This window comes from Streptomyces sp. NPDC001868 (genome assembly GCF_040297125.1).
In the GTDB taxonomy this organism is placed as follows: Bacteria; Actinomycetota; Actinomycetes; order Streptomycetales; family Streptomycetaceae; genus Streptomyces.
On record NZ_JBEOYO010000055.1, the window covers coordinates 1 to 42,870 of the forward strand.

Below are 42,870 nucleotides of genomic sequence, written 5' to 3' on the forward strand. Positions count from 1 at the left end.
CACCTTCTTTATTATCACCCCTTCCCCGTGGCGTTTTTCTTTTTTTTTTTTTCTTTTTTTTTTTAAATCGCCGCCCCCCCCCCCCCCCGCGGGGGGGGGGGGCCCCCCCCCGCGGGGGGCCCCCGCCCCTCGCCGTCCAGCCCGGCGACCGCCGCGTGTCGTGTCAGCGCAGCTCCGCCCGGAACGCCACCGGCGTGGTCCCGGTGTGCAGATGGAAGAACTTGGAGAAGTTGGCCGGGTCCGGGAAGCCGACGGCCACGCCGACCCGGCCGATCGGCAGGTCCGTGTGGGCCAGCAGCCGTTTCGCCTCCAGCACGACCCGCTTGTCGATGAAACCCTTGGGCGTCTCGCCGGTCGCGGCGCGGACCGCGCGGACCAGGGTGCGGCGGGAGTAGCCGAGCGCGTCGGCGTACGCGCTGACGCTGTGGTTGGCGGCGAAGCCCCGCTCGACGGCGTCCCGGAACCGGCTGAAGGTGGTGTCGTCGGGCCGGCGCTCCGCCTCGGCCGCGCCGGCGGCGAGATGGGCGAGGCGCAACAGGAAGGCCGTCAGGGAGTGCCTCAGCACGGCGGTGTGGAGGCTGAGCGGCAGCGTGGCGGTGTCGACGTACTCGCGTGCGAGCTGGGCCAACGCGTCGCGCAGGCCCGCCAGTTGGGCCGGATCCGGGCGGAGCAGCGGCGGCAGGTCGTAGCGGTAGAGGCCGGTCGCCTCGACGGTCGCGCGGGGCAGGAAGCCCGGTTGCATGGTGAGGACGGTACCGAGGTACTCGGTCGCGCGTGAGAAGCGATGCACCTGCCCCGGGCGGATCCACAGCAGTTCGCCCGCGCCCACCTCGTACTCGGTGAAGTCGATCATGTGGCGCACCGGGCCGCCGTCGAACAGCATCACGACGTGGAAGTCGATGCGGTGGACCCCGTCCAGGGGTATGTCCGCCTGCCAGGGCCCGCGATCGTCCATCGGGCCGACCTGCATACCGACACCGGAGAGGCTGCGGTCCACGGGGAACGGGAAGGTCTTGATCCGGTCGCCGTCCGGGAAGTCTCTGTCCGTCATGTCCTCGCCGCCGCGTCGTGTCCGTGTCCCAGTTTCACCGAAGGCTGGCACACCACGACCTGGCCCGACAAAAGTCAGACTTTTACTTTTGAAGACGCCAGACTGAATCCGCCGTCTCCATCGAGGACTTCTTGAAGATGAACTGGACAGAACTCGACCGGCGCGCCGTCGACACCGCCCGACTGCTGGCCGCCGACGCCGTGCAGAAAGTCGGCAACGGCCATCCGGGAACGGCGATGAGCCTCGCGCCCGCCGCGTACACGCTCTTTCAGAAGGTGATGCGTCACGATCCCGCCGACCCCGAGTGGACCGGCCGCGACCGCTTCGTCCTCTCCCCCGGCCACACCTCGCTGACCCTCTACACGCAGCTCTATCTCGCCGGGTACGAGCTGGAGCTGGACGATCTGAAGGCGTTCCGGACGCACGGTTCGAAGACACCGGGCCACCCCGAGTACGGGCACACGGCCGGTGTGGAGACCACCACCGGTCCGCTGGGCCAGGGTGTCGCCAACGCCGTCGGCATGGCGATGGCCGCCCGCTACGAGCGCGGTCTGTTCGACCCGGAGGCCGCGGAGGGCCGGTCCCCGTTCGACCACACCGTCTGGGCGATCGTCTCCGACGGCGATCTGGAGGAGGGCATCTCCGCCGAGGCCTCGTCGCTGGCGGGCCATCAGAAGCTCGGCAACCTGGTCTTCCTGTACGACGACAACCACATCTCCATCGAGGGCGACACGGCCACCGCGTTCTCCGAGGACGTGCTGAAGCGGTACGAGGCGTACGGCTGGCATGTGCAGCGGATCGAACCCGCGTTCAACGGCAACGTCGATGTGCACGCCCTGTACGACGCGCTGCTGGCCGCGCGGGAGGAGACCTCACGCCCCTCGATCATCGCGATGCGCACGATCATCGCCTGGCCGGCCCCGAACGCGCAGAACACCGAGGCCGCGCACGGCTCGGCGCTGGGCGAGGACGAGGTCGCGGCCACCAAGCGGGTCCTGGGCTTCGACCCGGACAGGACCTTCGACGTCGCCGACGACGTGCTCGCGCACACCCGCCGGGCGCTCGACCGGGGCGCCGAGGCGCACGCCGCCTGGGACAGGCGGATCGACGAGTGGCGCGCCGCCTCCCCCGAACGGGCCGGGCTCTTCGACCGGGTGGTCGCGGGCCGGCTGCCCGAGGGCTGGGAGGAGGCGCTGCCCGTGTTCGAGGAGGGCGCGTCGGTGGCGACCCGGGCGGCGTCCGGCAAGGTGCTCCAGGCGCTGGGCGCGGTGATACCCGAGCTGTGGGGCGGCTCCGCCGACCTCGCCGGTTCGAACAACACCACCATCGACAGGACGTCGTCCTTCCTCCCGGCGGGCAATCCGCTCCCGGAGGCCGACCCGTACGGCCGCACCGTCCACTTCGGCATCCGCGAGCACTCCATGGCCGCCGAGATGAACGGCATCGCGCTGCACGGCAACACCCGTATCTACGGCGGCACGTTCCTGGTGTTCTCCGACTACATGCGCAACGCCGTCCGGCTGTCCGCGCTGATGCAGCTCCCGGTGACGTATGTCTGGACGCACGACTCCATCGGTCTCGGCGAGGACGGCCCCACCCATCAGCCGGTGGAACACCTGGCCTCCCTGCGGGCCATACCCGGGCTGAACCTCGTCCGCCCGGCCGACGCCAACGAGACGGCGGTCGCCTGGGCGGAGATCCTGAAGCGGCACGCCACGAACCCGGCCCCGCACGGGCTGGCCCTCACCCGCCAGGGCGTGCCGACGTACGCGCCCAACTCCGGGGCCGCGAAGGGTGGTTACGTCCTGCGGGAGTCCTCGACCGCGACTCCGGACGTGATCCTGATCGCCACCGGCTCCGAGGTGCAGCTCGCCGTCGCCGCGCGGGAGCGCCTGGAGGCCGGGGGGACCGGGACGCGGGTGGTTTCGATGCCGTCGGTGGAGTGGTTCGAGGAACAGCCGCGCGCATACCGCGAGAGCGTGCTGCCGCCGTCCGTGCGGGCCCGCGTGGCGGTCGAGGCGGGGATCGGTCTGACCTGGTACCGCTACGTCGGTGACCACGGCCGCATCGTCTCCCTCGAACACTTCGGCGCCTCCGCCGATGCCAGGACCCTGTTCGCCGCGTACGGCTTCACCCCCGAGAACGTCGTCGCCGCCGCCGAGGAATCACTCCTCTCCGTACGCGGCTGACACGAGCGCCTGAAGGAAGATGATCACCGTGACCACCGAAGCGACCACGGCAGGACCCGCTGGATGTGCCGGACGTGCCGGACGTGAGGGCGAAGCCTCGAACAGCGAAGGAGTTGATGGGGAATGACCGCCGAGTGGCTCAACCCGCTCCGGGACGCGGGCGACCGCCGGCTCCCGAAGATCGCGGGCCCGTCCGGGCTCGTCATCTTCGGGGTGACCGGTGACCTGTCCCGCAAGAAGCTGATGCCGGCCGTGTACGACCTGGCCAACCGGGGTCTGCTGCCGCCGGGTTTCTCGCTGGTGGGGTTCGCGCGCCGGGACTGGGAGGACGAGGACTTCGCGCAGATCGTGCACGACGCGGTCCGCGAGCACGCCCGCACCGAGTTCCGTGAGGAGGTCTGGCAGCAGCTCGCCGAGGGGATGCGGTTCATCCCGGGCGACTTCGGCGACGACGCGGCGTTCGAGCGGCTCCGCGAGGCCGTCGAGGAACTGGACGGCTCCCGGGGCACGGGCGGCAACTTCGCGTTCTATCTCTCCGTGCCGCCCTCGATGTTCCCGAAGGTCGTCAAGCAGCTCAAGAAGCACGGGCTCGCCCATCCGCCCGAGGGGTCCTGGCGGCGCGCGGTCATCGAGAAGCCGTTCGGCCACGACCTGGCCAGCGCCCGCGAGCTGAACGCGGTCCTGCACGACGTGTTCGACCCCGAGCAGGTCTTCCGCATCGACCACTACCTCGGCAAGGAGACCGTCCAGAACATCCTGGCGCTCCGCTTCGCCAACCAGATGTACGAGCCCATCTGGAACCGGTCCTTCGTCGACCACGTCCAGATCACGATGGCCGAGGACATCGGCATCGGCGGCCGGGCCGGGTACTACGACGGGATCGGCTCGGCCCGTGACGTCATCCAGAACCACCTGCTCCAACTGCTGGCCCTGACCGCCATGGAGGAACCGGCGGCGTTCGACGCGGAGTCGCTGCTGACGGAGAAGCTGAAGGCGCTCAAGGCCGTGCGGCTGCCGGACGATCTGGGCCTGCACACCGTGCGCGGCCAGTACGCGGGCGGCTGGCAGGGCGGCGAGCAGGTGCTCGGCTATCTGGAGGAGGAGGGCATCGACCGTTCCTCGACGACGGACACGTACGCGGCGGTCAAGGTGGGCATCGACAACCGCCGCTGGGCGGGCGTCCCCTTCTATCTGCGGACGGGCAAGCGCCTGGGCCGCCGGGTCACCGAGATCGCGGTCGTCTTCCAGCGCGCCCCGCACTCCCCGTTCGACTCCACCGCCACCGAGGAACTGGGCCAGAACGCGATCGTCATCCGGGTGCAACCGGACGAGGGGATGACCGTCCGCTTCGGTTCGAAGGTGCCGGGTACCTCGATGGAGATCCGGGACGTCACCATGGACTTCGCGTACGGCGAGTCGTTCACGGAGTCCAGCCCGGAGGCGTACGAACGGCTGATCCTGGATGTGCTGCTCGGCGACGCCAACCTCTTCCCCCGCCATCAGGAGGTGGAGGAGTCCTGGAAGATCCTCGACCCGATCGAGGAGTACTGGGCCAAGCACGGCAGGCCCGCGCAGTACGCCTCGGGCGGTTGGGGACCCGAGGAAGCGGACGAGATGCTCGCACGAGACGGACGGAGCTGGCGCAGGCCATGAAGATCGACCTGAGCGACACCACGGCAAGCAAGATCAACAAGGCCCTGGTGCAGGGCCGCCGGGCCATCGGCACACCCGCCGTGGGCATGGTCCTCACGATGGTGATCGTGACGGACGAGGAGAACGCCTACGACTCGATCAAGGCGGCCGAGGAAGCCTCGCACGAGCACCCCTCACGCACCCTGGTCGTCATCAAGCGGCACGCCCGCACCCCGAAGGACCGCACCAAGTCGCACCTGGACGCCGAGGTACGCGTCGGCGCCGACGCGGGCACCGGCGAGACGGTCGTCCTGCGGACGTACGGCGAGGTGTCCGACCACGCAGACTCCGTGGTCCTGCCGCTGCTGCTGCCGGACGCGCCGGTGGTCGTCTGGTGGCCGGTGGACGCGCCGGAGAACCCGGCGAAGGACCCGCTGGGCGCGCTCGCGCAGCGCCGGATCACCGACATGTACGCCGTGGAGTCCCCGCTCGCCGCGCTCGAACAGCGGAGCGCCTCCTACACCCCCGGGGACACCGACCTCGCGTGGACCCGGCTGACGCCGTGGCGTTCGATGCTGGCGGCCGCCCTCGACCAGGCCAAGGAGACCATCACCTCGGCCGCCGTGGAGAGCGAGGCCGACAACCCGAGCGCCGAGCTGCTGGCCCGCTGGCTGGAGGCCCGTCTCGGTGTCTCCGTCGAGCGCGTCCTGACCGCCGGGCCGGTCGTGACGGGGGTGCGCCTCGGCACCGCGAAGGGCGATGTCGTCATCGACCGCCCAGAGGGCCCGCTCGCCACGCTCACCCTGCCGGGCCAGCCGTCCCGCACCCTCGCCCTGAAGGTGCGCGCCACCTCGGAGCTGATCGCCGAGGAACTGCGGCGCCTGGACGCCGACGAGATGTACGCGGTCGCCCTGCGCGGCGGCGACCGGCCTGCCCCTGCCTCTGACGCACAGAAGGAAGCGCACTGACATGACAGCGATGCAGCTGGGCCTGATCGGTCTCGGCAAGATGGGCGGCAACATGCGCGAGCGGATCCGCCGCGCCGGCCACACCGTCGTCGGCTACGACCGTAACCCCGATGTCTCCGACGTGGGCAGCCTGGCCGAACTGGTCGAGGGCCTCGACGCGCCGCGTACGGTCTGGGTGATGGTCCCCGCGGGCGGTGCCACCCAGTCCGTGGTCGACGAACTCGGGGGGCTGCTCTCGCCCGGCGACACCGTCGTCGACGGCGGCAACTCCCGCTGGACGGACGACGAGAAGCACGCGGCCGAGCTGGGCGCGAAGGGCATCGGCTTCGTCGACGCCGGTGTCTCCGGTGGCGTGTGGGGCCTGGAGAACGGCTACGCCCTGATGGTCGGCGGCGACAAGGAGCATGTCGAGCGGCTCCAGCCGATCTTCGAGGCGCTCAAGCCGGAGGGGCCGTACGGCTATGTCCACGCCGGCAAGGTCGGTGCGGGGCACTTCTCCAAGATGGTTCACAACGGCATCGAGTACGCCATGATGCAGGCGTACGCCGAGGGCTGGGAGCTGCTGGAGAAGGTCGAGTCGGTCGACAGCGTCCGCGAGGTGTTCCGGTCCTGGCAGGACGGCACCGTCATCCGCTCCTGGCTGCTCGACCTGGCGGTGAACGCGCTCGACCAGGACGAGCACCTGGACAAGCTGCGCGGCTACGCCGAGGACTCGGGTGAGGGCCGCTGGACGGTGGAGGCCGCGATCGACCACGCGGTGCCGCTCCCGGCGATCACCGCGTCCCTGTTCACCCGGTTCGCCTCCCGGCAGGACGACTCGCCGCAGATGAAGATGATCGCGGCGCTGCGGAACCAGTTCGGCGGACACGCGGTGGAATCGACGAAGTAGGCGGCGCGGGTGTCTGGGGGCTGCCGCCCCCAGACACCCGCCGGGGGTGAGGGGTGCCTTCTGTTCATGGCTCCCCGCGGCCGCTTCGTGGCTTGTCGCGCGGTTCCCCGCGCCCCTTCGGGGGCGCCCGCGACATGACGCAATGTGATATTCACCCGCATTATCGTCAGATGTGTACATGGCGTGAACTGTCGCTGTGGCCGGAACCCTTCCGCCGGTAGCGTGCGGCCCCTGTCCCGTATGCAGCGCGTGCGCATGAGTGCGTGTGCGTACGCAGCGCGTCCGTCAGGGGGAAACGGCGATGGCCGAGACAGGGCAGCACGGTCAGCGGTACGAACGGTACGACGGGGGCAGCCCCGAGGCCGAGCGGCTCGTGTTCGAGCGGTTGGCGCGGGAGCTGATGGAGGTCCAGGTCAGGAACCGGCGGGCCGGGGGCGGTGACATCGCGCGGGCGTTCCACGCGAAGGCTCCGCTGGGCGTGGAGAACGCGCGGCTGCGGTTCCACGACGATCTGCCGGTGGCGCTGCGGGTGGGCTTCGCGCGGCCGGGGGCCGACTATCCGGCGGTGGTCCGGCTGTCCAACGCGAGCGGTATCCGGCAGGGCGACGGCTCGCCGGACCTGCGGGGCGCGGCGGTGCGGGTGCGGGTGGCGGAGGGCGTGAGCCATGACCTGCTGGCCACCAGCTATCCGGTGTCGCACGCGCGTGACGCGCGGGAGTTCGTGGCGTTCGCCAAAGCCATGGCGGGGGCGCGGAGTCCGCTGCGGAAGGCGTTCGGGCTGTTCGTGAAGCTGCCGTTGGCGGTGGGGCTCGGGACGGCGACGCGGATGCGGCGCAATGTGCGGGCGGCCACCCGACGGACCGTCAACTCCCTAGCCAATGAGACGTATTGGAGCCGTGGCGCCATCCTGTGGGGCGAGGCAGGGCCCGTCCGCTATCTGCTGCGGCCCGCGCCCGGCACACCGACGGCGGCCGAACCCGACCGCCGGGACCCCGACTTTCTCCACCGTGAGCTGGCGCGACGGCTCGGGCAGGCGGACATCGCGTTCGACCTGTGTGTGCAGCGCTACGTGGACGAGCGGCGCACACCGATCGAGGACGCGTCGGTGGAGTGGAAGGACGCGGTGGCACCGGCGGTGCCGATCGCCCGGCTCACCGTTCCGGCGCAGGACCTGGACGGCGCCGAGGCACGGGCGGCGGCACGGCGCGTCGAGGAGCTGACCTTCAACCCCTGGTACACGACGGATGATTTCCGGCCATTGGGCAATATCAACCGGGCGCGGAAGGCGGGGTACCGGTCAAGCGGCGCACACCGTCTCGGGCTGCGCTTCGTCACCCCGGAGCCCTTGCGCAACAGACTGCTCGCCCGCCCCGTGGGTGCCGTCCTCGGGCTGCTGAACCGTGTCGTGCCGTGGCACCGGCTGCCGTTGTCGCTGAGCCTGCTGAACCTGATGTTCCTGCGGAAGGTGCTGCGCCGGCTGAACCTGATCGACACCGAGGTGCGCGAGGCCCCGCCCAAGGCCCAGCCCGCGCCGGAGCCGGTCCCGGAGCGGCTGCGCACGGAACGGTCGTACGACGGGACGTACAACGATCTGTCGGATCCGGCGATGGGCGCGGTGGGCGCCGCCTTCGGCCGGAACCTGAAGCCGGACTACCGGCCGGACACCTTCGACACCCCGAACCCGGTCACGGTCAGCAGGCAGCTGCTGTACCGGGAGAGCTTCGTGCCGGCGACTTCGCTCAATGTGCTGGCGGCGGCGTGGATCCAGTTCCAGGTGCACGACTGGGTCAACCACCGGCGGTACAGGACCGGTGACCGCAGTGTGGAGGTGCCACTGCCGCCCGGCTTCGACGGCGGCTGGCAGAACGTGCCGGGCGGGCCGACGGAGCGGGTGATGCGGTTCGCGGAGAACGAGGGCGTCGAAGTGCCCGGCCGCCCGCCGATCCTGTTCGCCAACTCCGCCTCGCACTGGTGGGACGGCTCCGAGGTGTACGGCGAGAACGAGAAGACCGCGCGCTTTCTGCGCGAGCCGGGCGGCGGCGCGAAACTCCGCCTGGAGGACGGCCACTTGCCGGGCAGCCCGAACGGCATCCCGCTCACCGGGTTCAACGAGAGCTGGTGGATGGGGCTCAGCTCGCTGCACACACTGTTCGCGCGGGAGCACAACGCCGTGTGCGACGCGCTGCGCGCCGAGTACCCGTCGATGAGCGAGGAGAGGATCTACCACACGGCCCGGCTCGTGGTGTCCGCGCTGATCGCGAAGATCCACACCGTGGAGTGGACCCCGGCGATCCTCGCCACCGAGGCGATCGATCTCGCGCTGCGCACCAACTGGTCGGGCCCGCCCAGGAAATGGCTCAACCAGCTGGGCCTGTGGCTGTTCGAGGCGCACTCGCTGACCGGCATCCCGAAGACGCTCCCGGACCACCACGCGGCGCCGTACTCGCTGACCGAGGACTTCACGACCGTCTACCGCATGCATCCGCTGATCCCGGACGACTACGAGCTGCGGGAGCACCAGTTCGGGCGGCGGCTGGAGACCGTGGGGTTCATGGACATCCAGGGCGGGGCCGCCGAGGCGCAGATCCGCAAGACGGGGCTCGCGAACGCGCTGTACTCGTTCGGTATCGCCCACCCCGGCGCGATCACGCTGCACAACTTCCCGCGCTCGCTGCAACGCTTCGAGCGCGACGGGGAGATCGTCGACCTGTCGGTCGTCGACCTCGTCCGGACCCGCAGGCGGGGCGTGCCGCGCTACAACGACTTCCGGGCCGGGCTGCACCGGGGGCGGATCCGTTCCTTCGAGGAGCTGACCGAGAACCCCGAGACACTGGCGCGGCTGAAGGACGTCTACCGGGACGTCGACGAGATCGACACGGTGGTCGGACTGTTCGCGGAGAACCCGCCGGAGGGCTTCGGGTTCAGCGACACCGCGTTCCGCGTCTTCATCCTGATGGCCAGCCGGCGCCTGCAGAGCGACCGGTTCCTGACCGTCGACTACCGGCCGGAGGTCTACACCCCGCTCGGCATCGACTGGGTCGAGAAGGGCGGCATGAACTCCGTCGTCCTGCGCCACTGCCCGGAGCTGGCACCGCTCCTGCCGCGCGACGCGAGCGCGTTCGCGCCGTGGCGGACGGTACGCGAGACCGGCAACGGCGGCACCGGTACCGGCAACGGGGGCGGCGGGGGCACCGGTGCCGGCAGCGGGGGCGCGGGCGACGGCGGTACGGACACCAGCCGTCCGAACGACAGCGGCACGAGCAACAGCCGTACGAGCGACGGCGGTTCACCATGACGCCGTGACACACGACCCGGGGTGTGGCATGCCCCGGGTCCGAACGACAACGGGGGAAAGCGCATGACGTTCACCGACAACCAGTCCGAGCTGCCCGGAGGCGGGGACCTGTCCGCGGCGGTCGGAGCCGGCGAGCACCTGGCGGTGCAGGAGCCGCCGGGCATCGCCGGTGCCACCACCCACCCGGGGCTCGCCGATCTCTTCGGGCGCCCACTGCTGCGGACCGTGTGGCGGCGCCGTACGCACCGGGTGAGCCGGGGCGCCAAGGTGTCCGCCGGGACCATGACCTACACGTCCCGCAACCCGGTGCAGCCGCTCTCCGAGCTGGAGGAGGCGGTGCTGATCGCGATCACCGGCACCACGGGGCTCACCATGCCCGACCGGCCCTTCGAGGACCCGGACAACGGCACACCCATCATGTCCAAGCCCAACCTGACGATGGCGGGCCGCACCGCCGGAAGCCCGGACAACGCCCAGGGCACCCACTTCTTCCTGGTCAACGACTCGGGCACGTACTTCCTGCGCAGGCTGCCGCCCGCGCCGGACGAGCCGTTCGACGCCGAGACCCTGGTGGCCCGGGCGCGCCGGGCGAAGGTGAAGGTCCTGGACCACCGCCTCGACGTCGCGCCGGGCAAGCGGGACTTCCCGGCGTACCTGGACTCGAACCGCTTCCTGTCCAACCTCCCCGGAACGACCTTGCTGTTCCCGGTAGTTGACCTCTCCCACCAGTACGTGAACGCGCTGATGTATCTGCTCACGCAGCCGGACGGCGCCCGCCCCACCCTCGTGGACGACCGCAACTTCTACCGTCCCGCCGGGGTCAAGAAGTGGGTGAAGAGCGGCTTCCTGAACGGGGATCTGAAGCTGCCCCTCGGCGCGCTCGGCCCGATGCGCGCCCAGATCGAGGCGGACCTGCTGCTGCAGAACCTGATGCTCACGGCCGAGGCCATGGGGCTCGGCGCCTGGATCCACGCCACCATCAACCCGCAGATCGCCCTCGGCGACCCGAAGTTCTCCCGGGCGTACGGCAGGATGCTCGGCTTCGACTTCGTCACCCCGCGCTGGCGCCCCGCCGACATCTGGCGCTGGCACATCCCGCTGCCGAAGTACGCCCAGGTGCGCTCGCACCCGGTCCGGCTCCCCTCCCCCGACGGCGGCGCCCCGCTGATCGCCGCCGCCTGCCCGCCGATGTTCGGGAGCATGTCGGAGGCCGTGGAGACGATCGTCCAGGAGAAGTTCGGCCGCAACGGCGTCTACACCGACCGGGACGTCTTCGCCCGGATCTACCGGGAGGACTACGGGCAGCGCTATCTCACCGAGGCCAGCGAGTACGAGGAGCGGGTGATCGACTGCGCCCGTGACATCTGCGAGTACATCCTCCGCACCCACGGCCGCTTCCCGGCCCACACGGACGCCATCCATGTCCCGGGCGTGTGGCTCCAGGTCCATCACGTGGAGAACGAGTACTACGAGCGGTTCTTCACGAACGGTCTCACGGACGCGCACCGGGCCCACGACGAGGCCTGGGCCCACTAGCCGGCCGGGCGGGTCGACCAGACGTGGACCGGGATCCGGCCGCCGGGGCGCGGCCGGATCCCGGTTGTTGACAGCTACAAGCGTTTCGGGTGAGAGTCCCGAGTGATGATGATCAACGATCTGACGGCGGCCGAACGACGGGTGTGGGAGGCCTTTCCGCTGGGCGCGGCGGTGGACTTCACGACCGCCGAGGACGACGCCACCACCGACGGCGCCGGGTGGGGCCCCGAGCGGACCGTACGGGCGCGGGTGCTGCGGGCGTTGCTGCTCACCGCGCCCCAGGCGGAGGGCGAGATCGCCGCACTCAAGATCTCGGGCGCGTGGATCACCGGCGGACTGGATCTGAAGTACGCGACGGTGGACAGCGTCGTCCGGCTGAGCGCGTGCCACTTCGACGAGGTCCCCGACTTCTCGGGCGCGCAGTTCACCTACGTCAATCTGACCAAGTCGGTGCTGCCCGGACTGCGTTCGGCCCGGATGCGGGTCGACGGGGGGCTGCGGTTGACGGAGTGCCGGTTCCGGGGGCCGGTGAAGCTCACCGGGGCGCAGATCTCCGGGACCCTCTTCATGGAGCGGGCCGAGTTCACCGCGCCGGACAACGAGCCCGCGCTACGGCTCAATCAGGCCGAGATCGGTGAGGAGTTGTGCGCTCCCGGCCTGCGCGCGGACGGCGAGGTCCAGCTCGGCGGCGCGCATGTCGCCGGCGCGGTCGACCTGAAACGCGCACGCCTGCACCGGCCGGGCGGCATCGCCCTCGGCGCGTCGGCACTCGCCACCGAGTCCGATGTCGTGCTGCGGCACGCCGACGTACGCGGCCGGGTCGAGCTGCGCGGTGCCCGGGTGGGCGGCTGGCTGGACCTGTCGTACGCCCGGCTGTCGAACCCCGGGGGTACGGCGCTGCGCGTGAGCAGCTCCGTCATCAGTGAACTGTGGCTGCGCAAAGGCCCGGCGGTGGAGGGCGTCCTCAATCTGCGCCGCGCCCAGATAGAGGTGCTGTTCGTGGAGCCGGACATGCTGCCGGAGCAGGTCCTTCTGAACAGCCTCACCTACACCTCCCTCATCCCGCACGAGCCCGCCCAGCGACGGCTCCCCATGCTGGAGAGCGACGGCGAGACGTATCTGCCGTACTCCTACGAGCAGTTGACCACCGCCTACCGCAGGATCGGCGACGAGGACGCGGCGCGGCGGGTCCAGCTCGCCAAGCAGCGCCGCCATCGCGCCACGCTCAGCTGGTACGGGCGGCTCTGGGGCTATGCCCAGGACGCCACCGTCGGCTACGGCTTCCGCCCCCTGCGCGCGGCCGTCTGGCTGCTGTCGTTGATGGCGGTGGGCTCGGTGGCGTACAAGGTGCACCCGCCGAGCCCCCTCAAGGCGGACGAGGCCCCGGACTTCAACCCGGTCTTCTACACCCTCGACCTGCTCCTCCCGATCATCGACTTCGGGCAGGAGCGGGCCTACGCGCCCGACGACTGGTCGCAGTGGCTGTCGTACGTGCTCGTCATCACCGGCTGGATCCTGGCGACGACGGTCGTCACGGGTGTGACGCGTACGGTCAGCCGCCAGTGACCTCCCTCACCTGCCCGGCCGTTGGACATGCTGGGCGGCCAGCCGCACCGGCGCGTTCTGTGCGCCGTAGCCCTTGTACCCGCCGTCCCGCTGGACGAGTTCGAAGAAGACGCGGCCGACCGTCTCGGTGTAGCAGTGGCGGAACTCGCCGTCCTCGTCACGGTCGTAGAGGACACCGAGTTCGCGGTACGTCTCCAGCTCGCCCTCGGCGAACTCGAACCGTGCGGCCAGGTCGTCGTAGTAGTTCGCGGGGACGGCGAGCAGCCGGCCCCCGGCCGTACGGTAGGCACGGGCCGCGGCGACGACGTCGTCCGTGGTGAGGGCGAGGTGCTGGGCGCGCGCGGTGTCGTCGGTCGGGGCGGGGCCGACGCTGAGGGCGATCCGGACGCTGCCGTCCGCGTTGGTCACCGGCCGGCTGCGGAACAGCCCGTAGGGGTCGGCGACGTCGACGCTCTCGCAGGCGTGCAGGCCGAGGACGGTGCGGTGGAAGAGGGCCGCCTCGTCGAACTGGTGCCAGGGCTGGGTCAGCGCGAGGTGGTCGACGCGGTGGACGTGGCCCGCGGCCTCCGGGTGCGCGACGGGCCGGAAGTCCGCGGTCCAGCTGGGGAGTTCGGGTCGGTCCGTCGCGCAGAAGAAGAGTTCCGTGCCGTCGGGCGCGGCCACCGCGTCCAGCGGTGCGTCCTCGGCGGCCCGGCGGCGCGGCAGCACCGGGGCGAGCAGGGCCTCGGCGCGGCGGGCGGCGCCGGCGGGGTCCGGTGACTCCAGCCCGATCGCGGCGAGCTGGGTGCCGTCGCGCCGCGCGGCCGGGCCGGTGTTGACCAGTACCCGCGCCTCGCCCTGCTGCCAGAGGTCCACCGGCTTGCTGCGGTGCCGGGCGGTCCGGGCGAAGCCGAGCGCGCCGAGCAGCGCGCCCACCGGTTCCGCGTCGGGTGTGACCAGTTCGGCGAAGGCGACACCCGTGGGCACCACCCGCTCCGGCAGCGCGGCGATACCGGCCGACTCCTGGAGCATCAGCAGCGAGCGGTGGGCGTCCACGGCGGTGGGGCCCGCCTCGGCCTGCCGGAAGACGTCGTTGAACACCTCCAGCGACAGCGGCCCGTCGTATCCGGCGGCCATGACGTGCTTGACCAGCCCCGTGACATCGAAGCCGCCCTGCCCCGGGAAGCACCGGTAGTGGCGGCTCCACTGCAGCACGTCCATCGCCATCAGCGGCGCGTCGGCGAGCTGGAGGAAGAAGATCTTGTCACCGGGGATGTCCTCGATGCCCTTGGGATCGGAGCCCCGGGCCAGGATGTGGAAGCTGTCCAGACAGGTCCCGAGCGCCGGGTGGTCGGCGGCCTCCACGATGCGCCACGCATGGTCGTACGTACTGACGTGCCGCCCCCAGGCCAGCGCCTCGTACGCGACCCGAATGCCGAACTCCTGTGCCAGCTCGGCAAGTTGGCGCAGGTGATACGCGGCGAGCGCGTCGTCGTCCTCGGCGAGCGGATGCACGCTGGAGCAGACGAGCACCGTGTCGCAGCCGAGCCGCGCCATCACCTCGAACTTGTGCCGGGCCCGCCGCAGATTCCGGTCGAACACCTCCGCCGGCACGGCCTCGATGTCCCGCATCGGCTGATAGAGATCGACACTCAGCCCGAGATCCGCGCAGCGGGCCCTGATCTCCTCGGGCGTGAGCGGACTGGCCAACAGATCGTTCTCGAAGATCTCCACCCCGTCGAACCCGGCCCGCGAGGCAGCGGTGAGCTTCTCGGTGAGGGACCCGCTGAGGGAGACGGTGGCGATGGACGTACGCATGGGGAACTCCTTAGAACGAGGGTCGCGCCCCGCCCCTCAAGGGGCGCGGGGAACTGCGCGACCAGCCACGGACTACCCGCAGCCGACATCCGGCCGCCCAGCCCGAACGGCGCTTAGTTACGGACACCCGCGACCCCGGCCAACTCACCGATGTCGGCCAACATCCGCGAAGCGTCGGGCTCACGCCCGGTGAACAACCGAAACGCGTCGACGGCCTGGAAAACCGCCATCCCTCCCCCATCGAGCGTGGCGCAGCCAACCCCCCGGGCCGCCCGCAACAGCTCCGTCTCCAGCGGCCGGTACACCACCTCCGCCACCCACAGCCCGGGCCGCAGCAACTCCGCCGCGAACGGCAGCCCGGGATGCGCGGCCATCCCGGTGGGCGTCGCGTGCACGACCCCGTCGGCCGCCCCCAGCAGCGCCGGCAGCGCGTCCGGTGTCGCCGCGGCGGCCCGGCCGGGGCCGAAGTGCCGGTTGAGGGAGGTGGCGAGGTCGGTGGCCCGGTCGGGCATCGCGTCGACGACGGTGACATGCTCCGCTCCGAGGGTGAGCGTGGCGTGGGCGACGGCCGCGCCCGCGCCTCCGGCGCCCAGCTGCACCACCTTCTCCAGCGGGGCGTCGGGCAGGCCGCGGGCGAAGGACGCGGCGAACCCGGTGACGTCCGTGTTGTGGCCGACGGCGCGGCCGTCCTCGAAGACGACGGTGTTGACCGCGCCGAGCGCGGCGGCCTGCGGGGCGAGCCCGTCGAGGTGCTCGATCACGAGCTGCTTGCACGGGTGGGTGATGTTCAGCCCGTCGAAGCCCAGGTCACGGGCGGCCCGCACCAGGTCGCCGACCGCCTCCGGCCCGACGCCGAGGTCGTCGATGTCGATCAGCCGGTACACATAGCGCAGCCCCTGCCGGTCGGCCTCCCGCTCATGCAGGGCGGGGCTGAGGGAGGGGCCGATTCCGGAGCCGATGAGACCGACGAGATACGAGTCCCGTGCGGAGACGGGGTTCGAGACCTTGGGCACGGCGGGGCCTCCTGAGCGGCTCACTAATGTACGAACTAGTACGTTAGTCATAGCAGCCGAGATCAGGGATGGGAAGACCTCTTCTACAATCGCGGACACTGGCCCCTTGCCCGAAGGAACGCGATGACCAGCGTCGAAGAACCGGCACGACCGAACGGGCGCCTCCGTGACGCCGCCCGCACCAAGGCCGAGATCCTCGACGTCGCGACCAAGGAGTTCGCCCGCAGCGGGTTCGCCGGTGCCCGGGTCGACGAGATCGCCGCCCGGACCCGCACCACGAAGCGGATGATCTACTACTACTTCGGCGGCAAGGAGCAGCTGTTCACCGCAGTGCTGGAGCGGGCGTACTCCGTGATCCGGCAGACGGAGCAGGAGCTGGACGTCGAGCATCTGGACCCGGTCGCGGCCATCCGGCGGCTCGCCGAGGTGACGTTCGACCACCATGAGGCGCACCCCGACTTCATCCGTCTGGTGAGCATCGAGAACATCCACGAGGCCGAGCACATCGCCTCCTCCGAGATGCTCGGCAGGATCGGCTCGCCCGCGCTGGACGTGATCCGCCGGATCCTGGAGTCGGGCCAGAAGTCGGGCCTGTTCACGGCCGATGTCGACGCGGTCGACCTGCACGCGATGATCAGCGCCTTCTGCTTCTTCCGCGTCGCCAACCGGCACACCTTCGGCGCCCTCTTCGGCCGCGACCTGATCGACCCCGGCCGGCGCGACCACTACCGCCAGATGCTCGGCGACCTGGTGATCGCCTACCTGACGGCGGACCGCGCGACGGACTGAGGCCGCTCACCTCAGGGGCAAGATCCTTCGACCTGACCTCTTGACACTCGGGAAACGTCGGCGCAACATCCGTAGCCAACCGCTACTAACTATCCAGTGCGTTAATTAGCCGGGCAGCACCCGGCGCGGCCGCCCCGCCACCCCCAGGGATCCGGCACCCCTCCCCCCAGCAGCACCCCGTATCTCTCTGCCTCCCTCCGCTTCACTCCACCTAGGGTGGAGATCCCTCGAAGGAGCACCGCCGTGTCCGTCCCCGCCGCACCTCCCGGCCAGCCCAGAAAGGCCGCCACGGCCGCCTGGATCGGCAGCGCCCTGGAGTACTACGACTTCTTCATCTACGGCAGCGCCGCCGCACTGATCTTCCCGACGGTCTTCTTCGACGAGTCCGACCCGGCCACCGCGACCCTGCTGTCGCTGGGCACCTTCGGTGTCGCGTACGCGGCGCGACCGATCGGCGCGCTGTTCCTCGGGCACTTCGGCGACCGTCTGGGCCGTAAGAAGATCATGGTCTTCACGCTGATCCTGATGGGTGTGTCGACGTTCCTGATCGGCTGCCTGCCCACCCGCGACCAGGTCGGCACGCTCGCCCCGGTCCTGCTGGTGCTCTGCCGTGTCCTCCAGGGCATCTCGGCGGCCGGTGAGCAGGCGAGCGCGAACTCCATGACGCTGGAACACGCGCCCTCGGACCGGCGCGGCTTCTTCACCAGCTTCACCCTGAGCGGCACCCAGGGCGGGCAGCTGCTCGCCACCCTGGTCTTCATCCCGATCGCCGCGCTCCCCGAGGACCAGCTGCTCTCCTGGGGCTGGCGCGTCCCGTTCTGGATGAGCATCGCGGTCGCCGTCGTCGGCTATGTCATCCGCCGCACGCTGGAGGAGACCCCGGCCTTCACCCAGCAGACCCAGTCCGAGGGCGTCGCCAAGCTGCCGCTGGCCATCCTCCTGCGCGAGCACTGGGCCGACGTGCTGCGGGTGATCGCGGGCGCGCTGGTCGCCTCGGTCTCCACGATCTTCACCGTGTGGGCGCTGGCGTACGGCACGAGCGAGTCGGTGGGCCTGTCCCGTTCGTCCATGCTGTGGGTGGGCGCGCTCGCCAACCTGGTCGCGCTCGCCGCGATCCCGCTGTGGGCCACGCTCTCCGACCGCATCGGCCGCCGCCCGGTGTTCCTGATCGGCGCGGCCGGCAGCGCGGTGATGATGTTCGTCTACCTGTGGGCGATCTCCACCGGCGCCTACCCGCTGATCCTGGTCCTCGGCATCGTCACCTTCGGTGTCGTCTACAGCGCCGCGAACGGCATCTGGCCCTCCTTCTACGGCGAGATGTTCTCCACCCGGGTCCGGCTGTCCGGCATGGCCATCGGCACCCAGATCGGTTTCGCCATCGCCGGTTTCGCCGTCACCTTCGCCGCGCAGATCGCCGGCCCGGACGGAGACGACTGGTTCGCCGTGGCCCTCTTCACCACGGCCCTGTGCGTCCCGCCGGTCCTCGCCGCCCTCACCGCCCGCGAGACCCACAAGGTCCCGACCGAACTCCTCGGCGTCCGCGCCCCGGGCGAGAAGAACGACCGGGAGCGCGTCGCGGCCTGAGCGACGACTCCGGATTCCGACCCGAGTCCCCGTACGCCGTCGAGGCGTCCGGGGACTCGCGCGTGGTGGCGGGCGGTACGAAGGCGACCCCCGAGAACGGCCCCGAGGTGTAGGCCCGCGCAGCTCAGCGGCATGATGACCGCACCGTCGCGACAGGGCGGCACCACGATCAGGGGGACGATGTGAAGCGCGGCGAGGACCCTTACAGAGCCACCCCGCCTCCATGGCAGGGGTGGCCTTCGGCCGAGACGAACCGCCGGCGTTGGCGGATCGGTCTGCTCGTCCCGCTCGTCGGCGCGGCGGGATGCGGGCTGCTGTTCCTGCTCGGGATCGGCGCGTTCGCCCTGCTGATGATCGTGAGCCGCCTGTCGGTTCCCGTCCCCGACGGCGAGCCCTTGGCCATGAGCACGGCCGAGGTCACGGGCACGTGGGTCGACGAGCAGGGCGGGCGGCTGACGCTCAAGGGGAACGGGACGTTCACCTCGGCCGAGATCTGCGGCGACTTCGACGACAACGATGACGACGATTTCGACGACGTCGCCTCCCCGACCCCCGGAGCGGGTGCCTGGGAACACACCACCATGACCGCCATCGGCACGGACGACCTCGTGTCGAGGGTCCACCTCACGTTCACGCCCGGCGGGGTGCGGGGCCAGTACGAGGCGCGGGGCACGTCGAAGGACCCCGTCCTGTGGACATACATCGGTGATCCCGACGAGGGCCGGCTGTGCGCGCTGGAGAGGGTGGGCGACCGCGGCAAGGAGTAGACCAGCGCACGGATCAACCAGTAGACACTGTCTACCCCTTCTTGGTAGACAGTGTCCATGAGCGAGCCGAACACGGGGCTGCGGTCCCGCCTCGTCGATGTCGGGGTCGAGTTGGTGACGGCCGAGGGCGTGCAGGCGCTGTCCCTGCGGGAGATCGCGCGGCGGGCAGGGGTGTCGCACGGGGCGCCGCGCCGCTACTTCCCGACCCATCTGGAGTTGCTGTCGGCCGTCGCGCGCCGGGGCTTCGAGGAGCTGGCGGCCAGGGGGGTCGCGGCACTCGGGGACGGTACGGCGAGCCCGCGTGAGCAGATCGCGACGCTGGGGCGCGTGTATCTGGACTTCGCGCTCACCAACCGGGGCATGCACGAGCTGATGTTCCGTCACGATCTGCTGGAGAGCAACGAGTTGGGGCTGCGCGACGCCAGTCTGCCGATCTTCTCCCTGCTGGTGGACCTCGTCGGGCGGGCCCGGCCCGACGTCGACGCCCGGCTCGTCGCGGGCGCGCTGCTGGCCAACCTCCACGGCATCGCCCAGCTGTGGACCTGGGGCAGCCTCCAACTCACCACGGGCGCCGACGACTTCGTACCCCTGCTGCGCACCGCGCTGGACGCGCACCTGGGGAGCGAGGGGCGATGAGGGCGGCCACGGTGGAGGATGCGGATGTCGGGCGAGGCGGGCCGATGTCCGCGCCGCAGCGCCGTCTCACCCTCGCCAACAGTGTGCTCGGTGCCGTGATCGTCGCCCTCGACGGGACGGTGCTGACGATCGCCCAGCCGAGCCTGCGGCGAGACCTGGACGCCTCCCTCACCGAGGTGCAGTGGACGAGTACCGGGTATCTGATCGCGGTGGCGGGCCTGTTGGTGTTCGCGGGGCGGCTCGGTGACCGGTTCGGGCATCAACGTGTGTTCGCCTGGGGGGTGTTGGGGTTCGGGGCGGCGTCGGCCGGTATCGGGTTCGCGCCCGGTGTGGGCTGGGTGATCGGGTTGCGGGTCGTCCAGGGTGTCTTCGGCGCGCTGTTGCAGCCCGCCACGCTCGGGATGCTGCGGTCCGCGTTCCCGCCCGACCGGCTGGGGATGCCCATCGCGCTGCGGACCAGCGCCATCGGGCTGGCGGTCGCCGCCGGGCCGCTGGTCGGCGGTGTGCTCGTCGCCCAGCTGGGCTGGCGGGCCGTGTTCTTCCTCAACGTCGTACCGGCGCTGGTCATGGGCCTGCTGGCGCTGACCGTACGCGCCCCCGAGGCGGAGAAGGAGGGCAGGGCGCCTGGCAACCGGCTCGACCTGCCCGGCGCCGCCCTGCTCGCCGTGACCCTGGCGGCCCTCGTGCACACCCTGGTCGGGGTGCCGGAGCACGGCTGGACGGCGGCCGGTGTGCTCGGCCTGCTCGTCGCCCTGGGCGCGGCCGGTGTCCTCGTACGCCATGAGCGCCGTACCCCCGACCCGCTGTTGCCGCCCGCCGTGCTGGGCTCCGCCTCGGCGGGGGCGGCGCTCGGGGTGCTGGTGGTCGCGTCGGCGGCGATGCTCGGCGCCCTGTTCGTGTGCAGCTTCGTCCTTCAGGACGTGCTCGGCATGGACCCGCTGCGCACGAGCCTCGTCGCGCTGCCCGGTGGCGTCGCGATGGTGCTCGGGGCGCCGCTGTCGGCCGTACTGCTGCGCCGGTGGGGCGCCCGTCCCACGGCCCTCACGGGGTCGGTGCTGCTCACCGCCGGGGTCCTGGCCCTCTCCCGGCTCGGCCCGGGGTCGTCGGCGGTGGGGATCGGGGGCGGATTCCTGCTGCTGGGGGCCGGTTTCGGGGCGCTGATGGTCACCGCGACCGCCGTCGTCGTACGGCAGGCGCCGGCGGAGTCGGCGGGGGTGGCCGGCGGGCTCCAGCAGACCGCGCTGAACATCGGCCCGGTGCTGGGTGTGGCGGCCGCGACCACGCTCGTACCGCTCGGCACCGGCCCCGCGCTGCTGGTCCTGGCCTGCGTGGCAGCGCTCGGTGCGCCTCTTGCCTTACCAATGCCCCGACCCGCCCGCCCCGCGAGGGATGGAACGCGGACAGTACGGAACCATGAAGGCAAGAACGACGAACGCGAGCCGTGACCCGGGCCACCGGAGGAGAACCACCATGGAACGACTGAGCCGAGAAGCCGACCCCCGCGAGGCCGGTCTCGACCCGAAGACCCTGGCCCGTCTGGACGCGTACCTGGCCCAGCAGGTCGACGAGGGCCGGCTGCCCGGCTATCTGCTGTCCCTGGCACGCGGCGGTCGCGTCGCCCACCTCACGACCTACGGACATCGCGACCTCAAGGCACAACTCCCCGTCGAGAGCGACACGTTGTGGCGGGTGTACTCCATGACGAAGCCCGTCACCTCGGTCGCCGCGCTGATACTGATCGAGGAGGGGAGGCTGTCGCTCACCGACCCGGTCTCCCGTTACCTCCCGGAGTTCGCCGAGCCGCGCGTCTACGAGTCCGGTGCGGGCGCCGACGTCCGGACCCGCCCGGCCGAGCAGCCGATCCTCGTCCGCCATCTGATGACCCACACCTCGGGCCTGACGTTCGGCTTCTACTACGACCACCCCGTCGACGCGCTCTACCGCGACGCGGGCCTGGAGAACTCCGTCCGGCCGGGCGCCGACCTCACCAGGACGTGCGCGGAGTACGCGAGCCTGCCCCTGCAGTTCGAGCCGGGCACTCAGTGGAACTACTCCGTGTCCACCAATGTCCTCGGCCGGATCGTCGAGGTGGTGTCGGGGCAGGACCTCGACGTGTTCTTCGCCGAGCGGATCCTCGGGCCGTTGGGGATGACGGACGCGGGGTTCCAGGTCACCCCCGAACAGGCGGGGCGGCTGGCCGAGTTGTACGGCGAGCGGGAGGACGGGTCGATCGAGCCCGTCCCCGGGCTCCCGCTGCGCGGCCGGCCGCGCTTCCTGTCCGGCAGCGGCGGCATGGTCGCGACGGCCCGCGACTACCACCGGTTCGCCGAGTTCCTGCGGCGGCGCGGTGAACTCGACGGTGTGCGGCTGCTCTCCGCCGAGTCCGTCGACATGATGGCCACGAATCAGTTGCCGGGTGGGGCGGACATCCGTACATACGGCAGTCCGACTCATCGGCAGTCGGGCAACGGGGGTGTCGGGTTCGGGCTCGGGGTGTCGGTGGTGGTCGATCCCGCCGCGACCGAATGCCCGTCCTCCCTGGGCACGTTCGGGTGGACCGGGGCGGCGACGACGATCTTCTGGGTGGATCCTCTGCGGGATCTGACCGTTCAGTTCATGACGCAGGTGCGGAGGCGGTCTTCGTTCTCCGTGTATCCCGAGTTGAAGCGGATGGTGCATGAGGCCGTGATTTAGCTGCGGGCCGGTGGGGGCTTGTCGCGCAGTTCCCCGCGCCCCTGAAGACGGGGCGCGGCCCCGTGCCCTCTAGTCGAAGCGCGACGTGAACTCCACACCGGCCTCCGCCAGTTCGGTCAGCCAGGTCTCGGAGCGTTCGCCCGTCTCCGCCGCGCGGTTCAGGCCCGGCGGGAGTGAGCCGTCCAGGATGTGTGCCACCCCGAGCGCGAGGGGGCGGGAGACCAGGCGGGCCATGGCGCTCTCCTCCTTGGTGCCGACGGTGTCGAGGAGGTAGCGGCCGGACCACTCCTCGCCCGAACCGGCGTGTACGTCCAGGGAGACGGCGAGGACGACCCGGTCGCGGTCGGCGTCGGTGGTCGGGTAGCGGGCCGCCAGTTCGCCCGCCAGTTCGGCGATGCGCTGGTCATCGTCGCGTTCGAGTTCCGTGAAGACGGGGGCCCAGGCGGTCAGCCAGCCGTCGAGGCGAAGGGTGCCGCGGACGAAGGTCCTCGGTTTCCAGGCCGCCGGCAGGCCGTACTGGGCGACGAAGGGGACGCTGTCGCGGTTGGGGTAGGCCTCGAAGGTCTCGCCGTCGATGTCGTGGGGGCGGGTGGCCGTCCAGGGGCGGTCGGCCGTCGTCTCGGCGCCGTCCTCGATGTAACGGGCGGGCGAGCGCAAGGCGTTGAGCACCCCGGCCGGGGCCCAGCTGAAGCGGTACCTGAAGTCGTTGGGTATGGCCGGGACACCGCCGCAGTACGAGGTGAGGGTGTACGAGGCGGCGGTCTCCGGGCCGATCGCCTCGGTCGCCCGGGCGATCAGGCTGTGCGCGAAGAGATGGTCGATGCCCGGGTCGAGGCCCGCCTCGGTGAGGACCGTGACGCCCGCGGCCCCGGCCGCCGGAACCTGCTCCAGGATCGCGTCCGAGACATAGCTGGAGCAGGCGAAGTGGGCCCGCGCCCCGACGCACGCCTGGAGCAGCGGGCCGTGCTCCGGGGCCGGAAGCATCGAGACCACGATGTCCCCGGGCGCCAGCTCGGCCACCAGCGCGGGCAGGGTGTACGCGCGGGGCTCGGCGCGGCCCGCCAGACCCAGTGCGGCCAGGGCCTGCGCGGCGCGTTCCTCGGTGCGGTGCCACAGCCGCACCCGGGCGGCGGTGTCGCACAGCGCCGCCAGACCGCTGCCCGTGGACAGTCCGGCACCGACCCAGTGGACGGTACCGCTCGCGGGAACCACCTCGGTCATCGGGCAACTACCTTTCTGTGAGCCCCAGTTCACCGCTCACCTGACGGAACCGGTCCAGGCACCGGCTCCACGCACCGCCGGTCTCGAAGTCCAGCAGCTGCGGCAGCAGCGCGGACGAGAAGTCGGTGCTCGCCTCCCGGGGCAGCAGGGAGGGCAGGTTGTCGATGGCGATGAGGTCGAGCGGGGGGTGTTCGCGCAGCCGCCGTACGGGGTGGTCCCATTCCGTGGTCGTGTCGTAGACCGGCAGGACGTTCATGGGTGAGCCGACGTCGACGGTGACGTCCGAGAGGGTCCGGAGCCGGCGGTCCGGGCCGTCGAGGTCCTTGTCCGTCAGGAACGGCGGGACGGGGCTGGTCGTCAGGACGGTGTTGACCATCAACTCGTGGGCGAGCAGGGCCGGTCGGTCCAGATCGCTGGTCTCGGCGAGGTCCCAGCAGGTCGGCTCGACACCGGCCTCGTCGAGCGCCGTGCGCGCACCCCGGCCGCTGCGTCCCAGGGCGCCGATCACCAGTGCGCTCAAGTCACCGGTGGACGCGCGGAGTTCGGCCTCCATCGCCTCCTTGGAGGTGGGCTGGAGCGGGGCCCGCAGGACGCCCCGGTGGTGGAGGACGGCCAGGGCCGCGCCCAGATAGCCGGCCCAGAAGCCGAAGGCGGCGAGCCTGCGGCCCTGGTCGTCCACCAGGTACTCCAGGTCGAGCAGGGCGCCGCCCCCGGCCGCGAACCTGCGCAGCAGGGCCTCGGCGCCGGGCTGCCCCTTGTAGGCGTGCCCGAAGAAGATATGACGGTGAGTCAACTCGGCCGGTTCGTCCGGGAGTTCCTTGAGACCCACGATCACCGCCTGCGCCGACGCCGAGACCCATGAGCCGGGGTCGGCGACCTGGCAGCCGGCCTCCTCGTACGCCTCGGTCGGGAAGATCCGCTGCGGGGAGTCCTCGACGGTGATCCTCACCCCGCTCCCGACCAGCCGCCGGGCGTCGGACGGCACGATCGGGGTGCGGCGTTCGGTGGTGCGGGTCTCGTGGCGGAGCCACAGGTGGAGATCGGTCATACGAGGTTGGCCTCCGGGCGCAGGGAGTCGGCCGTGAACCGGTCGACGCTCAGCGGGCTGATGTCGACGAAGGGTACGCGCCCGAGATACAGGTCGCGGACCACCTCGCCGACCGCCGGGCCCTGCAGGAAACCGTGGCCGGAGAACCCGGTCGCGTACAGGAAGCGGGAGCACGAACCGGCCTCGCCGATCAGGGCGTTGTGGTCCGGTGTGATCTCGTACAGGCCCGCCCAGCCGCCCGTGCGGCGCAGGTCCAGCAGGCCGGGCGCGCGGCGCTCCATGGCCTCGTACAGGCGGGGGATCCAGCGGTCGTGGGTGTCGGTGGCGAAGCCGGGCCGTTCGTCGGGGTCGGACATGCCGACGAGGAGGCCGGGGCCCTCGGTGTGGAAGTAGAGGCTGCTGGTGAAGTCGATCGTCATGGGGAGGTTCGGCGGGAGGCCGGGGACGGCTTCCGTGACGGCGATCTGGCGGCGCAGCGGTTCCACCGGGAGGTCCACGCCGACCATGGCGCCGACGGACCTCGACCAGGCGCCGGCCGCGCAGACGACCGTGTCGGTGACGATGCGGCCCTTGCTGGTGACCACCGCGGTGATCGTGTCCCGCCAGGTCTCGATGCCGAGGACCTCGCAGTTGCGCAGCACGGTCGCCCCGTGGCGGCGGGCCCCGGCGGCGTAGCCGTGGACCACGGACTCGGGGGTGCAGTGCCCGTCGTCGGGCGAGAACGCGGCGGCGAGCAGGCCGTCGGTGGAGATCAGCGGGGAGAGCCGCCGGGCCTCGGCGGGGTCGACCATGCGGCTGGGCACACCCAGGTCGTTCTGGAGCTGAACGCCCGCCTCGAACTGGGCGACCTCGTCGGGGGTCGTCAGAAGGAAGAGGTAGCCGACCCGGTGGAGTCCGATGTCGTGACCCAGCTCCTGCCTGAAGCGGCCGAACGCCTCCAGGCTGCGGGCGCCGAGCTGGATGTTGAGCTCGTCGGAGAACTGCGCGCGGACCCCGCCCGCGGCCCTCGCGGTCGAGCCGGAGGCCAGTTCGTCGCGTTCGACGAGAACGACGTCGTCCACTCCGGCGGCGGCCAGGTGGTAGGCGATGCTCGTCCCGATGACGCCTCCGCCGATGACGACGACCCGTGCGCTGCGGATCACGAACGCTCCCTTCGCCCGACCGTGGTCGGATTGCCCGACGGAGTCAGGTCTTCCACCACAGGCGAACGTTCATGCGGAACGTGTCCGAAGACGCGTGCCCGGCGGGCACGGCGGCCGGTGTCGGAGTCGCCTCCCCTACGGCCGCCGCGCGAACCCCGGCGCTCAGGACGAGTGGACCACCGCGTCCAGGTGCGGCAGGTAGTGGTCGAGCCGCTCCCGCTTGGTGCGCAGGTACGTGATGTTGTCCTCGCACGGCGTGATCAGCAGCGGCACCTGCTCGGAGACCTTGATGCCGTGGCGCAGCAGCGCCTCCCGCTTGCGCGGGTTGTTCGACATCAGCCGCACCGACCGTACGCCGAGGTCGTGCAGCATCTCGGCGGCCACCCGGTAGTCGCGGGCGTCCACCGGCAGCCCGAGGGCGAGATTGGCCTCGACGGTGTCCAGGCCCTCCGCCTGGAGCTTCATCGCCTGGAGCTTGGCGAGCAGGCCGATACCGCGCCCCTCGTGGCCGCGCAGATAGACGAGAACGCCGCGGCCCTCGGCGACTATCGCCCGGAGCGCGCTGTCGAGCTGCTCGCCGCATTCGCAGTGCTGGGAACCGAACGCGTCACCGGTCAGGCACTCCGAGTGCAGCCGGATGAGAATTCCCTCACCGCCGCTGATGTCGCCGTACACCAGTGCCACTTGTTCCTCGCCGCGGTCCTGGTCGAGATAACCTACGGCCTCGAAGTCGCCGTAGGTCGTGGGCAGGGGGGCGTTGACCACGCGTACGGCGCCGGAGGACTGGGCATTCGTGCCGAGTACACCAACATTTTCTGTCATGATCTGGTTCCTATCCTGGTAAGCCCTGACGTCATGCGAAAATGACGGAGCATCAGCGGAGACGAAAGGCCGTGAAAAGATGAGCAGTTCGAGTCTTGTACCGACGGACACCACTGCGGACGTCCGCGCGCGCGGGGCGGGCACCGGCCGGCAGGTCGCCGTGCTTCCGGTCGGCAGCTACGAGCAGCACGGCCCGTATCTGCCGCTGGCCACCGACACCCTCGTCGCCTGCGCCATATCCCGGGAGATAGCGTCCGCCTATCCGGTGCATCTCCTGCCGCCCGTGACCATCGCCTGCTCGCACGAGCACGCGGCCTGGCCGGGCACCGTCAGCATTTCCGCGACGACGTTGCACGCGATGGTCAGCGACATCGCCGCGTCCCTGCGCCGGTCGGGCGTCGAGGCCCTGGTGGTGGTGAACGGTCACGGTGGGAATTATGTTCTGGGCAATGTCGTCCAGGAATCCACCGCGGCGGGACATCGAATGGCGCTTTTCCCGGCGATGGAGGACTGGGACGCCGCACGCGAACAGGCGGGCATACAGACCTCGTTGCTCAGTGATATGCATGCGGGAGAAATAGAGACCTCCATACTTCTGCATTGCCATCCCGAATTGGTCCGGCCCGGTCACGAGACCACCGATTTCCTTGCCGACGACCGCCGTCATCTCCTCTCCCTCGGTATGTCGGCCTACACCGATTCCGGTGTCATCGGCCGTCCGTCCCTGGCATCCGCCGCGAAGGGGAAGGAGTTGCTGGCAGGGTTCGTCCAATCCTTCGGAGCGTATTTCTCGTTGGTCACCTCGGACGCCTGGGACTCGGGAACGGTTCCGCCGGAGCCGCCGTCGGCGCCCGGCTCGTCCGTCGGCTGACGGCGGTCCCGCAGGGAGCCGTACCAGCGTCCGACGAGCACGAGTGCTCCCGGCAGGGCGGCCGCGAAGCTCAGCACACCGTAGACGACGGCCACGGTCAGGCCCTGGGAGGCACCCAGGCCGGCCGCGCCGAACGACCAGGCGGTGACGCCCTCCCGGGGGCCCCAGCCGCCGACGTTGAGCGGCACGCTCATGGCGATCAGGGCCAGCAGCGCGAGGGGCAGCACCTCCAGCGGGGTCGCGGCGGACCCGGCGACGCGCGCGGCGAGCAGGAACGTCGCCACGTATCCGGCCAGTACCGCCACCGACGAGACCAGTACGGCGGGGCCGCTGTCGCGGTTCAGGAGCACGCCGCGCGCCTCGGTGAGGGCGGCCCGGACCCGGCTGGCCCGGCCCGCTCTCCTGCCCGGCCCCCGGCCCATCCGGACGGCCGCCCAGATCGCCAGCGCGCCCAGTGCGGCGAGCGCCGTGATGCCCGCCGCGTGGCGGGTCTGCTCCAGCACCGGGGACGGCAGCACCAGCAGGACCGTTACACCTACGACCGCCAGCACCAACTGGCCCGCGGTGCGCTCGATCACCACCGCGCGCACGCCCCGGCCCATGTCCCCGGAGCTCTGTCCGTGCCGGACCGCCCGGTGGACATCGCCGAGGACGCCGCCGGGCAGCGCCGCGTTGAGGAACAGCGCGCGGTAGTAGTCCGCGACGGCCGGTCCGAGCGGCAGCCGCAGCCCGAGGGCCCGGGTCACCGCGCACCAGCGCCAGGCGCTGAACACCGTGGTCAGCACGCCGATCCCGACCGCCGCCGCGAGTGTCCCGGCGTCGATCCGCCGCAGCCCGTCCACGAACACGCCGGTCCCCATCCGCCAGAACAAGACGACGAGGATGACCGTTCCGGCGAGCGTGCCGAAGTGGGTGCGCAGGGCGCGGGTGAACCGGGAGGAGCGGCGGGGCTCGGCGGGGGCCTCAGGCGAGCCGGCGTCCGCGGTCGTTCGGGACGCCACTGTCGTACGGGACACCACCGTGGCCTCGGGCAGGGCACCGCTCGGGGCCGCCGGGGCCGCCGGGGCCGCCGGGGCCGCCGGGGCCGCCGGGGCCGCCGGGGCCGCCGGGGAGGATGCCGCACCGGTCTCGTCCCGACCCCGGTCACAGGCCGGGTCGTTCACCGGGTCCGCTGCTGCCGTCCGAGCCCCTTCGGTGGCCACTGAGTCGCCGGACATCAGCCCCGGGACACGCGCCGTCGTGGCCGTACGGCCATCCGGCGCGGTCGGTTCGGAAGCCGTGTCCGAGAGGGCGGTCGAGAGGGCGGTCGAGGAGGCGGCCGCAGGGGCGGCCGAAGGAGCGGTCGAGGGGGTGCTCACCGGGGCGATCGACGGGGCGGTCGCCGTAACGATCGGCTTCGAGGCCGTGCCGTGGACCGACGCCGTGGACGCGTCGCCCGGGGCCGCGACGAGGGCCGTCGCCGACCCGGTAGCACCGTCCGGCGTGGCCGGGGGCGTCGCCGCCTGGCCCGCGCCGGGTGCCGACGCTCGTACCCTCGCCCGCGCCCCCGGCGTACCCGCCTTCACCCGGGCCCGGACTCCGCGCGGGCGTACCCGTACGCGGTCGGCCGTCGCCGTCGGGTGGGCCTCGACCGTCTCCTCCACCGGCGCCGTCATGAGACTCCGCCCGTGGGCCGGGGCAGGGCCAGGAGGTCGCTGTGGTGGACGACGACGCGGAGTTCACCGGCCGTGTTGGCCCGGAGGCGGTCGCGGAGGTAGGCGTCGGCGCGCTCGGTGAGTTCGGGGCGCTGTTCGCAGGCGGCGCCGACCCAGCCGCGCAGCCACTCCTCGGTGAGGGCGGTGTGCCGGGTGTCGAGCTGCCAGGGGCTCGGGTGGACCCGGACCGTTGCGCCCTGCTGGGCGAAGGCCTCACAGGCCGTGGTGATCGCGTCCGGGCCGAGCAGATCGCTCGTGCGCTGGTGGGCGTTGAACGCCTCGGCGATCTCGGTGTCCATGGGGTGGGCGGGGACGAGGTCCACACGGCCCACGACCGACAGGGTCAGCAGGGCCGGCACCCCGGCGCCCGCGCAGGCCGCGGCGAGCGACTCGATCTCCTCGCGGGTGAGGACGTCGAGCAGGGCGGACGCGGTGACCAGCGAGGCGCCGGCCAGGTCGTCCGCCGTCAGCCGCCCGATGTCGCCGCGCCGCGTGGTGACGGTGACGGGGCTGCCGTCGGCCGCCGCGCGGGGCGCCCGTGCCACGGCCAGCCGCAGCAGGTTCGGGTCCTGGTCGTGCAGGACCCACCGCTGGGCGCCGTCCAGCCGGGGCGCGAGCCAGCGGCCCATGGAGCCGGTGCCGCAGCCCAGGTCGTGGACGGTCAGCGCGGTGGCCCGGCCGGGCAGGTTCGCCAGGCGGATCCGCAGCGGGTCCAGCAGATCCGCCGCACGGGCGTCGGCGTCGGCGCTCTCGCGCAACTCCAGCCACTGCGGCGCGTACTGGTGCCCCTCGGGCGCGGGCGTGTCGCCGCCGCGCCCCGCCATGCTCAGCACCCCACCGGTGGCGGACCCGGCGGCCTCGGCCCCACCGGCGGCGGAACCCGCGACACCGCCCGGCCCGGCAACCGCGGACGCACCCACCGAAGTGTGCGCCCCCGTGGACAGGGGTCCCCCTGTGGACAGGGGCCCACCCGCGGACGTGGTCATGTCGGCAGAAGTGGTCATGCGGCCCTCCGAGGTTCGTGCCGCAGCCGACCCAGTACATGGGCGAGGCTGCGGGCGGTGGTCGCCCACCCGTCCAGCGCGGCCCGGCGCCCGCGCGCCGCCGCCTTCAGCCGACGCCGTACGTCGGCCTCCCCGAACCAGCCGCGCAGCTCCGCCGCGATGGCCGCGGGGTTCTCCGGCGGGACGAGGATGCCGGGCACGCCGCCGTCGGGGGCGCGGCCGACGGCCTCGGGGAGGCCGCCGACGTCCGTGGCGAGCACGGGGATGCCGCGCGCGAGGGCCTCGGTGACCGCCATGCCGTAGGTCTCGGCGTAGGAGGTGAGGACCATGAGGTCGGCGGCGGCGTAGCTCGCGTCGAGCTGCGCGCCGGCCTGCGGTCCGGCGAGGTGGAAGCGGTCCTCCAGGCCGAACTTCGCGATCAGGGTGCGGATGTGGTCGACGTACTCGGGGTCCTGGTCGAGACCGCCCACCAGCACACAGTTCCAGCGCAGTTCGGTGACGGTCGCGAGGGCCTCCACCAGCCGGTGCTGCCCCTTGCGGGGGGTGACCGCGGCCACGCACAGCAGCCGGGAGACGCCGTCGGTACCGGAGGCGAGGGGCGCGATGTCGGCGCCGGGGGCGGCGACATGGACCCGCTCGGGGGCGAGCCCGTGGTGGGAGACGAGTCTGCGGACCGCCCAGTCGCTGGTGGCGATCACGGCGGACACGGCCCGCAGGGTCGTCCGCTCCTTGGCGTCGAGGTCGGCGGCGACCTCGGGCTCCAGGCCCGTCTCGTCGCCGAGCGGCAGATGCACCAGCACGGCCAGGCAGAGGCGTTCGGCCTCGGGGAGGATGATCTCGGGGACCCCGCAGGCGACCAGGCCGTCCAGCAGGACGACCGTACCGTCGGGGAACTCACGCAGCGTACGGGCGAGTTCGGCGCGGGCCGTCTCGGAGGGGCGGGGCCAGTCGCCGTCGATCGCGTGCTTGTGCACCTGCCAGCCGAAGCCGGGCAGGTCGAGGCAGATCCGGCGGTCGTAGGCGTTGCCGCCGCTGGGCCGGGCCAGGTCGTCCACGCCACCGGGCATCACGAAGTGCAGGGAACGCAGCGACATGGGGACGATCGCCGCGTTCTTCAGCGCCGCGTTCTGCACGGGCACATAGCCGAGCCTCAACTGCTCTCCCCCGTCTGCCTGGGCGATGGTGCCGACGGCCGCCCGGTCGATGGTCACGTCGGTCACAGGGCACGCTCGTAACTCGCCCAGGCGATGTGCGACTCGTGCAGGGTGACCGTGATTCCCGCGATGCCCTTGGCGTTCTCCCCGAGGGCGCCCTTGTGGATCCGCTCGGCGAGACGGTCCGCGATCACCTTGGCCAGGAACTCGGTCGATGTGTTCGTGTTGGCGAAGACGGGTTCGTTGTCGAGGTTGCGATAGTTCAACTCGCTCACCACGGCACCGAGCTCCTGCGTGGCCAGCCCGATGTCTACGACGATGTTGTCGTCGTCCAGTTCGGCGCGCCGGAAGGTGGCGTCCACGAGGAACGTGGCGCCGTGAAGGCGCTGCGCGGGTCCGAAGACCTCCCCGCGGAAGCTGTGGGCGATCATGATGTGATCGCGGACGGTGATGCTGAACAACGGACGACCCTCCAGTGCGGTGCGTCTGCCCCCGGGCCGGGGCATGCCGTGTAGTACGGCTGCTCCCTACCCGTTGTTCAGCCGAGTTTTGCGGTTTCTTTGAAGGTCAGCGTTCCGTTCGGGCAGTTCAGGGGCGGGTGGGAGGCCCCGGAACGCTCGACCCACGGCTCACTCGGCGTCGTAGCGCACCCGGTGGCACATCCCCGGCAGCTCTCCGCTCGCCAGCTTCGGCATGACCTCCGGGAGTTCCTCGAAGGCACACTCTCCGGTGACGAGCGCGTCGAAACGGGCGTCGGCGAGGAGTTCGAGGGCGAGCGCCAGCCGGTCCGCGTACGTACGTCCGACGCGTCCGGCCGGGGAGACGGTTCCGACCTGGCTGCTGCGGACGGTGAGCCGGCGTGAGTGGAAGGCCTCGCCGAGCGGCAGGGCGATCCGGCGGTCGCCGTACCAGCTCAGCTCGATGACGGTGCCCTCGGAGGCGAGGAGTTCCAGGGAGCGGACGAGTCCCTGTTCGCTGGCGCTGGCGTGCACGACGAGGTCGCACTCGCCGAGCGCGTCCCCGGGCAGCGCGAAGTCGACACCGAGGGCGCGGGCGATGTCGGCGCGCGCCGGGTCGGCGTCGACGAGCTGGACCCGCACCCCCGGGTAGCGGGCGAGGATCGCGGCGACCGAGCAGCCGACCATGCCGCCGCCCACGACGGCGATCCGGTCCCCGATGAGGGGGGCCGCGTCCCACAGGGCGTTGACGGCGGTCTCCACGGTCCCGGCCAGAACGGCCCGCGCCGCAGGGACGGACTCCGGCACCAATGTGACGGCGCTCACAGGAACGACGTAGCGGCTCTGGTGCGGATACAGACAGAAGACGGTCCTGCCGACCAGTGCGTCCGGCCCCTCTTCCACCCGTCCCACGCTGAGATAGCCGTACTTCACGGGAGCGGGAAAGTCGCCCTCCTGGAAGGGCGCGCGCATGGTCGCGTGCTGGTTCTCGGGCACTCCGCCGCGGAACACGAGCGTCTCGGTGCCCCGGCTGACTCCTGAGTACAGCGCGCGGACGAGAACCTCGTCCGCGGCGGGCGCGGCGAGGCTCTCCTCGCGGATCTCACCCTGCCCGGGGGAGCGTAGCCAGAAGGCATTGGCTGTCGGTTTCATGTGCGTCTCCGTGAACGGTCCGGCGATTCTCCACGTACGCAGCGGTGGGAGTCGCGCTTCACGGTACGCGGCGATGATCGTTTCTGTCACACACACGTTCGGAAGGTTTGCGGTGGCCCTGATCAACACTTACGACGGCCGACTGTTGCTCTCGGAGACGACCGTGGGCGCGGGTGCCCAGGTCCTGCTCCTCGCCTTCCTGGGAACGGCGATCGGACTGGGCCCGGCGGGCTGGCTGACCGGGCTGGCCTTCGGGCTCGCCACGTGGGCCGTCCTCAACCGCGCCCTGCTGCGCACCCGGACCCGCACCTTCGGCCCCGCCAACCGCGTGACCCTCGGCCGCGCGATACTCGTCGGCGCCGTCACCGCCCTGGTCGCCGACTCCTTCCAGAGCTCGCCGCCCGTCTCGCTCTTCGTCGGCCTGACCGCCGTGGCACTGATCCTCGACGGCGTCGACGGCAAGGTGGCCCGGCGCACCAACACCTCGACCGCGCTGGGCGCCCGCTTCGACATGGAGGTCGACGCGTTCCTGATCCTGGTGCTGAGCGTGTACGTGTCCATGTCGATGGGCCCGTGGGTGCTGCTGATCGGCCTCATGCGGTACGTCTTCGTGGCCGCCGCGAAGGTCGCCCCGTGGCTGAACAACTCCCTCCCGCACAGCATGGCCCGCAAGACGGTCGCCGCGGTCCAGGGTGTCTTCCTGCTGGTCGCCGCCTCCGGCCTGCTGCCGTACGCCGCCGGCTTCGGCCTGGTCGCCCTGGCGCTGGGCTCGCTGCTCTGGTCGTTCGGCCGTGACATCGCCTGGCTGTTCCGCAACCGTGAGGGCCGCACCACGCCGACGACGGCCACGGCGCCCGTGCCCGAGACGGTGACCCTGACCGTGGTGGCCCCCGCCGAGCGCCGGACGGCGGAGCTGGTCACGAGCTGACCGCCGGACCGACCGGCCGATCGGCCGACTCTGGCTCACCGCGAGCCGACGTCGTGCGGGGCAGGGGCCCGGCTCAGGGGCCCCACGCACGACATGAGGGGAATCGCGGCAGCGGGTTGAGCGAACCTCACGCCACGGACAGTGCGTTCGGCGGAGCTGGGCCGGCGGCCCGCGATCGGCCGCCCGGGCCGCCGGCCGAACCCCTTCGATCCGCACGCCGCTGCCAACTGCCCCCAACCCCCTCTCTCTGCTTTCCCCTATCCCCCTGGCGGCACGGCCCCCGCGCCCGGTGGCATGTTGTACGGCGTCACGACCTGGATCGCCGACGGCAGGAACGGGCCCTCGTCGGGGAGGGCCTGGTGGGCGCGCATGATCATCTGGCAGGCGCGGCGGACGTCCTGGCGGAGGTCGTGGTGGAGCACGGCGGAGAGCCGGTGCTCGCGCAGCAGCCGGGTGTTGTCGTGGTCGAGGTCGTGGGCGACGAAGACGTGCGGCTCCCGGCCGAGCGCGGCGAACGCGTCGAGCGTCGCGGTGTTGCCGCCGCCGATCGAGTAGACGGCGGCGATCCCCGGCTCCCGTTTCAGCGCGTCGAGGACGAGGTCCCGCTGGGTGGCGTCGAGCCCGTCGCTGTCGGTGACCTCGACGAGGGCCCGGGCCGGCGCGACGGCCCGCATCACACCCCGGAACCCCATCTCGCGCTCCTCCTCGTTGCGGTAGAAGCCACGGCTGATCGTCACCAGCACGGCACCGGGCCGGTCGCCGAGCCATTGCCGGAGCAGATACGCGGCGGTCGCCCCGGCGGCCCGGTTGTCTATGCCGACGTACGCGCCGCGCGGGCTGCTCGGCAGGTCCGTCGCGAAGGTGACCACGGGGACCCCGGCCGCGACCAGCCGTTCGACGGCGGCGGTGACCTCCGGGACGTCCGGCGCCTTGAGGATCACGCCCTGCGAACCGCGCCGGCCGATCCGGTCGAGCACCCGCACCATCTCCGAGGCCGACCCGGTCTCCCGGAAGTGGAAGCGGGACCGTACGACCGCCGGGTGCAGGGACGGCAGCTCGGCCTCCAGCGCCTCCCGGACCGCCGTGGAGAACCGGTCCGGGGTCTGCATCACGATGTCGACCATGAACGTACGGCCGCCGATGCGCACCTGCGTCCGCTGCCGGTCCAGGTCCTTCACCGCCTGCCGCACCTCACGGGCGGTGCTCTCCCGCACCCCGCCCCGGCCGTTGAGGACCCGGTCGACCGTGGCCTGGCTCAGCCCGGCCTGACGGGCGATCTCACGGATCGTGTAGGGGTGCGCCATGGGAATGTGTCCTGGATCTCGGCGGTGCTCGGACGGTGGACCGGATGATGGGTTTTTGATGGCCCGCTGCGGGTTGTACGAGGGGCCACGCGCCCCAAGACTGACAGAGGCGAGGGCGCCGTGGAAGCTCCCGCGACCACGCCTGTCGACGGACCCGGCACCCCCCGGGCCCAGCCCGGAAGGAACTCCCCCTCATGGCACTACTGGAGGACAAGGTCGTCCTCGTCAACGGCGGCAGTCAGGGCGTCGGCGCGGGTGTCGTCCGGGCGGCCCTGCGCGAGGGCGCGACCGTCGCGTTCACGGCCCGCCGCGCCGAGGTCGGCGAGAAGTTCGCGGCGGACACCGGCGCCACCTTCGTACGGGCCGACCTGGCGGACCCGGCGCAGGTGCGCGGCGCCGTGGAACAGGTGATCGCGGCCCACGGCCGGGTCGACAGCCTCGTCAACGCGGCCGGCCTGACCTCCCGGGGCTCGCTCCTCGACACCTCACCCGAACTCTTCGACGCGCACATCGCGATCAACCTGCGCGCCCCCTTCTTCGCGATGCAGGCCGTGGTCGAGCACCTGGTGTCCCGCAAGTCTCCCGGGACGATCGTCAACATCGGCTCCAACTGCGCCCACGGCGGCCCGCCGCACCTGGCCCCGTACTCCACCGCGAAGGCCGGCCTCGCCGCCCTGACCCGCAACGCCGCCCACGCCCACCGCTGGGACCGTATCCGGATCAACGACCTCAACATCGGCTGGACGGAGACCGAGGGCGAGGACGCGATCCAGCGGGAGTTCCACGGCGCGGGCGACGACTGGCGCGAGCGGGCCGCCGAGCGCCTCCCGATGGGCAAGCTCGGCCAGGTCGACGAGATCGCCGACTTCGTCGTCCTGCTGCTGTCCGCCCGCAGCGGCGTGGTGACCGGCTCGGTGATCGACTGGGACCAGAACGTCCTGGGCGCCTCCGACTGACCTGCCCGCACCCTCTCGCATCCGCTGTATCCGAACCTGCCGAACCTGCTGTATCCGCTGTATCCGCCGCATCTGCTTCATCTGCTCCATCTGCACTTTCGAAAGGGACACTCGTCATGCGCATTGGCATCCTGGGGCTGGGCCGCATCGGCGCCTTCCACGCCGGGACTCTCGCCGGGCTCGACGTCGTGGAACAGCTGGTCGTTTCCGACCCGCTGGCCGCGGCCGCCGCCTCCGCCGCCGAGAAGTTCGGCGCGACGGTGGCCGACTCGCCCGAGGCCGTGTTCGCCTCCGGGATCGACGGGGTCGTGGTCACCGCCGCGACGGACGCGCACCCGGGGCTGATCCTGGCCGCGGTCGAGGCGGGCATCCCGGTGTTCTGCGAGAAGCCGGTGGCGAAGACGATCGAGGAGAGCCTCGATGTGCTGCGCGCCGTCGAGAACAGCGACGTACAGGTCCAGATCGGCTTCAACCGCCGCTTCGACGCGGGCTGTGTGACCGCGCGGGAGGCCTTCCGGAACGGCGAGCTGGGCCAGCTGCACACCGTACGCTCGACGACCCTGGACCCGGCGCCCCCGCCAGCCGGGTACGTGGCGTCCTCGGGCGGCATCTTCCGGGACTGCGCGGTGCACGACTTCGACGTCGTCCGCTGGGTGACGGGCCGGGAGGTCGTGGAGGTCTACGCGACCGGCGGCAACCGGGGCGCGGAGTACATCAAGGAGGCGGGCGACGTCGACACCGCCTCCGCGCTCCTCACCTTCGACGACGGCACGATCGGCGTCATCTCCAACTCCCGCCACAACGCCCGCGGTTACGACGTCCGCCTGGAACTGCACGGTATGAAGGACAGCATCGCGGCAGGCCTCGACACCCAGCTCCCGCTGCGCTCCGCCGAGCCGGGCGTCACCTTCCCCGCGGGCGTGCCGCACAACTTCTTCATGGACCGCTTCGCCCCCGCCTACCGCGCCGAACTCACCGCCTTCACCGAGGTCGTCGCCGGCACCCGCACCTCCCCCTGCACCGTCGCCGACGCCATCGAGGCCAGTTGGATCGCCGAGGCGGCGACCCTGTCGGTGGCGGAGCACCGGGTGGTGCGGCTGGACGAGGTGCGCAAGGCGGCTTCCTGACCATCAGCGCCACCGCCTGAGCCGAACACACCCGCGCAACACACTCGCGCCGGTGACCGCCCCCCCCTGGCGGTCACCGGCGCGAGTGTCGTTCACGGTGCGGGCGTGGTCATGGAGTCGGAGGGTTCTGGTTACAGTCGCGTACGCCCTCCAGCCAGGCCGGTCCCTTGATGTAGATGTTGGTGACCCAGGCCTTGTAGTCGGGCAGGTAGGACCAGACGTCGTTCTCGTAGCCCTCGGAGCGGACCAGCTCCGCGTGCTTCTGGCATTCGACGCGGATGGTGGTGGAGTACGGGAAGGCGTAGACGCGTCGGGCCCCGAGGCTGGGCTCGGCCTTGGTCCAGACGCCCGTGCCCCAGGTCTGGTGGATGTTGCCGGTGACCTGGCCGGTGTTGACGCGGACGGCGCCGAAGTAGGTGCTGCCCAGGCGGACGTCGCTCACCATCAGCTTGGTGCCGGACTGCCGGGCCTCGACCATCTTGCCGGCACCGAGGTAGATGGCGATGTGCTGCATGTCCGTCGAGTCCTTGCCATAGGCGAGGAGATCGCCGGGCAGCAACGGGGCGAGGCCCTGGGCGGCGGTGAAGCGGGCGGCGGCGCGGTGGGTGTAGTACTGCTGGCTGGCGACACCGTTGAGGATGTCCTGACCGCCGGTGGCCTGGGCATAGGCGTACCGGACGAGGCCGGAGCAGTCGAAGCCGCGCCGCTCGGGGTCGTGTTCGCTGGCCGGGTCGGTGGGGTCGACCTGGCCGTAGGTGGCGCCGGGCTGGGCGCCGTGGCCGCCGCCCCAGGTGTACCAGGTGCCGGCGGCGACCTCGGCGCAGGCGGTGGCGACGGCCCGCTCGGCGGCCGCCGAGGCGCCGGGTGCGAGGACGCGGCACTCGTCGGCGGGAGCGGCCGGTGCCGCCTGCGCGGTGGCGGCCACGGAGAGCGGCGCCCAGAAGAGGACGGCCAGGAGTGTGATCAGTGTGCGGATGACTGTGCGCGTGAGTGCGGTCCGGCTCACCATGCCGGGACCCCCGTTTCCTGTCTTGTGTGGATCACTGGATCGAGCGTGAGTGTGGTCGTACGTGTGGCGGTCAACGTGCCGTACATGTTGCGGTCGAACACGCTGCGGCCAAACGTGTGTTCTTTGGTCGTGCAGCAGCCTGCTCGCGGTGCGGCCCGCTCGTCGAGGTCCGGGTGTCGCCCCACCCGATCGGGCAACCGGGAAACACCTGGGAAACCCCCTCCGAGCAGGGGAGTCGGTCCCCGGCCGGGCGCCGCGCTCAGGTGCGGGCGCAGGCCGGTTCCGCCGACATGGGGACCCCGGGCAGGAGGCTGTCGCGTTCGTCCGGGCCTATGCCGGCGCTCAGCCGGCAGATCTCCGCCAGCCTGGCCCCGGGGTCGAGGTCCCACAGCCGTACCGTGCCGTCGGTGCTGCTGCTGGCCACCGTCCGGCCGTCGGGGGCGAAGTCCACGCCCCACACGGCGTTGGTGTGGCCGGTCAGCGTCGCCCACGGCCGCCGGGAGGCGACGTCCCACAGCCGGACCGTACGGTCGTTGCCGCTGCTGGCGAGCATCCGGCCGTCCGGTGAGAAGGCGATGCCCCGGGCGGAGCCGGTGTGTCCGGTCAGGGCGGCCTCGAAGCGGTGTTCGCGGACGTCCCACAGGCGTACGGAGCCGTCGTTGCCGCTGCTGGCGAGGGTGCGGCCGTCCGGTGAGAAGGCGACTCCCCTCACCGCGCCCGTGTGGCCGGTCAGTTCGGCCAGAGCGCGGTGCGAGGGGACGTCCCAGAGCCGTACGGTCAGGTCGTCGCCGGCGCTCGCCAGGGTGCGGCCGTCGGGGCTGAAGGCGACGGCGTTGGCGTAGTCCTCGTGCCCCTCGAAGGTGGCGACGCCCTGCCGCGATGCCACGTCCCAGAGGCGGACCGTGCGGTCGGCGCCGGCCGAGGCGAGGGTCCGGCCGTCGGGCGCGAAGGCCACCGAGAAGACCTCCCCGGTGTGGTCGGTGAGTGTCGCCAGGTGCTTGCGCGTGGCCACGTCCCAGAGGCGGATCGTGCCGTCGGAGCCCGCCGACGCGAGAGTTTTGCCGTCGGGCGCGAAGGCCACCGAGAACACCGTCTCGGTGTGGCCCGTGAGCCGCTTGAGCAGCCGGTGGTTCCGGGCGTCCCAGAGCCGTACGGTGTGGTCGGTGTCGGCCGTGGCCAGCAGTTTTCCGTCGGGGCTGTACACCGCCTGCCAGACCTCCGTGAACGGACGGGCCGTCAGCACCGGTCCGCCCAGGTCCCACAGGACGACGGACTGGTCGAAGCCGGCCGTGGCCAGCCTGGCGCCGTCGGAGGTGACGGCGACCCCCAGGACGTAGTCGGTGTGTCCGGCGAGGACCGCGGTCTGCCGGCCGCTGCGCACGTCCCACAGCCGGGTCGTGCCGTCGCCGACCGCGCCCACCACCGCCGCGCCGTCGGGGGTGTAGGCGACGGCGTTGATGTCGTCGCTGCTGCCGGTGAACGTCGCGGTGGCCCGGCCGTCGCGCGCGTCCCGTACGTCCCACAGCCGGACGGTCCGGTCGACGCCGCCGGAGACGACCTGCCGTCCGTCCGGGGAGAACGCCGCGCCCAGCACCTCGTCGGTGTGGCCCTTGAGGACGTCCAACCGCCGGGCGCGGTCGGTGTCCCAGAGGCGTACGGTCCGGTCGGCGCCGGCGGAGACGAGCGTCCGGCCGTCGGGGGCGTACGCCAGCGCGTGGAGCGTGCCTTCGTGGCCGGTGAGGGAGGCGGTGCGCCGGGGTGTGCGCCCGGCGGTCCAGAGCTGGACCGTTCCGTCGGCGGTCGCGACGGCGAGCGCTCCGCCGCGGGGGTCGAAGGCCACCGCCCGGGCGCCCTTGGTCTTCGCGGAGAGGAGGGCCGTCCGGCGGCGGTCGGCGATGTCCAGGAGGGTCACGGGCCCGTCCGTCGAGGTGGCCGCGAGGGTACGGCCGTCGGGGCTGAAGGCGACCGAGCGGACGCGGCCGGGGACGGTGAAGGTGGCGAGCGTCCGATGGTCGCCGCCGGTGCGGCGCAGGGTGACGGTGCCGTCGGAGCTGGCGGTGGCCAGGGTCCGGTCGTCCGGCGCGAAGGCCACCGCGTTGACCGGCCCCCGGTGGCCGTCGAGCCGGGCGGAGAAGGGCTGGGACTGGGTGCTGAGCAGGGCACCGCGTGCCTCGGCGGTGGTGTCGGCCCGGTAGGCCTCCTCCGCGAGCAGCATCGACGCCTCCGGCTGGCCCCCGGCGAGGGACGCGGAGCGCACGGCGAGTGCCTGGGAGCGGGCGGCCCGCTCCTGGTCGCGGGCGCCCTCCCGCTGCTGGTGGGCGAGGCCGCCGGCGGTCACGGCGAGCCCGAGCAGGACGACCAGGGTGGCGATCATGGTCTGCCGCAGCCGGACCTGGCGAGCGGCCTGTCTGCGGCGGCCGTCCTCCTCGGACTGACTCGCCCTCAGAAAGGCCTCCTCGCCGGGCCCGAGCCTGCTCCAGCCGTCCGACTCGTCGGCCCAGGTCCGTACGGTGTCCAGCCGTGTGCCCCGGTAGAGGGCGGACGGGTCGCGGTTCTCGCGCTCCCATTCGGCTACGGCGTGGGCCAGTTGCTGGTGGAGGAGGAGGCCGGCCCGGTCGGCGTGGATCCAGTCGCGCAGCCGGGGCCAGGCGTGCAGCAGGGCCTCGTGGGTGATCTGGACCGTGTCGCTGTCCAGGGTGATGAGCCGGGCCCGTACGAAGGCGTCGAGGGCTGCGGCGGTGCCGTCCGCGTCGCCGAGCTGTTCCAGCAGGGCGGCCCGGCTCATCCGGCGGCGGGTCGCCCCGGCGCCGTCCGCGACGAGCACCAGCCGGGACAGGATGCGGCGGATCGTCCGCTGCTCGGCCGGGTACAGCCGGGCGAACACGGTCTCGGCGGTGCGGGCGATGGCGCCCTGTATGCCGCCGGCCCGTTCGTAACCGTCGACGGTCAGGAGCGCGGAGTCCGTGCGGCGCTGCCAGGTGGCGAGCAGGGCGTGGGAGACCAGCGGGAGGGCGCCGGACGGTGTCTCGTCGGCGCCGATGGAGGTGGTCCACAGGGTGTCCCGCGTGGTGCCCCGTGCGGTGTCCCTTGGGGTGTCCCTTGTGGTGTGCCGCGCCGACGTCCCCGGTTCGTCGCGCAGGCCCGCGTCGCGCAGGAGAAGGGGGAGGAGGCCGGGTTCGAGGGTGACACCGGCGAGTTCGGCGGGGCGGGTGATCGCCTCCCGCAGCTCCGACACGGACATCGGCGCGAGGACGAACAGGCCGTCGGTGAGGATCGGGGTCAGTTCGGGCAGTCCCAGACAGCTGCCGGTGAAGTCGGCGCGTACGCCGAGCACCACGACGGCCGGGGGGCGGGTGTCCGGTTCCGGCCCGGCGGTCGCCAGGGCGCGGAGCACCCGGACGAAGGCGCGCCGTTCCTCGTCGTCGGAGCAGAGGGTGAACAGCTCCTCGAACTGGTCCACGATCAGGACGAGTCGAGGGGGCGGGGGTCTGCGGTCCCCGGGGGCCGTCACCGGTCCGTGCGTCACCGGTCCGTGCGTCGCCGAGCCGTCCGTCGCCAATGCGCCCGTCGTCAATGCACCCGTCGCCGAGCCGTCCGTCACCGGTCCGTCCGTCACCGGTCCGTCCGTCACCGGTCCGTCCGTCGCCAACGCGCCCCTCACCGATCCGTCCCCCATCGCGCGTACGGCGTCCAGCAGGGCGGCCGGGTTCTCCCGCACCTCCTCCACGGTGGTGCCGAGGTCCCCGCCGAGTGCCTTCGCGGTGCGTTCCAGCAGCTCGTCCATGGGGCGTGAGGTGGGGGTGAGCAGCACCACCGGCCAGCGGTCGGCGCCCGGCATGGGGAGGTCGCCGCGTCTGAGGGCGGGGACGAGACCGGCGTTGAGCAGGGAGGACTTGCCGGCGCCCGAGGGCGCGACCAGCATCAGCGGTCCGCTGCCCACCCGTTCGAAGATCCGTTCCACCAGGGCGGCCGTCGCGTGCTCCCGGCCGAAGAACCAGGCCGCGTCCTGCGGGGTGAACGCCGCAAGGCCGCGGTAGGGACACGCCCCGCCCGACGGCCGGGGCCCTGCGGCGGCCTCGGCCTCAGCCACGGGTTCGCCGTCGGCGTCGGCGTCGCGAGGTGGGGCCTGCTGCACCAGGCGGAGCAACTCGCCCTCGGCGCACAGGACTTGGTCGCAGAGTCGGGCGACGTCGACAGTGGCGCGTTTCGTACCCGTCTCGATCTTGCTGAGGTAGCCCTTGCTGTAGTGGGTCCGGCGCGCCAGGTCGGTGAGCGACAGTCCGCGTTCCCGCCGCAGCCGTCTCAGCTGGGCAGGGAAGGTCTGTTGTGCGGGGAGGGAACGCGTGGTCAGCGCGGTCGGCTCCCGGTCGTCGCGGTGCTCGGGGTCATCGCCGAGCTGCGGGTCCCCCAAGGTGTCCCCCAAGGCAGTGCTGGCCGTGAGACGGCGGGTGCCCAGGTTACTGGCGGTTCGGTGACGGTAGCCAAATTTTCACCCGGACTGGCGAAAACACGAACGTCCGGAACCGCGGCCGCGGGTGCGGGGGGTGGGGGGGGGGTGCCCGGGGGGTACGGGG

At 71.7% G+C, this 42,870-nt stretch carries 31 protein-coding genes and 1 pseudogene; 17 read left to right on the forward strand and 15 right to left on the reverse strand.

Translation table 11 applies throughout. From position 1 onward, the window contains the following. Positions 1–163: 163 nt before the first annotated feature. Positions 164–1,051, reverse strand: coding sequence for a helix-turn-helix domain-containing protein (locus ABT147_RS38605; RefSeq protein ID WP_351415303.1), 888 nt, complete (start codon positions 1,049–1,051; stop codon positions 164–166). A gap of 137 nt (positions 1,052–1,188) precedes the next feature. On the opposite strand from ABT147_RS38605, the gene tkt reads away from it, so the two are divergent. The 7 genes from tkt to ABT147_RS38640 all read left to right on the forward strand — a co-directional run bounded on the left by tkt (position 1,189) and on the right by ABT147_RS38640 (position 13,126). Next, positions 1,189–3,240 carry a transketolase gene (tkt, locus tag ABT147_RS38610; protein WP_351415305.1) on the forward strand — a complete coding sequence of 684 codons (2,052 nt, stop codon included), beginning with the start codon at positions 1,189–1,191 and terminating at the stop codon, positions 3,238–3,240. Positions 3,241–3,363: 123 nt separating this feature from the next. After that, a complete protein-coding gene (zwf, locus tag ABT147_RS38615) occupies positions 3,364–4,893 on the forward strand; it encodes a glucose-6-phosphate dehydrogenase (protein ID WP_351415307.1) in 1,530 nt (509 codons plus the stop codon). Further along, positions 4,890–5,840: a glucose-6-phosphate dehydrogenase assembly protein OpcA gene (gene opcA, locus ABT147_RS38620; RefSeq protein ID WP_351415310.1), complete on the forward strand. Its 951-nt coding sequence runs from the start codon at positions 4,890–4,892 to the stop codon at positions 5,838–5,840. Before zwf ends, opcA begins: the two co-directional genes overlap by 4 nt. Before the next feature lie 10 nt (positions 5,841–5,850). Then, positions 5,851–6,729, forward strand: coding sequence for a phosphogluconate dehydrogenase (NAD(+)-dependent, decarboxylating) (gnd, locus tag ABT147_RS38625; RefSeq protein WP_351415385.1), 879 nt, complete (start codon positions 5,851–5,853; stop codon positions 6,727–6,729). Positions 6,730–7,030: 301 nt separating this feature from the next. Continuing rightward, positions 7,031–10,024 (forward strand): peroxidase family protein, encoded by a 2,994-nt coding sequence (locus ABT147_RS38630; protein WP_351415312.1) that lies wholly within the window; start codon positions 7,031–7,033, stop codon positions 10,022–10,024. A gap of 63 nt (positions 10,025–10,087) precedes the next feature. Further along, positions 10,088–11,560 (forward strand): hypothetical protein, encoded by a 1,473-nt coding sequence (locus ABT147_RS38635; RefSeq protein ID WP_351415315.1) that lies wholly within the window; start codon positions 10,088–10,090, stop codon positions 11,558–11,560. A gap of 105 nt (positions 11,561–11,665) precedes the next feature. Beyond that, on the forward strand, positions 11,666–13,126 hold the full coding sequence (locus ABT147_RS38640) for a pentapeptide repeat-containing protein (RefSeq protein WP_351415317.1): 1,461 nt from the start codon (positions 11,666–11,668) through the stop codon (positions 13,124–13,126). Positions 13,127–13,132: 6 nt separating this feature from the next. Here ABT147_RS38640 and ABT147_RS38645 read toward each other — a convergent pair whose 3' ends face one another. After that, positions 13,133–14,923 (reverse strand): bifunctional sugar phosphate isomerase/epimerase/4-hydroxyphenylpyruvate dioxygenase family protein, encoded by a 1,791-nt coding sequence (locus ABT147_RS38645; RefSeq protein ID WP_351415319.1) that lies wholly within the window; start codon positions 14,921–14,923, stop codon positions 13,133–13,135. Between the two features lie 113 nt (positions 14,924–15,036). Continuing rightward, positions 15,037–15,936 (reverse strand): shikimate dehydrogenase, encoded by a 900-nt coding sequence (locus tag ABT147_RS38650; RefSeq protein WP_351415321.1) that lies wholly within the window; start codon positions 15,934–15,936, stop codon positions 15,037–15,039. 123 nt (positions 15,937–16,059) lie between these two features. Here ABT147_RS38650 and ABT147_RS38655 point away from each other — a divergent pair, with 123 nt between their 5' ends. The 6 genes from ABT147_RS38655 to ABT147_RS38680 all read left to right on the forward strand — a co-directional run bounded on the left by ABT147_RS38655 (position 16,060) and on the right by ABT147_RS38680 (position 22,406). Next, positions 16,060–16,725: a TetR/AcrR family transcriptional regulator gene (locus ABT147_RS38655; RefSeq protein ID WP_351415322.1), complete on the forward strand. Its 666-nt coding sequence runs from the start codon at positions 16,060–16,062 to the stop codon at positions 16,723–16,725. Between the two features lie 243 nt (positions 16,726–16,968). Then, the gene (locus ABT147_RS38660; RefSeq protein ID WP_351415324.1) at positions 16,969–18,309 is read left to right on the forward strand and encodes an MFS transporter; all 1,341 of its coding nucleotides are present in this window, start codon (positions 16,969–16,971) and stop codon (positions 18,307–18,309) included. A gap of 182 nt (positions 18,310–18,491) precedes the next feature. Further along, positions 18,492–19,076, forward strand: coding sequence for a hypothetical protein (locus ABT147_RS38665; RefSeq protein ID WP_351415327.1), 585 nt, complete (start codon positions 18,492–18,494; stop codon positions 19,074–19,076). A gap of 57 nt (positions 19,077–19,133) precedes the next feature. Next, positions 19,134–19,712, forward strand: coding sequence for a TetR/AcrR family transcriptional regulator (locus tag ABT147_RS38670; protein WP_351415329.1), 579 nt, complete (start codon positions 19,134–19,136; stop codon positions 19,710–19,712). 44 nt (positions 19,713–19,756) lie between these two features. Then, positions 19,757–21,157: an MFS transporter gene (locus ABT147_RS38675; RefSeq protein ID WP_351415331.1), complete on the forward strand. Its 1,401-nt coding sequence runs from the start codon at positions 19,757–19,759 to the stop codon at positions 21,155–21,157. A gap of 25 nt (positions 21,158–21,182) precedes the next feature. Next, complete coding sequence (locus ABT147_RS38680; protein ID WP_351415333.1) at positions 21,183–22,406, forward strand: serine hydrolase domain-containing protein; 1,224 nt, start codon at positions 21,183–21,185, stop codon at positions 22,404–22,406. Between the two features lie 69 nt (positions 22,407–22,475). Here ABT147_RS38680 and ABT147_RS38685 read toward each other — a convergent pair whose 3' ends face one another. The 4 genes from ABT147_RS38685 to ribA form a co-directional block, all read right to left on the reverse strand. Further along, positions 22,476–23,627 (reverse strand): saccharopine dehydrogenase family protein, encoded by a 1,152-nt coding sequence (locus ABT147_RS38685; RefSeq protein WP_351415334.1) that lies wholly within the window; start codon positions 23,625–23,627, stop codon positions 22,476–22,478. A gap of 7 nt (positions 23,628–23,634) precedes the next feature. Next, entirely contained in the window at positions 23,635–24,675 is a 1,041-nt protein-coding gene (locus tag ABT147_RS38690; RefSeq protein WP_351415336.1) for a saccharopine dehydrogenase, read from the reverse strand. Further along, positions 24,672–25,817 carry an NAD(P)/FAD-dependent oxidoreductase gene (locus ABT147_RS38695; RefSeq protein WP_351415337.1) on the reverse strand — a complete coding sequence of 382 codons (1,146 nt, stop codon included), beginning with the start codon at positions 25,815–25,817 and terminating at the stop codon, positions 24,672–24,674. The genes ABT147_RS38690 and ABT147_RS38695 overlap by 4 nt, the downstream gene beginning before the upstream one ends. 162 nt (positions 25,818–25,979) lie before the next feature. After that, positions 25,980–26,639 (reverse strand): GTP cyclohydrolase II, encoded by a 660-nt coding sequence (ribA, locus tag ABT147_RS38700; protein ID WP_257568338.1) that lies wholly within the window; start codon positions 26,637–26,639, stop codon positions 25,980–25,982. 79 nt (positions 26,640–26,718) lie between these two features. On the opposite strand from ribA, the gene ABT147_RS38705 reads away from it, so the two are divergent. Then, complete coding sequence (locus ABT147_RS38705; protein ID WP_351415339.1) at positions 26,719–27,510, forward strand: creatininase family protein; 792 nt, start codon at positions 26,719–26,721, stop codon at positions 27,508–27,510. A gap of 71 nt (positions 27,511–27,581) precedes the next feature. Here ABT147_RS38705 and ABT147_RS38710 read toward each other — a convergent pair. From ABT147_RS38710 to ABT147_RS38730, 5 genes and pseudogenes are all read right to left on the reverse strand, one after another. After that, positions 27,582–29,165: pseudogene (locus ABT147_RS38710) on the reverse strand (lysylphosphatidylglycerol synthase transmembrane domain-containing protein); the annotation flags it as partial. After that, positions 29,162–30,208 (reverse strand): class I SAM-dependent methyltransferase, encoded by a 1,047-nt coding sequence (locus ABT147_RS38715; protein WP_351415341.1) that lies wholly within the window; start codon positions 30,206–30,208, stop codon positions 29,162–29,164. The pseudogene ABT147_RS38710 and the gene ABT147_RS38715, both read right to left, overlap by 4 nt. Next, positions 30,205–31,428: a glycosyltransferase family 4 protein gene (locus ABT147_RS38720; RefSeq protein WP_351415343.1), complete on the reverse strand. Its 1,224-nt coding sequence runs from the start codon at positions 31,426–31,428 to the stop codon at positions 30,205–30,207. Before ABT147_RS38720 ends, ABT147_RS38715 begins: the two co-directional genes overlap by 4 nt. Beyond that, positions 31,425–31,823, reverse strand: coding sequence for a 6-pyruvoyl trahydropterin synthase family protein (locus ABT147_RS38725; RefSeq protein WP_351415345.1), 399 nt, complete (start codon positions 31,821–31,823; stop codon positions 31,425–31,427). Before ABT147_RS38725 ends, ABT147_RS38720 begins: the two co-directional genes overlap by 4 nt. A 168-nt stretch (positions 31,824–31,991) precedes the next feature. Then, positions 31,992–32,972, reverse strand: coding sequence for a zinc-dependent alcohol dehydrogenase (locus ABT147_RS38730; protein ID WP_351415347.1), 981 nt, complete (start codon positions 32,970–32,972; stop codon positions 31,992–31,994). Between the two features lie 112 nt (positions 32,973–33,084). On the opposite strand from ABT147_RS38730, the gene ABT147_RS38735 reads away from it, so the two are divergent. Continuing rightward, positions 33,085–33,900, forward strand: a complete 816-nt coding sequence (locus ABT147_RS38735; protein WP_351415349.1) for a CDP-alcohol phosphatidyltransferase family protein — start codon at positions 33,085–33,087, stop codon at positions 33,898–33,900. A gap of 257 nt (positions 33,901–34,157) precedes the next feature. On the opposite strand, the gene ABT147_RS38740 is transcribed toward ABT147_RS38735, so the two are convergent. Then, complete coding sequence (locus ABT147_RS38740; protein WP_351415351.1) at positions 34,158–35,204, reverse strand: LacI family DNA-binding transcriptional regulator; 1,047 nt, start codon at positions 35,202–35,204, stop codon at positions 34,158–34,160. Between the two features lie 194 nt (positions 35,205–35,398). On the opposite strand from ABT147_RS38740, the gene ABT147_RS38745 reads away from it, so the two are divergent. Then, positions 35,399–36,160, forward strand: a complete 762-nt coding sequence (locus tag ABT147_RS38745) for an SDR family oxidoreductase (protein ID WP_351415353.1) — start codon at positions 35,399–35,401, stop codon at positions 36,158–36,160. 116 nt (positions 36,161–36,276) lie between these two features. Continuing rightward, positions 36,277–37,287: a Gfo/Idh/MocA family protein gene (locus ABT147_RS38750; RefSeq protein WP_351415355.1), complete on the forward strand. Its 1,011-nt coding sequence runs from the start codon at positions 36,277–36,279 to the stop codon at positions 37,285–37,287. Positions 37,288–37,396: 109 nt separating this feature from the next. Here ABT147_RS38750 and ABT147_RS38755 read toward each other — a convergent pair whose 3' ends face one another. Both ABT147_RS38755 and ABT147_RS38760 read right to left on the reverse strand, forming a co-directional pair. Next, positions 37,397–38,296 (reverse strand): C40 family peptidase, encoded by a 900-nt coding sequence (locus ABT147_RS38755; protein ID WP_351415357.1) that lies wholly within the window; start codon positions 38,294–38,296, stop codon positions 37,397–37,399. A gap of 259 nt (positions 38,297–38,555) precedes the next feature. Beyond that, positions 38,556–42,707 (reverse strand): WD40 repeat domain-containing protein, encoded by a 4,152-nt coding sequence (locus ABT147_RS38760; RefSeq protein WP_351415359.1) that lies wholly within the window; start codon positions 42,705–42,707, stop codon positions 38,556–38,558. Between the last annotated feature and the right edge of the window lie 163 nt (positions 42,708–42,870).

Excerpts from the sequence above, each read along its gene's own strand:
- ABT147_RS38745 (WP_351415353.1), top strand. The coding sequence starts at position 35,399 with ATGGCACTACTGGAGGACAAGGTCGTCCTCGTCAACGGCGGCAGTCAG.
- ABT147_RS38740 (WP_351415351.1), bottom strand. The coding sequence starts at position 35,204 with ATGGCGCACCCCTACACGATCCGTGAGATCGCCCGTCAGGCCGGGCTG.
- ABT147_RS38630 (WP_351415312.1), top strand. The coding sequence starts at position 7,031 with ATGGCCGAGACAGGGCAGCACGGTCAGCGGTACGAACGGTACGACGGG.
- ABT147_RS38655 (WP_351415322.1), top strand. The coding sequence starts at position 16,060 with ATGACCAGCGTCGAAGAACCGGCACGACCGAACGGGCGCCTCCGTGAC.
- ABT147_RS38605 (WP_351415303.1), bottom strand. The coding sequence starts at position 1,051 with ATGACGGACAGAGACTTCCCGGACGGCGACCGGATCAAGACCTTCCCG.
- ABT147_RS38685 (WP_351415334.1), bottom strand. The coding sequence starts at position 23,627 with ATGACCGAGGTGGTTCCCGCGAGCGGTACCGTCCACTGGGTCGGTGCC.
- ABT147_RS38750 (WP_351415355.1), top strand. The coding sequence starts at position 36,277 with ATGCGCATTGGCATCCTGGGGCTGGGCCGCATCGGCGCCTTCCACGCC.
- ABT147_RS38670 (WP_351415329.1), top strand. The coding sequence starts at position 19,134 with ATGAGCGAGCCGAACACGGGGCTGCGGTCCCGCCTCGTCGATGTCGGG.
- zwf (WP_351415307.1), top strand. The coding sequence starts at position 3,364 with ATGACCGCCGAGTGGCTCAACCCGCTCCGGGACGCGGGCGACCGCCGG.
- ribA (WP_257568338.1), bottom strand. The coding sequence starts at position 26,639 with ATGACAGAAAATGTTGGTGTACTCGGCACGAATGCCCAGTCCTCCGGC.
- ABT147_RS38705 (WP_351415339.1), top strand. The coding sequence starts at position 26,719 with ATGAGCAGTTCGAGTCTTGTACCGACGGACACCACTGCGGACGTCCGC.
- ABT147_RS38690 (WP_351415336.1), bottom strand. The coding sequence starts at position 24,675 with ATGACCGATCTCCACCTGTGGCTCCGCCACGAGACCCGCACCACCGAA.
- tkt (WP_351415305.1), top strand. The coding sequence starts at position 1,189 with ATGAACTGGACAGAACTCGACCGGCGCGCCGTCGACACCGCCCGACTG.
- ABT147_RS38680 (WP_351415333.1), top strand. The coding sequence starts at position 21,183 with ATGGAACGACTGAGCCGAGAAGCCGACCCCCGCGAGGCCGGTCTCGAC.
- ABT147_RS38715 (WP_351415341.1), bottom strand. The coding sequence starts at position 30,208 with ATGACCACTTCTGCCGACATGACCACGTCCGCGGGTGGGCCCCTGTCC.
- ABT147_RS38645 (WP_351415319.1), bottom strand. The coding sequence starts at position 14,923 with ATGCGTACGTCCATCGCCACCGTCTCCCTCAGCGGGTCCCTCACCGAG.
- ABT147_RS38640 (WP_351415317.1), top strand. The coding sequence starts at position 11,666 with ATGATGATCAACGATCTGACGGCGGCCGAACGACGGGTGTGGGAGGCC.
- ABT147_RS38730 (WP_351415347.1), bottom strand. The coding sequence starts at position 32,972 with ATGAAACCGACAGCCAATGCCTTCTGGCTACGCTCCCCCGGGCAGGGT.
- gnd (WP_351415385.1), top strand. The coding sequence starts at position 5,851 with ATGCAGCTGGGCCTGATCGGTCTCGGCAAGATGGGCGGCAACATGCGC.
- ABT147_RS38635 (WP_351415315.1), top strand. The coding sequence starts at position 10,088 with ATGACGTTCACCGACAACCAGTCCGAGCTGCCCGGAGGCGGGGACCTG.
- opcA (WP_351415310.1), top strand. The coding sequence starts at position 4,890 with ATGAAGATCGACCTGAGCGACACCACGGCAAGCAAGATCAACAAGGCC.
- ABT147_RS38755 (WP_351415357.1), bottom strand. The coding sequence starts at position 38,296 with ATGGTGAGCCGGACCGCACTCACGCGCACAGTCATCCGCACACTGATC.
- ABT147_RS38675 (WP_351415331.1), top strand. The coding sequence starts at position 19,757 with ATGTCCGCGCCGCAGCGCCGTCTCACCCTCGCCAACAGTGTGCTCGGT.